At 48.1% G+C, this 57671-nt stretch carries 48 protein-coding genes and 1 pseudogene (1 of these 49 only partly in view); 31 read left to right on the top strand and 18 right to left on the bottom strand.

The genetic code is table 11. The features are described 5' to 3' along the window. On the top strand, positions 1 to 572 hold the 3' portion of the coding sequence (locus tag CYJ98_RS03385) for a LysR family transcriptional regulator (RefSeq protein WP_101756250.1). It extends 319 nt beyond the left edge of the window; the window shows 572 of its 891 coding nt (coding positions 320–891); its start codon lies beyond the left edge, outside the window; it ends in the stop codon at positions 570 to 572. A 74-nt stretch (positions 573 to 646) separates the two neighbouring features. On the opposite strand, the gene CYJ98_RS03380 is transcribed toward CYJ98_RS03385, so the two are convergent. After that, entirely contained in the window at positions 647 to 1510 is an 864-nt protein-coding gene (locus tag CYJ98_RS03380) for an AraC family transcriptional regulator (RefSeq protein ID WP_101756249.1), read from the bottom strand. Between the two features lie 130 nt (positions 1511 to 1640). On the opposite strand from CYJ98_RS03380, the gene CYJ98_RS03375 reads away from it, so the two are divergent. From CYJ98_RS03375 to CYJ98_RS03365, 3 genes and pseudogenes are all read left to right on the top strand, one after another. Then, positions 1641 to 2072, top strand: coding sequence for an organic hydroperoxide resistance protein (locus CYJ98_RS03375; RefSeq protein ID WP_101756248.1), 432 nt, complete (start codon positions 1641 to 1643; stop codon positions 2070 to 2072). A gap of 74 nt (positions 2073 to 2146) precedes the next feature. Beyond that, positions 2147 to 2767 (top strand): glutathione S-transferase family protein, encoded by a 621-nt coding sequence (locus tag CYJ98_RS03370; RefSeq protein WP_101756247.1) that lies wholly within the window; start codon positions 2147 to 2149, stop codon positions 2765 to 2767. Between the two features lie 149 nt (positions 2768 to 2916). Continuing rightward, a pseudogene (locus CYJ98_RS03365) lies at positions 2917 to 3774 on the top strand (IS5 family transposase); the annotation flags it as partial. A 219-nt stretch (positions 3775 to 3993) separates the two neighbouring features. Here CYJ98_RS03365 and CYJ98_RS03360 read toward each other — a convergent pair. The 3 genes from CYJ98_RS03360 to gshA all read right to left on the bottom strand — a co-directional run bounded on the left by CYJ98_RS03360 (position 3994) and on the right by gshA (position 7128). After that, positions 3994 to 4476 carry an acyl-CoA thioesterase gene (locus CYJ98_RS03360; RefSeq protein WP_003686444.1) on the bottom strand — a complete coding sequence of 161 codons (483 nt, stop codon included), beginning with the start codon at positions 4474 to 4476 and terminating at the stop codon, positions 3994 to 3996. Positions 4477 to 4590: 114 nt separating this feature from the next. Continuing rightward, positions 4591 to 5661: a magnesium/cobalt transporter CorA gene (corA, locus tag CYJ98_RS03355; protein ID WP_004520352.1), complete on the bottom strand. Its 1071-nt coding sequence runs from the start codon at positions 5659 to 5661 to the stop codon at positions 4591 to 4593. Between the two features lie 108 nt (positions 5662 to 5769). Continuing rightward, positions 5770 to 7128, bottom strand: coding sequence for a glutamate--cysteine ligase (gshA, locus tag CYJ98_RS03350; protein WP_004520351.1), 1359 nt, complete (start codon positions 7126 to 7128; stop codon positions 5770 to 5772). Positions 7129 to 7392: 264 nt separating this feature from the next. Between gshA and leuC the strand changes: the two genes are divergently transcribed. The 7 genes from leuC (at position 7393) to leuB (ending at position 12902) form a co-directional block, all read left to right on the top strand. Further along, positions 7393 to 8802, top strand: coding sequence for a 3-isopropylmalate dehydratase large subunit (leuC, locus tag CYJ98_RS03345; RefSeq protein WP_049343582.1), 1410 nt, complete (start codon positions 7393 to 7395; stop codon positions 8800 to 8802). Positions 8803 to 8926: 124 nt separating this feature from the next. Beyond that, positions 8927 to 9181 carry a hypothetical protein gene (locus CYJ98_RS03340; RefSeq protein WP_101756245.1) on the top strand — a complete coding sequence of 85 codons (255 nt, stop codon included), beginning with the start codon at positions 8927 to 8929 and terminating at the stop codon, positions 9179 to 9181. A 104-nt stretch (positions 9182 to 9285) separates the two neighbouring features. Further along, positions 9286 to 9651: a VOC family protein gene (locus CYJ98_RS03335; RefSeq protein WP_101756244.1), complete on the top strand. Its 366-nt coding sequence runs from the start codon at positions 9286 to 9288 to the stop codon at positions 9649 to 9651. A gap of 45 nt (positions 9652 to 9696) precedes the next feature. Further along, a complete protein-coding gene (gene leuD, locus CYJ98_RS03330; protein WP_101756243.1) occupies positions 9697 to 10338 on the top strand; it encodes a 3-isopropylmalate dehydratase small subunit in 642 nt (213 codons plus the stop codon). Between the two features lie 64 nt (positions 10339 to 10402). Beyond that, positions 10403 to 10864 carry a YhcH/YjgK/YiaL family protein gene (locus CYJ98_RS03325; RefSeq protein ID WP_101756242.1) on the top strand — a complete coding sequence of 154 codons (462 nt, stop codon included), beginning with the start codon at positions 10403 to 10405 and terminating at the stop codon, positions 10862 to 10864. Between the two features lie 37 nt (positions 10865 to 10901). Then, on the top strand, positions 10902 to 11765 hold the full coding sequence (locus tag CYJ98_RS03320; RefSeq protein WP_101756241.1) for a DUF1444 family protein: 864 nt from the start codon (positions 10902 to 10904) through the stop codon (positions 11763 to 11765). Positions 11766 to 11831: 66 nt separating this feature from the next. Beyond that, positions 11832 to 12902, top strand: coding sequence for a 3-isopropylmalate dehydrogenase (leuB, locus tag CYJ98_RS03315; protein WP_101756240.1), 1071 nt, complete (start codon positions 11832 to 11834; stop codon positions 12900 to 12902). Positions 12903 to 13025: 123 nt separating this feature from the next. Here leuB and CYJ98_RS03310 read toward each other — a convergent pair whose 3' ends face one another. Continuing rightward, on the bottom strand, positions 13026 to 14435 hold the full coding sequence (locus CYJ98_RS03310) for a DEAD/DEAH box helicase (protein ID WP_101756239.1): 1410 nt from the start codon (positions 14433 to 14435) through the stop codon (positions 13026 to 13028). Positions 14436 to 14772: 337 nt separating this feature from the next. On the opposite strand from CYJ98_RS03310, the gene CYJ98_RS03305 reads away from it, so the two are divergent. The 8 genes from CYJ98_RS03305 (at position 14773) to gloB (ending at position 28079) form a co-directional block, all read left to right on the top strand. Continuing rightward, positions 14773 to 15717, top strand: coding sequence for a class I SAM-dependent methyltransferase (locus tag CYJ98_RS03305; RefSeq protein ID WP_101756238.1), 945 nt, complete (start codon positions 14773 to 14775; stop codon positions 15715 to 15717). Positions 15718 to 15829: 112 nt separating this feature from the next. Then, a complete protein-coding gene (locus CYJ98_RS03300; RefSeq protein ID WP_101756237.1) occupies positions 15830 to 17011 on the top strand; it encodes an acetylornithine/succinyldiaminopimelate transaminase in 1182 nt (393 codons plus the stop codon). 272 nt (positions 17012 to 17283) lie between these two features. Then, entirely contained in the window at positions 17284 to 17955 is a 672-nt protein-coding gene (locus tag CYJ98_RS03295; RefSeq protein WP_101756236.1) for a hypothetical protein, read from the top strand. A gap of 265 nt (positions 17956 to 18220) precedes the next feature. Beyond that, entirely contained in the window at positions 18221 to 19156 is a 936-nt protein-coding gene (locus tag CYJ98_RS03290) for a dihydroorotate oxidase (RefSeq protein WP_101756235.1), read from the top strand. 91 nt (positions 19157 to 19247) lie between these two features. Then, the gene (rep, locus tag CYJ98_RS03285) at positions 19248 to 21248 is read left to right on the top strand and encodes a DNA helicase Rep (RefSeq protein WP_101756234.1); all 2001 of its coding nucleotides are present in this window, start codon (positions 19248 to 19250) and stop codon (positions 21246 to 21248) included. A 307-nt stretch (positions 21249 to 21555) separates the two neighbouring features. Beyond that, complete coding sequence (purL, locus tag CYJ98_RS03280) at positions 21556 to 25566, top strand: phosphoribosylformylglycinamidine synthase (protein WP_101756233.1); 4011 nt, start codon at positions 21556 to 21558, stop codon at positions 25564 to 25566. Positions 25567 to 26220: 654 nt separating this feature from the next. Then, on the top strand, positions 26221 to 27306 hold the full coding sequence (locus tag CYJ98_RS03275; RefSeq protein ID WP_101756231.1) for a hypothetical protein: 1086 nt from the start codon (positions 26221 to 26223) through the stop codon (positions 27304 to 27306). A 23-nt stretch (positions 27307 to 27329) separates the two neighbouring features. Next, on the top strand, positions 27330 to 28079 hold the full coding sequence (gene gloB / locus CYJ98_RS03270; RefSeq protein WP_101756230.1) for a hydroxyacylglutathione hydrolase: 750 nt from the start codon (positions 27330 to 27332) through the stop codon (positions 28077 to 28079). Between the two features lie 69 nt (positions 28080 to 28148). Here gloB and guaA read toward each other — a convergent pair whose 3' ends face one another. From guaA to dut, 3 genes are all read right to left on the bottom strand, one after another. After that, positions 28149 to 29714 (bottom strand): glutamine-hydrolyzing GMP synthase, encoded by a 1566-nt coding sequence (guaA, locus tag CYJ98_RS03265; RefSeq protein WP_101756229.1) that lies wholly within the window; start codon positions 29712 to 29714, stop codon positions 28149 to 28151. A 147-nt stretch (positions 29715 to 29861) separates the two neighbouring features. Beyond that, the gene (locus tag CYJ98_RS03260; protein WP_167382877.1) at positions 29862 to 30188 is read right to left on the bottom strand and encodes a hypothetical protein; all 327 of its coding nucleotides are present in this window, start codon (positions 30186 to 30188) and stop codon (positions 29862 to 29864) included. Positions 30189 to 30374: 186 nt separating this feature from the next. After that, on the bottom strand, positions 30375 to 30827 hold the full coding sequence (gene dut / locus CYJ98_RS03255) for a dUTP diphosphatase (protein ID WP_070873757.1): 453 nt from the start codon (positions 30825 to 30827) through the stop codon (positions 30375 to 30377). 111 nt (positions 30828 to 30938) lie between these two features. On the opposite strand from dut, the gene pdxH reads away from it, so the two are divergent. From pdxH to CYJ98_RS03225, 6 genes are all read left to right on the top strand, one after another. Continuing rightward, entirely contained in the window at positions 30939 to 31571 is a 633-nt protein-coding gene (gene pdxH, locus CYJ98_RS03250; RefSeq protein ID WP_049335246.1) for a pyridoxamine 5'-phosphate oxidase, read from the top strand. Positions 31572 to 31730: 159 nt separating this feature from the next. Further along, complete coding sequence (locus CYJ98_RS03245) at positions 31731 to 32789, top strand: pseudouridine synthase (RefSeq protein ID WP_003686367.1); 1059 nt, start codon at positions 31731 to 31733, stop codon at positions 32787 to 32789. A 392-nt stretch (positions 32790 to 33181) separates the two neighbouring features. Next, positions 33182 to 33499: a hypothetical protein gene (locus tag CYJ98_RS03240; RefSeq protein ID WP_143485312.1), complete on the top strand. Its 318-nt coding sequence runs from the start codon at positions 33182 to 33184 to the stop codon at positions 33497 to 33499. Positions 33500 to 33531: 32 nt separating this feature from the next. Beyond that, complete coding sequence (locus CYJ98_RS03235; RefSeq protein WP_143485311.1) at positions 33532 to 34785, top strand: YcjF family protein; 1254 nt, start codon at positions 33532 to 33534, stop codon at positions 34783 to 34785. Between the two features lie 78 nt (positions 34786 to 34863). Then, on the top strand, positions 34864 to 35277 hold the full coding sequence (locus CYJ98_RS03230; RefSeq protein WP_101756226.1) for a hypothetical protein: 414 nt from the start codon (positions 34864 to 34866) through the stop codon (positions 35275 to 35277). Positions 35278 to 35430: 153 nt separating this feature from the next. Beyond that, positions 35431 to 37023, top strand: coding sequence for a vWA domain-containing protein (locus tag CYJ98_RS03225; protein ID WP_101756225.1), 1593 nt, complete (start codon positions 35431 to 35433; stop codon positions 37021 to 37023). Between the two features lie 52 nt (positions 37024 to 37075). Here the strand turns inward: CYJ98_RS03225 and rlmB are convergent, their stop codons facing one another. The 3 genes from rlmB to CYJ98_RS03210 form a co-directional block, all read right to left on the bottom strand. Continuing rightward, positions 37076 to 37825: a 23S rRNA (guanosine(2251)-2'-O)-methyltransferase RlmB gene (gene rlmB / locus CYJ98_RS03220; RefSeq protein WP_004520319.1), complete on the bottom strand. Its 750-nt coding sequence runs from the start codon at positions 37823 to 37825 to the stop codon at positions 37076 to 37078. Between the two features lie 62 nt (positions 37826 to 37887). Then, positions 37888 to 38196, bottom strand: coding sequence for an AzlD family protein (locus tag CYJ98_RS03215; protein ID WP_003680717.1), 309 nt, complete (start codon positions 38194 to 38196; stop codon positions 37888 to 37890). Further along, complete coding sequence (locus tag CYJ98_RS03210; protein WP_101756224.1) at positions 38193 to 38903, bottom strand: AzlC family ABC transporter permease; 711 nt, start codon at positions 38901 to 38903, stop codon at positions 38193 to 38195. The genes CYJ98_RS03215 and CYJ98_RS03210 overlap by 4 nt, the downstream gene beginning before the upstream one ends. A 102-nt stretch (positions 38904 to 39005) precedes the next feature. Between CYJ98_RS03210 and CYJ98_RS03205 the strand changes: the two genes are divergently transcribed. Together CYJ98_RS03205 and CYJ98_RS03200 are read left to right on the top strand one after the other, a co-directional pair. Next, the gene (locus CYJ98_RS03205; RefSeq protein ID WP_004520317.1) at positions 39006 to 39980 is read left to right on the top strand and encodes a PhoH family protein; all 975 of its coding nucleotides are present in this window, start codon (positions 39006 to 39008) and stop codon (positions 39978 to 39980) included. Positions 39981 to 40101: 121 nt separating this feature from the next. After that, positions 40102 to 41088 carry a malate dehydrogenase gene (locus CYJ98_RS03200; protein ID WP_101756223.1) on the top strand — a complete coding sequence of 329 codons (987 nt, stop codon included), beginning with the start codon at positions 40102 to 40104 and terminating at the stop codon, positions 41086 to 41088. A 75-nt stretch (positions 41089 to 41163) separates the two neighbouring features. On the opposite strand, the gene CYJ98_RS03195 is transcribed toward CYJ98_RS03200, so the two are convergent. The 7 genes from CYJ98_RS03195 to tssK all read right to left on the bottom strand — a co-directional run bounded on the left by CYJ98_RS03195 (position 41164) and on the right by tssK (position 51029). Further along, positions 41164 to 41454 (bottom strand): hypothetical protein, encoded by a 291-nt coding sequence (locus CYJ98_RS03195; RefSeq protein WP_159068739.1) that lies wholly within the window; start codon positions 41452 to 41454, stop codon positions 41164 to 41166. A gap of 325 nt (positions 41455 to 41779) precedes the next feature. Next, a complete protein-coding gene (locus tag CYJ98_RS03190) occupies positions 41780 to 43216 on the bottom strand; it encodes an NAD-dependent succinate-semialdehyde dehydrogenase (protein WP_101756222.1) in 1437 nt (478 codons plus the stop codon). A 706-nt stretch (positions 43217 to 43922) separates the two neighbouring features. Then, complete coding sequence (gene tssH / locus CYJ98_RS03185) at positions 43923 to 46742, bottom strand: type VI secretion system ATPase TssH (RefSeq protein ID WP_114926221.1); 2820 nt, start codon at positions 46740 to 46742, stop codon at positions 43923 to 43925. A 71-nt stretch (positions 46743 to 46813) separates the two neighbouring features. Beyond that, a complete protein-coding gene (locus tag CYJ98_RS03180) occupies positions 46814 to 47302 on the bottom strand; it encodes an Hcp family type VI secretion system effector (RefSeq protein ID WP_049332188.1) in 489 nt (162 codons plus the stop codon). 70 nt (positions 47303 to 47372) lie between these two features. Then, the gene (locus CYJ98_RS03175) at positions 47373 to 49001 is read right to left on the bottom strand and encodes an OmpA family protein (RefSeq protein ID WP_101756360.1); all 1629 of its coding nucleotides are present in this window, start codon (positions 48999 to 49001) and stop codon (positions 47373 to 47375) included. Between the two features lie 17 nt (positions 49002 to 49018). Then, entirely contained in the window at positions 49019 to 49681 is a 663-nt protein-coding gene (locus tag CYJ98_RS03170; RefSeq protein ID WP_101756361.1) for a DotU family type IV/VI secretion system protein, read from the bottom strand. Between the two features lies 1 nt (position 49682). Further along, a complete protein-coding gene (gene tssK / locus CYJ98_RS03165) occupies positions 49683 to 51029 on the bottom strand; it encodes a type VI secretion system baseplate subunit TssK (RefSeq protein WP_101756362.1) in 1347 nt (448 codons plus the stop codon). 159 nt (positions 51030 to 51188) lie between these two features. Between tssK and tssB the strand changes: the two genes are divergently transcribed. The 4 genes from tssB to rpoD all read left to right on the top strand — a co-directional run bounded on the left by tssB (position 51189) and on the right by rpoD (position 57567). Further along, on the top strand, positions 51189 to 51689 hold the full coding sequence (tssB, locus tag CYJ98_RS03160) for a type VI secretion system contractile sheath small subunit (RefSeq protein ID WP_049332195.1): 501 nt from the start codon (positions 51189 to 51191) through the stop codon (positions 51687 to 51689). Between the two features lie 38 nt (positions 51690 to 51727). Beyond that, positions 51728 to 53263 (top strand): type VI secretion system contractile sheath large subunit, encoded by a 1536-nt coding sequence (tssC, locus tag CYJ98_RS03155; RefSeq protein ID WP_101756363.1) that lies wholly within the window; start codon positions 51728 to 51730, stop codon positions 53261 to 53263. 384 nt (positions 53264 to 53647) lie between these two features. Continuing rightward, positions 53648 to 55420, top strand: coding sequence for a DNA primase (dnaG, locus tag CYJ98_RS03150; protein ID WP_101755241.1), 1773 nt, complete (start codon positions 53648 to 53650; stop codon positions 55418 to 55420). Positions 55421 to 55614: 194 nt separating this feature from the next. Beyond that, on the top strand, positions 55615 to 57567 hold the full coding sequence (rpoD, locus tag CYJ98_RS03145; protein ID WP_101755240.1) for an RNA polymerase sigma factor RpoD: 1953 nt from the start codon (positions 55615 to 55617) through the stop codon (positions 57565 to 57567). The last annotated feature ends 104 nt before the right edge of the window (positions 57568 to 57671 follow it).

Raw genomic sequence — 57671 nt, 5'->3', positions numbered from 1 at the left:
TGTATCCAAAATTAAAGCCGATTTTGAACCAATACCCGAAAATCCGCTTGGAAATCGTGGTGGACGATCGTTGGGCAGATATTGTGAAAGAAGGATTTGATATGGGCGTTCGGTTAGGTAACAAGGTAGCGAAAGAGATGATTGCGGTGCCAATTTCCGCACCGCTCAAAATGGTGTTGGTTGCCTCGCCCGATTATTTGGCGCAACATGGTTCACCGAAAAATATTGATGATCTGCAACAACACCGCCTTATCGGAGCAAAGCTCTCCGCCGAACACGGCACGGAGATGCAGTGGGAATTCAAATACAAACAAGAGCTGATTACGTTCACGCCAAAATCGCAGTTTTCCATCAACAATCATCTGCGCCTGCAAGCCGTTTCAGACGGCCTCGGCATTGCGTGGATAGCACATATGAGCGTAGCGGATGCACTCAATTCGGGGCACCTGGTCGAGCTGTTGCCTGAGTATGCTATGACTTACGAACCGCTTTACCTCTATTACCCCAGCCGCCGCGGGCATTCCAATGTGTTTAAGTTGATTGTGGATGAGTTAAAAGTTAAAGCCGTCTGAAAATTCAGACGACTTTTTACACCCAAGAGCGGTCAAATTTTCAGGTGTTTTTGCAACCTGTCTTTAAAACTCATCTATTTAATATCTCCCTTCGGCGCATGCCCGAAATAGCGTTTGTATTCACGGCTGAACTGGCTGGGCGACTCATAGCCGACTTGGTAAGCGGCTTCAGTAATGCCTCGCCCTTCTTGCGCGATTAGTCGTCTGGCTTCCATCAAACGTAAGGATTTTTGGTATTGCAGCGGTGAAAGGCTGGTTATCTTCTTAAAATGACTATGGAAACCAGACAGTGACATACCACTCAGATTTGCCAAGGTTTCCACGGTGATGGTTTCGCTAAAATGCTGTTGCAGATAATGGGTGGCTTGGGCGATTTTTTTGGTGTGCGATCCATTGCTTACCATGGCTTTAAATTTGCCGCCTTGTTCGCCAGTAAGGAGTCGATAATAGATTTCTTGTTGGATAAGTGGTGCAAGAAATTCAATATCTTTTGGATTTTCGTGCAAAAGTAATAAGCGTTTAACGGCATTTTTGAGGGATTCATCCAAATGCCATTGTGCAAAACCTTCGTTGCCCTGTTTAACATCATCTGCAAGGTTTGGATTTACTAATAAAATCTTGCTAACGCTCTCAATATCAATTTTCATCGACATCACTAAAAACGGCTTTTTCGGCTCTGCATATTTAATCTCACCGCGCATCGGCACATTGACAGGGCAGAACATAAAGTGGTGATTGTCAAAACGGTAACATTGTTCGCCCAACTGTATTTCACGTTCCCCGCTTAGCACGATGCAAATGCTCGGTTCTTGAATAACACCTTCGTAGCAAAACGGTTGATCGGCATGGCGAATCACCAAGCCTTTAATTGGTGATGAATAGAGTTCGTTATGTGGAATAACCTTTAATAAGCGTTCGATCGTTTCAGTTGAAAACATGATTTTAGAGAAATAGGCAAGTAACTTGGAGAAATCATATAACACCTCTACACGCAGTTCAATATAATGGCTTCACTTTCAACGGCAATACGCCCAAACAGTTAATCCATATTTAATTGAGGATAATACGATGAAAATTTTCTACAAAACTTCAGCAACAGCAACCGGCGGTCGTGATGGTCATACCCAAGTAGATGATGGTTCAGTCGGCTTTGATTTAGTTTCTTTCCAAAATGAAAGCGGCAAGCAAGGCACTAACCCAGAACAACTTTTCGCAATGGGTTACGCCGCTTGTTTTGATAGTGCGATGAATCATGTTGCACCGACCCTCGGTTTGAAACCAACGAAATCTTCTACGACAGTTGGCGTGGGTATTGGTCAAAAAGCAGATGGTGCATTTGGCTTAGATTTAGATATCACGATTGCCGTAGCAGGTTTGACTGAAGATGAAGCCCGCAAATTGATTACTCGTGCACACGAAGTTTGCCCTTATTCCAACGCTACACGTGGGAATGTCGATGTACGCTTACATGTGAATGTGAGCCAATCTTTTGATTTATGATAAAATAAAGGCTGCCTGAATACATCAAGTAGTGCTCAAGCTGCCTAACTTCACAGAGAAACAAGGAGTAAAACATGATCACCCTATACAACCTTAAACAATCTCGTTCACAACGTATCGCATGGTTGCTGGAAGTGCTGAACTTGCCGTATGACGTGAAAAATTTTGAGCGCGATCCTGTGACTAAACAAGCCCCTAAAGAGCTGCAAGACATTCATCCGCTAGGAAAATCTCCACTGATTAAAGACAATGAAACCGTTATTGCTGAAAGCGGAGCAATTGTTGAATACATCCTAGCTCGTTACGGCAACGGCAAATTACATCCCGATGTTAACCATGCTGACTATAGTGCCTACTTGCAATGGTTACATTACGCCGAAGGCTCAGCTATGTCCGCAATGTTGACAAAATACATTACTCCGAGCGAAGCCATGAAACCATTTTATGATGCTCAATTTGACCTACACATCAGCTATATAGAAAGCAGTCTAAATGGTAAAACTTGGTTTTTAGGCGAAGAATTAAGCGGCGCCGACATCATGATGTCCTTCCCGCTGCAATTTGCTCTCATGTTCGTACCTAAGGGCAAATTCCCGAACATCGAACGCTTTGTTGCTCAAGTAGAAAGCAACGAATATTACCGTAAAGCCTGCGAGCGTGTCGGTGAATTAGAATTGAAAAAATTGTTATCGTAATGAACTTAGACACAAATGCCGTCTGAAATTTCAGACGGCATTTCACATAAAAGAGCGATCAGATGTTTAGGTGTTTTTTGTAAATAGTCTTGAAACCCCATGAATTTATTATTTAAACCATACGGCGACACATTTATCAACTAATCCTAGGTCGTCCCGCCTATCCCCTGTTATCCATGTTCAAAGCCGTCCTGCTCGGCCAATGGTACAGCCTCTCCGATCCCGAACTCGAACACAGCCTCATCACCCGCATCGATTTCAACCTGTTTTACCGTTTTGACGAACTGAGCATCCCCGATTACAGCACCTTATGCCGCTACCGCAACTGGCTGGCGCAAGACAATACCCTGTCCGAACTGCTGGAACTGATCAACCGACAACTGACCGAAAAAGGCCTAAAAGTAGAGAAAGCATCCGCCGCCGTTGTTGACGCCACCATTATTCAGACCGCCGGCAGCAAACAACGCCAGGCCATAGAAGTCGATGAAGAAGGACAAGTCAGCGGACAAACCACACTGAGTAAAGACAGCGATGCCCGTTGGATAAAGAAAAACGGCCTCTACAAACTCGGTTACAAACAACATACCTGTACCAATGCGGAAGGCTATATCGAGAAACTGCACATTACCCCCGCCAATGTCCATGAATGCAAACACCTGTTGCCTTTGTTGGAAGGACTGCCCGAAGGTACGACCGTCTATGCCGACAAAGGCTATGACAGTGAGGAAAACCGGCAACATTTGAAAGAGCATCGGCTGCAGGACGGCATTATGCGCAAAGCCCACCACAACCGTCCGCTGACGGAAACGCAAACCAAACGCAACCGACATTTGTCGAAGACCCGTTATGTGGTCGAACAAAGCTTCGGTACGCTGCACCGTAAATTCCGCTATGCGCGGGTAGCCTATTTCGGTCTGTGTAAAGTGAGTGCGCAAAGCCATCTGAAGGCGATGTGTTTGAACCTGTTGAAAGCGGCTAACAGGCTAAGTGTGCCTGTTACTGCCTAAAATGCGGCCGGATGCCTGATTATCGGGTGTCCGGGGAGGATTAAGGGGGTATTTGAGTAGAGTTAGGGAGTGATTGGTGGCGGAAACAGCCGAAAACCTGTGTTTGGGTTTCGGCTGTTGGAGGAAAAGGACTTTTGCAAAGGTCTCAGTTTATGGCTTTTGCGTGAAGGCCGTCTGAAACAGGATTTCAGACGGCCTTCATTATTTAATAAATTTAATTTAGTTACAGCCAGAATCTTCGTTCGCAGCCTGCAAACTCAACTCTTTACGCTTTTTAGCCCTTTCATAACGGCAGCGTTGGCGCTGTGTATTGATTTCCAAAGGCGGGACAGGAACCGGCTTACCGTCTTCAACAGCAACCATGGTGAAGTAGCAGCTGTTGGTATGACGCACTTCGCCAGTGTGGATGTTTTGCGCCTCCACACGGATACCGACTTCCATAGAAGTACGGCCGGTGTAGTTGATACTAGCGTAAAAGGTTACCAGTTCGCCGACATGAATAGGCTCTTTAAACAATACTTTATCAACAGACAGAGTAACGCAATAGGTTCCGCTGTAACGGCAGGCGCAGGAATATGCCACTTGGTCGAGCAGGCGCAGAAGATCGCCGCCGTGAACATTGCCGCTGAAGTTTGCCGTATAAGGCATCATCAGTTCGGACATGATCAGTTCATGGGAAGGTAGTTGGCGTTCCGGTTTCATCGTTTATTCTCCTTTTGATATTTATTTTAAAATTGTCTGAAAACTTCAGACTGCACATGTGCAAAATCATTCTACCGTTTTTAATCGTTGAATTTCAACCCATTGCCTACCCGTTTACAGCCATTTTCTACGTGAGAAGAAAATCAGCAGTCCGATAATAATGCACAGCATCATACCCAAAACCATGAAGTAGCCGTAATGCCAATGCAGCTCGGGCATATTGTCGAAGTTCATGCCGTAGATGCCGGTGATGACGGTCAGCGGCATAAAGATGATGGTGATAACCGTCAACACGCGCATTTGCTGGTTCATGCGGTTGGATTGGAAGGAAAGGTAAATGTCCATCATGCTCAACACCATATCACGCGAGGCATCAAGCGATTCGATAAGTTGCATATTGTGGTCGTACACGTCGCGCAGATAGACGGTCGACTCGCCTTTGAAAATGGCAAAATCGCCGCGCACGGCCAGTTGATAGAACACATCGCGCAATGGTAAAAGCGTGCGTCGCAGACGGACGGCATCTCGCTTGAGGCGGTGAATCTTACTGAGAATATCGCTGTTTTCATTTTTAAACAGGGACTTGTCTATGACTTCGACGCGGTTGTTGTATGACTCCAAAACAATGAAATAGTCGTCCACAATACGGTCAAGCAGGCAATAAGCAAGAAACGCCGTATTTTTGTTCAAAATATTGTGCGGATTTTCGTGCATCTGCCGACGGAGATGGCTGAACAAGCCCAACGGTTTTTGTTGGAAAGACAACACAAAATCTTTGCCGATAATCACATACACTTGGTCAGAATGGAGTTTGCCCGTAGAGGTATAGTGGTATACCTGTGCGGCAGTAAATACATAGTTGCCGTAGTCTTCGATTTTCGGACGCTGCTTGCGGCTGAGAATATCTTCAATAACTAGCTCATGAATACCATAAGGTTCAAGCGCGTGTTTGAGCAAGACGACATCATTAATACCGACAAAATGCAGCCAGTTGATTTGACCTTCTTGCGGATGGGCAATATCGGGCAAATTTTTTCCGGCAAGATAATCATGCTGAACAAAGGTATCGGCGGAATACAAGGTTTGATGGATAGCAGAACGCGGCGCATTGTCGGTATTGCTGCGCTGCATGGTTTGGTCTTGCAGATTGTCGGTTGTCTCAACTGGATTGGCTGGTTTGCTCATAAAAATAAATCATGTTTTTTAGTTAGAATGAATTGTACAGACAGAAAAGGCCGTCTGAAAACAAATTTTCAGACGGCCTGACAATATCGATCAACGCTTTATGCTTTATTAGGCTTGAGGCGCGGTTTTCTCCAATTCCAATGCGGCAGCAAGCAAGGACAGGCGCGCCATTACGCCGTAAACGTAGAGGCGGTTGTGTTCATTGTCGACGTCGCAGTCTTTTTCAGAACGTGGCATGCCGAGCGAGTCCCATTGTTCAAATACGCGCTTGCAGGCTTCGGGCGCTTCTTGGGAATTGTCGCCGCTGCCGGTGGGGATGCTGTTGGACAGCGGGACGAATACCATGCCGCCGGCGTTGAGGTTTTCGTCTGCACCACGGCCTTCGTGTACACGGAAGAAACCGCCGATAACGAAACGGTCCATCATATAAACGACAGGTTCACACACGGCGCCGTTCATGGTTTCGTAGGTATAAATACCTTCTTGGACAATGACTTCGCTAACTTCTAAACCCTCTTTGACTTTCGCCATTTTGTTGCGGTTTTTACGGTTCAAGCCGCGCACTTCATCCGCAGATTTAACGCTCATTACGCCCATGCCATAAGTACCTGCATCGGCTTTCACAATAACGAAAGGCTGGTCGGTAATGCCCAATTCATCGTATTTGGCTTGAATTTTCGCCAATACGCGTTCTACCGCGTCTGCCAACGCATCCTCGCCTTCACGCTCTTGGAAATCCAAACCGCTGATTTTTTCAAAATAAGGATTGATTTGCCATTCGTCGATGTCAATCAACTTGGCAAAGTCGGCAGCAACTTGGTTGTACGCGCCGAAATGTTCGGTTTTACGGCGAGTCGTCCAGCCGCCGTGCAATGGAGGCAAAACGGTTTGGTTGATACCTTTAAGGATTTCAGGAACACCCGCAGACAAGTCATTGTTCAACAAAACAACGCAAGGCGAGAAACCGTCGGCAAGATGTACACGCTCACGGGTACGCAATAAAGGTTCAAGCAAAATTTTGTTGCCTAATGCGGTTTCAAACTCGGTTGGCTCAGTCACTTCAGGATTCAAGCTGCCCAAGCGCACTTCGTATCCTGCCGAACGCAAAATCTCGCTGAGGGCGTAAACGTTTTGCAGATAGAATGTGTTGCGCGTGTGGTTTTCAGGAATAATCAATACGGATTTTGCCGTTTCACATGCGCGCTGTACCGCATCTTGCGCGGCAACCGCCGCCAGCGGGATAAAGTTGGGATTCAAATTATTGAAGCCGCCCGGAAACAGGTTCATATCGATAGATGAAATTTTGTAACCGGCATTACGGATGTCAACCGAGCCATAAAACGGCGGACGGTGTTCGTTCCAATGCGAACGGAACCATGCTTCGATTTTGGCATGATTGGCAAGGACTTTTTTCTCAAATTCCCGTAATTGAGTCAGATGCTCAGGAGCCATTACCGGTAATTTCATTCTCTATACCTCTTGGTAAGTGTGGATGTTGAGTGAGAATGATAGAACTTTTTAGTGCATTTCGACAAGCATTCTTTCAGATAAGATGCATCTTTTTGTTAACAATTCTACAATTTGTCCAATTTTTGATAAGCGTTTTTGAAACTTTGCGACAAATTTTAAAAATTGGACAAATTTCTATTGCGCAGCCCCTATAAAAAGCCTAAAATCCGCCCATAAACGCAAACCATCATTCATACCTACCAATAGCAAAGAATACTCATCATGAGCGCACAAACCCTTTACGATAAACTTTGGAACAGCCACGTTGTCCGCGAAGAAGAAGACGGCACTGTCCTGCTTTACATCGACCGCCACCTGGTTCACGAAGTAACCAGCCCGCAAGCATTTGAAGGCTTGAAAATGGCCGGCCGCAAACTCTGGCGTATCGACAGCGTGGTCTCCACAGCCGACCACAACACCCCGACCGGCGACTGGGACAAAGGTATCCAAGATCCGATTTCCAAACTGCAAGTCGATACTTTGGACAAAAACATTAAAGAGTTTGGCGCACTCGCCTACTTCCCGTTTATGGATAAAGGCCAAGGCATCGTGCACGTTATGGGCCCGGAGCAAGGCGCTACCCTGCCCGGCATGACCGTCGTTTGTGGCGACTCGCACACTTCTACCCACGGCGCATTCGGCGCATTGGCGCACGGTATCGGCACTTCCGAAGTCGAACACACCATGGCGACCCAGTGCATTACCGCAAAAAAATCCAAATCTATGCTGATTTCCGTTGAAGGCCGTCTGAAACCCGGTGTTACTGCCAAAGACGTGGCACTTTACATCATCGGCCAAATCGGTACGGCAGGCGGTACGGGCTACGCCATCGAGTTTGGCGGCGAAGCCATCCGCAGCCTTTCTATGGAAGGCCGCATGACCTTGTGCAATATGGCGATCGAAGCCGGTGCGCGCTCAGGCATGGTTGCCGTCGACCAAACCACCATCGACTATGTAAAAGGCAAACCTTTCGCACCTAAAGGCGAAGCGTGGGACAAAGCCGTCGAGTACTGGCGTACGCTGGTGTCTGACGAAGGTGCCGTATTTGATAAAGAATACCACTTCAAAGCCGAAGACATCGAGCCTCAAGTAACTTGGGGCACCTCGCCTGAAATGGTTTTAGACATCAGCGGCAAAGTGCCTAATCCTGCCGAAGAAGCCGATCCGGTCAAACGCAGCGGCATGGAACGCGCCCTTGAATACATGGGTTTGGAAGCCGGTACGCCATTAAACGAAATCCCTGTCGATATCGTCTTTATCGGTTCTTGCACCAACAGCCGTATCGAAGACTTGCGCGAAGCCGCCGCTATCGCCAAAGGCCGCAAAAAAGCGGACAATGTACAACGCGTATTGATTGTCCCCGGCTCCGGTTTGGTTAAAGAGCAGGCAGAAAAAGAAGGCTTGCACGAAGTGTTTATAGAAGCCGGTTTTGAATGGCGCGAGCCGGGTTGCTCTATGTGCCTCGCCATGAATGCCGACCGCCTGACCCCGGGACAACGTTGTGCCTCTACTTCCAACCGTAACTTTGAAGGCCGTCAAGGCAACGGCGGACGCACCCACCTCGTCAGCCCTGCCATGGCAGCCGCAGCCGCAGTGACCGGCCACTTTACCGACATCCGCACTATGGCTTAAAGTATTTTCAGACGGCCTTTATTGATCAGGTCGTCTGAAACAATACCTTGCTCAAGTAAGTTTTCCTATTGCGCAAAACGTCTGAAAACCTTCTTAATCATTGATAACTTGAAAGGAATCTAGTATGAAAAAACTGTTTACATTGGCTGCCGCAGCCCTCATCCTGTCAGCTTGTTCCAGCACTTGGTCCGGCGCAAAAGACGATACCAACCGCAATTGGGACAAAACCAAAGAGACTGCCGAGCGCGTAGCCGATAAAACCAAAGAAACCGCTGAACACGTTGTCGACAAAACCGGCGAAGCTGTTAAAAAAGGCGGCAATGCAGTAGGCCGCGGCATGAGCCATGTTGGAGAAAAAATCGAAGCCGCTACCGAATAATTCGGTAAATCAGGCCGTCTGAAGCTCCTGACTCCGTTTCAGACGGCCTGATACCTTATTACTTGTTCAGACATTTTCACGATTCCAAGCAAAAGGAAGAAATAATGAGTAATCCGTCAAGCTGGTTTGGTATTCACGCTCACGATTTGGATCGCGCCAAAGCCTTTTACGAATCCGTATTCGACAAGCCCCTGCAAGACGTTGGCGGCAACGGATTCCGTTTCATCATTTTTCCAGCCGATTACACCCAACACGGTACGGCCGGCATGATTTGGCACGATAGCAATGCCAAGCCCGGCCACGGCGGTACAACCATTTTCTTCAATTGCCCGGATTGTGCCGAAACAGCAGAAAAAGCCGTCGCAGCAGGCGGCAAACTGTTACAAGAGAAATTCCGCATTGCCAACGGCTTTGCAGCATTTATCGAAGATACAGAAGGCAACCGAATCGGTTTGCACAGCACACACTAACCCGAATAGCCATAAAATTTCCCATTATTACTATAAGAATCTGACATGAAAGCCTTTACCAAAATTACCGCCATCGTCGCCCCGCTCGACCGCAGCAACGTCGATACCGATGCCATCATCCCCAAACAATTTCTGAAATCCATCAAACGCAGCGGCTTCGGCCCCAATGCCTTTGATGAATGGCGTTACCTCGACCACGGCGAACCGGGCATGGACAACAGCAAACGCCCGCTGAACCCCGATTTTTCCCTGAACCAACCACGCTATCAAGGCGCGCAAATCCTGTTGACGCGCAAAAACTTCGGTTGCGGCTCTTCACGCGAACACGCCCCTTGGGCATTGGACGACTACGGCTTCCGCGCCGTCATCGCCCCCAGCTTTGCCGATATCTTCTTCAACAACTGCTACAAAAACGGCCTCCTGCCTATCGTTTTGACAGAAGAACAGGTGGACCAGCTTTTCAAAGAAGTTGAAGCAACCGAAGGCTATCAACTCTCCATCGACCTTGCCGAGCAAACCCTGACCACCCCTAGCGGCGAAACATTCACATTCGACATTACCGAACACCGCAAACACTGCCTCTTAAACGGCTTGGACGAAATCGGCCTGACCCTGCAACACGCTGACGAAATTCACGCCTTTGAAGAAAAACGCCGCCAAAGCCAGCCTTGGCTGTTTAACGGTTGATATACAAAAGGCCGTCTGAAAAATTTAAGTGTTTCAGACGGCCTTTAATCTACACAAATATATTATGATTACCGACACCATAAACAATGCCACCCGCTACGCTGCCTTGCATCCCGACTTTGCCGAAGCCTTCCACCTGTTGCAGACCTTGGATTTTGCCAAGCTGCCGGACGGCCAAGTGCCATGCGAGAATCCCAATATCCGTATTTTTATCGGCAGCGAGCCGATGAGGACGCAGAGAGAAGCCCAGCCTGAAGCGCACTTAAAACATATTGATATTCAAACGCCGATTGATGGTAACGAAATATATGGCTGGATAGATAGAGGCCGTCTGAAAAACGGTTTAGGCTACAACGAAAAGCGCGATATTGAGTTTTTCAACTGCGAGCCGGAGACTTGGCTGACCTTAGAGCCTGGCGAATTTGCGCTATTTTTCCCGAATGATGCGCATGCCCCATTGGTCGGCGACAGGCCGAACATACGCAAAGTCGTTTTTAAAATCCGTGTTGAAACCGAACGTCTATAATATTTCAGACGGCCTTATCCCCTTATCAGGACACAATATGTCTTTTTTCAGCAGGTTGTTCCGCTCCAAACCTAAATTAATGACTTGGCAGGAATTTGTCGAATACTTTGCCCGTCGCATCCAAGAAGAATTGGATCTTGAGGCAAAAATCGACTGGGGCGAAAATATTGCGTCTTCGCCGATCATTGTCCATTTTTCCGAAGACGATGAAGCATCATTCAGCACATATTTGAGCAACCATTACACAAGTTATCTGCAAAATCCCGAGGCCTTGGAGGCTATTGTTGCTGCCAATTTAGCGGTTATCTATAAGATTCAAGACACTGATGCCAGTGTTTCAGCACAACAAATTCTTCCGACAATTAAAAATACGATTTATCTGGAAAACGCCAGACTGATTACAAATACGGACGAAGCCGAACCTGCCGATTATCTGGTATATAAACCGATTGCGGGCGATATTATGTTGCTTTATATGGTGGATACGGAAGAATCCATGCATACGCTCAATCGTGAGCATATGAAAGAGGCCGGTATTGAAGATGAGGACGCCTTGTATCGTACCGCCATGGATAATCTGCGCCAACGGATGAATGGACGTGTTCAAATTCATCATGCCGAAGGTTGGTCATTGGCTCAAATTCATTTGGACAACGACTATGATGCTTCCCTGATTTTGCTTTTGGACGAAGTACTTAAAGACGATCCTATGCTACCGGCTAACCCTGTTTTTGCAGTCCCGGCACGCAACGCCCTACTCGTTTGCAGCCCGTCCGATGAAGAGGCTTTGCAGGCGATGGCGAATATCGCCCTGCAGGCATTTGAAGACTCTGCCTACGCGATTTCTACCCAGCTTTACCAGTACCATAATGGGACAATCAGCGTTTTCAGAGTAAATTGATTTAAGGCCGTCTGAAAAACAGACGACCTGCCCTTTACCTAAAACCTTCCCATAAGGAAACCCGAAATGACCAAACATATCGCTATCTTGCGCGGCGACGGCATCGGCCCTGAAATCGTTGCAGAAACCGTCCGCGTACTCGACAAACTTATCGAACAAGGTTTGGATGTCAGCTACGAATACGCACCTTTGGGCGGCGAAGCCTATGACGAATACGGCCATCCTTATCCAGAATTCACGCAAAACCTTTGCCGTAAAGCCGATGCGGTCCTGCTTGGTGCAGTCGGTTCTCCTCAATACGATAATCTCGACCGTCCGCTGCGCCCTGAGCGCGGCTTGTTGGCCATCCGTAAGGACTTGAATCTGTTTGCCAATTTGCGCCCTGCCATTTTGTATAAAGAGCTGGCCAATGCTTCTACTTTGAAACCGGAAATCGTAGCCGGCCTCGACATCCTTATCGTACGCGAACTGACCGGCGATATTTACTTTGGCGAACCGCGCGGCATCCGTGTTTTGGAAAACGGCGAACGCGAAGGCTACAACACCATGAAATACAGCGAAAGCGAAATCCGCCGTATTGCCCACGTTGCCTTTCAATCCGCTCAAAAACGCAGCAAAAAAGTCTGCTCCGTCGGCAAAGCCAACGTTTTGGAAACTACCGAACTGTGGCGCGAAATCTTTGAAGAAATCGGCAAAGAATACCCTGATGTCGAGCTTTCCCATATGTACGTCGACAACGCCGCCATGCAGCTCGTGCGTGCGCCCAAACAATTTGACGTGATTGCCACCGGCAACATCTTCGGCGATATCCTCTCCGACGAAGCCTCCATGCTGACCGGCTCCATCGGTATGCTGCCTTCCGCTTCTTTGGACGAAAACGGCAAAGGCCTGTACGAACCGTCCCACGGCTCTGCTCCCGACATTGCCGGTCAAAACAAAGCCAATCCGCTGGCGACCGTTTTGTCTCTTTCCATGTTGCTGCGTTACAGCCTAAACGACGAAGTACGCGCTCAACAAGTTGAAAACGCCGTACAAAAAGTACTGCAACAAGGCTTGCGTACCGGTGACATTTACGAAGAAGGCACCAAACTGGTTTCCTGCTCCGAAATGGGCGATGCCGTATTGGCTGCTTTGTAAGAGGCCGTCTGAAAAAGCGTGGGATCAATCCCACGCTTTTTTCTATACGAAACTTGAAATCATAAAAAAGGCGTGTCTTCACACGCCCTTATGTCTTTTCAGATGGTCTTAAGATTGAAGCAATCAACCTTTTTTATGTTTGCCGCCAAAGCTGTCGTTAGATTTGCGCTTGCCTTTAAAGCCTTCGCCGCCTTTTTTGAAATCGTCAGCTTTTTTGAAACCATCTTTCTTAAAGCCATCTTTCTTGAAACCGTCTTTTTTATGGCCTTCGCCGCGAGATTTGCCGCCGAAGCCTTCTTTAGCCGGTTTCTTATCGCCGCGCCAGCCGCCGGATTTGCGATCGCCCCAGCCGCCTTTGCCTTTCGGTTTACCGCCGGCTGATTTGCGTTTGCGTGTCGGTTCCATGCCTTCGATGGTCAGCTCAGGCAATTTACGGCCGATGTATTTTTCGATTTTGTGTACTTTGACGTATTCGTTCACTTCAGCAAAAGTAATCGCAATACCGGTACGGCCAGCGCGACCGGTACGGCCGATGCGGTGAACGTAGTCTTCAGCCTGTTTCGGCAAGTCGTAGTTGATAACGTGGGTAATGGTTGGTACGTCGATACCGCGTGCGGCAACGTCGGTGGCAACCAAAATTTTGCAGCGACCTTTACGCAAGTCCATCAGCGTACGGTTACGCCAGCCTTGCGGCATATCGCCGTGCAGGCAGTTGGCGGCAAAACCTTTTTCGTACAATTCATCCGCGATGACTTCGGTCATGGCTTTGGTCGATGTGAAAATTACGCATTGGTCGATATTGGCATCGCGCAAGATGTGGTCGAGCAGGCGGTTTTTATGGCGCATATCGTCGCAGTACAACAGCTGCTCTTCGATTTTGCCTTGATCGTCCACACGCTCAACTTCGATGGTTTCAGGGTCTTTGGTCAGTTTGCGCGCCAGTTTGCCCACAGCGCCGTCCCAAGTAGCGGAGAACAACAAAGTCTGACGGTCGCTCGGTGTCGCTTCAACGATGGTTTCGATGTCGTCGATAAAGCCCATGTCCAGCATACGGTCGGCTTCGTCAAGAATCAGCACTTCCAAACGATTAAAATCAACTTTACCGCTCTGCATCAAATCCATCAGACGGCCCGGAGTAGCGACAATCAGGTCAACCGGTTTGCTCAAAGCACGGGTTTGGTAGCCGAAAGATGCGCCGCCTACAATGCTGACAGTACGGAACCAACGCATATTTTTAGCATACGCTAACGCGTTTTTTTCCACCTGAGCCGCTAGCTCGCGGGTCGGGGTCAACACCAAAGCGCGTGGGCCTTTGCCCGGTTTTTCGCTGCGCTTGGTCAGTTTTTGCAAAGTCGGCAGCAGGAAGGCTGCGGTTTTGCCTGAACCGGTTTGTGCCGAAGCCATAATGTCGCGGCCGTCCAAAGCAAACGGAATCGCTTGCGCCTGAATCGGGGTCGGGCTTTCATAACCCTCGCTGCGTACGGCAGACAAAATGTTTTTATCAAGGTTCAAATCGGCAAATTTAATAGACATATCTATCCTAAGAGACAACAACGCGCACGCCTGAACAATTTCAGACGACCTGAAGCAAAGGAAAGTAACGATACGGGAAATGTGAAGTTACAGGGTTGTCGCAAGCATCTTGCTTGTGGTTAACATCGACGACAACCTGCACAGAAAAGGCTTTGCAAATATGCAAGCAATAAAAGAAACGCGCCCGAAACGGCGGTTTAGGTTGGATGACGATGGCTTCGTATCAAAAGGCGAACGGCGGATAATATAGATTTTATGGATAACAGTCAAGCAAAAAGACATCAAGTGCGTTAAAATCCACCCCCTTCCCAATACTTAATTCAGGCCGTCTGAAACCATGACCGACATTAACCCCTTTGCCAACCGCTTGGGCAAAAACATCAAACATCTTATGAAATGGGCCAAACGCAACAATATCGAAGCCTGGCGCATTTACGACCGCGATATTCCCCAATTTCCCTTTGCCGTCGATGTTTACGGCGACCAAATCCATCTTCAGGAATACGATACCGGCTGGCTGATGCAGCCCGAAGAATACGAAGCATGGCTTGCCGATGTATTGGAAGCTATTGGTTTTGTGACCGGTTTTGCGCCCGAACAAATCCACCTCAAACGCCGCGAACGTCAAAAAGGTTTGCAGCAATACGAGAAAACCGGCAAAACCGGCGACGATTTCGTCATCACTGAAAACGGCCGCAAGTTTTGGGTCAACCTCGACAAATACCTCGATACCGGACTTTTCCTCGACCACCGCAATACGCGCAAAAAAGTCGGCGAAACCGCAGCGGGCAAACGCTTCCTCAACCTGTTTTCCTACACCGGCAGCTTCACCGTCTATGCCGCCACCGGCGGCGCGGTATCCAGTGAAACCGTCGATTTGTCCAACACTTATCTCGATTGGGCGAAACGCAATTTCGAACTCAACGGCATCGACACCGAACAACACAAAATCGTCCGCGCCGACGTGTTCCAATATCTGCGAAATGCCGCCGCCGAAGGCAAACAGTTCGACCTGATCGTCATGGATCCGCCCAGCTTTTCCAACAGCAAAAAGATGCTCGACATCCTCGACATCCAGCGCGACCATAAAAAGCTGATTGACGGCGCGATGAACCTGCTCGCTTCAGACGGCATTCTTTATTTTTCCAACAACTTGCGAAGTTTTGTATTGGACGATTCGGTCGCGGAACAATACGCCGTCAAAGACATTTCCAAGCAGTCCGTTCCCGACGATTTCCGCAACAAAAAAATCCATCAATGCTGGGAAATCAAGCATAAATAAGCATTAGGCCGTCTGAAAGCCAGTTTTCAGACGGCCTGATTGCCATATTGAATCTCTCAATCAATAGGCGCATAATTCAAGAAATTGTTGACAATATTAAAAGGAAAAGAACATGCAAAACTACCTGACGCCCAATTTCTCATTCGCCCCCATGATTCCGGAACGCGCGCTCGGCAGCCGGGTTTGGGATACCGAAGGACGAGAATACATTGACCTGTCAGGCGGCATTGCTGTGAACGCGCTGGGGCATTGTCATCCCGATTTGGTCGCGGCCTTGGCCGAACAATCGCAAAAACTCTGGCACATTTCCAATATCTACACCACCCAACCGGCACAAGAATTGGCCAAAAAATTGGTCGAAAACACCTTTGCCGACAAAGTGTTTTTCTGCAACTCCGGCGCAGAGGCCAATGAAGCTGCGTTGAAACTGGCGCGCAAATACGGCCGCGATCATTTTGGCGAGCACAAAACCGAAATCATCTCCTGCCTCAACAGCTTCCACGGCCGCACCCTGTTTACCGTATCCGTCGGCGGCCAGCCCAAATACAGCAAAGATTACGCGCCGCTGCCGTCAGATATTACCCATGTTCCATTTAATGATATTGCCGCATTGGAAGCAGCCGTCGGCGACAAAACCTGCGCCGTGATTATCGAGCCGATTCAAGGCGAAAGCGGCATCCTGCCTGCCACCCAAGAATACCTGCAAGCTGCACGCCGTTTGTGCGACAAACACGGCGCCTTGCTGATTTTGGACGAAGTGCAAACCGGCATGGGTCATACAGGCAAACTGTTTGCCTACGAGCATTACGGCATCACACCCGACATCATCAGCTCCGCCAAAGCCTTGGGTTGCGGTTTCCCGATTGGCGCGATACTGACCACCGATAAAATCGCCCCAACCTTCGGCCCCGGAACACATGGCTCGACCTTTGGCGGCAATCCGATGGCATGCGCGGTCGGCAGCCGTGCATTTGACATCATCAATGCGCCCGAAACATTGGCACACGTTGAGCAACAAGGCCAAAAACTTCAGACGGCCTTGCGTGAATTGGGCCTAAAAACCGGCGTATTTAAAGAAGTCCGCGGCATGGGCCTGCTGCTTGGCGGCGTGTTGGCAGACAAATACGCAGGCAAGGCATCAGAAATCACCGCCGCCGCTTTAAAACACGGCCTGATGGTACTGGTTGCCGGAGCCAATGTAGTGCGCTTTGCCCCCAGCCTGTTGCTGAACGACGAAGACATGGCCGAAGGCTTGAAACGTTTTGAAGCGGCGTTAAAAGAGTGGACAGCCTAACCTAGCAAGATAATGAGCTAAGATTATTGCACTTCAAATCCCAATCCGCTGACCTTTGACCTTTCTTATTCATAAAAGTGTTCAAACCCTTGGATTCCTGCCTGAGACCAGTATGAAAACAGGCATATAAAAGATTCAAAATAAAACTTATTATTAACTTCGAAAATATCAGCCATAATACAAAAATTATTAATTTTTCACACATTTTTGCTTTGTTTGTTATAATGTGAAATATATGCAATATCGCATATTTTCAAAGTTAGGATTGATAAATGAAAATGAAATGGCTTGCCCTCGTGACCGCTGCTGCATTGAGTTTGACTGCTTGTGGTGATAAAAACAAACAGGCTTCCGATGAGCCTGTAAAAGCTGTTGCAGGTAATACGGCAGAAGCCCCTAAAGATGCTGAAAAACCTGCTGAAGAAGCAAAACCTGAGGTAAAACCTGTGGTTTCTTCAGGCAATTTCTTGGCGGATGCAACCGCTCTGCAAGCTGCTGAAGATGCGCTGAAAGCACTGCCGCAATTCGGTGGCAAACCACTCAATATTTTCCAAAACATCCATTTCTACGGTGGCAAACGTCCGCGCATTACCGTGGAAATTCAAGACCCTAACAAACCCGAAAATATCGACCACTACGAATTTGAAGACGGTAAATGGAGTGAGCCTCAACCTGTCCGCATTTCCGGCAACGGAAATATGAAAGATAACGTTTTCCCGTTGGATGAAATCAAATTTGCCGATATCGCGAAAATTGCTCAAGCCTACGGCGAAAAAGCCAAAGAAGTGGAAGCCAAAGAAACAGACTTGCCTCATGTGTATTACTCCTTGTTCGTATCGACCGGTAAGAAAGAGTGGATCACCGGTTTCCTCAAAACCGATCGTGCGGAATACGAATTTGAATTTAACAATGACGGTACTCTGAAAAGCTTCAAAAAACGTTGATAGCTTGGTCAGTTGGAAACTAATGGCCGACTGACTTTATTTGATTGAGACAGCCATGTTTGTCTTGATAGAGGTCGTCTGAAAAACATTTAGGCTTTAACTTTGTTGAAACCTTGCTTTCAGACGACCTTTTTACGTCTTTACTTTATTCTATAAAACAACATGTTCCTACATTCCCTGTCATTTGATGTTTGTTAAAAATCGTACCGCCTCTTCATGTTACGCTTGGCAAACAATTTGATTTTACGAAGAAAAGGAGCAGGAGATGGTATCGTTGAAAACCCAAATCGCCGGTTTTTCCTTTGACAACTGCCTGATGAATGCCGCTGGGGTGTCATGCATGACTGTTGAGGAATTGGAAGAGGTCAGACAGTCTTCAGCAGGCACTTTCGTTACCAAAACCGCAACGCTTACCCCCCGCCAAGGCAACCCCGAACCGCGCTATCATGATGTTCCTCTCGGCAGCATCAATTCGATGGGCTTGCCAAACCAAGGCATTGATTACTATCTGGATTACCTGCTTTCACTCCAAGAGGTGCATCCGGAAAGGGCTTTTTTCCTCTCGCTGGTCGGTATGTCGCCCGATGAAACGCATATGTTGTTAAAAAAAGTGCAAAACAGCGGATTCAACGGCATTACCGAACTCAATCTTTCCTGCCCAAATGTCCCCGGCAAGCCGCAAATCGCCTATGATTTTGAAACCACCGAGTGTATTTTGAGCGAAGCCTTCAGCTACTTCGATAAACCTTTAGGCATCAAATTACCGCCATATTTCGATATCGTCCATTTCGATCAAGCGGCAGAAGTGTTCAACCGTCATCCCTTAAAATTTGTCAACTGTGTCAACTCCATTGGCAACGGCATGTATATCGAAGACGAATCCGTTGTCATCCGCCCGAAAAACGGCTTCGGCGGCATTGGCGGCCAATACATCAAACCGACTGCCCTCGCCAATGTCCACGCGTTCTATCAAAGACTGGATCCGTCTATCCAAATCATCGGGACAGGCGGCGTTTACAGCGGTCGTGATGCGTTTGAACACATCTTGTGCGGCGCAAGCATGGTGCAGATCGGCACGGCGCTACACCAGCAAGGCGTAGGCATTTTCGAACGGGTTTCCCTTGAATTAAAAGCCATCATGGCGCAAAAAGGCTACGAAAAACTGGAAGACTTCAAAGGTAAATTGAAATATTTGGCATAAGGTTTACGCCAAAAAACGCCCAAGGCCGTCTGAAAATTTCAGACGGCCTTGTTGTATAATTGCTCCCCACATTACCCGTCTTCCTCCTTCAATGAAACTCAACCCTCAACAGCAAGCCGCAGTCCAATATCTTGGCGGCCCCCTGCTCGTCCTTGCCGGCGCAGGCAGCGGTAAAACCGGCGTGATTACGCAAAAAATCAAGCATTTGATTGTCAACGTCGGCTATCTGCCGCATACCGTTGCCGCGATTACCTTCACCAACAAAGCCGCTACGGAAATGCAGGAGCGCGTCGCCAAAATGCTGCCCAAATCGCAAACGCGCGGGCTGACGATTTGCACCTTCCACTCTTTGGGCATGAAGATTTTGCGCGAAGAGGCGAACCATATCGGTTACAAAAAAAACTTCTCCATCCTCGACTCTACCGACAGCGCGAAAATCATCGGCGAACTCTTGGGCGGCACGGGCAAAGAAGCCATATTCAAAGCGCAACACCAAATTTCCCTGTGGAAAAACGATTTAAAAACGCCCGAAGATGCCGTTCAGACGGCCTCCAATGTGTGGGAGCAGCAAACAGCGCGTGTTTATGCGAGTTATCAGGAAACCCTGCAAAGCTATCAGGCGGTGGACTTCGACGACTTAATCCGCCTGCCCGCCGTGTTGTTGCAGCAAAACAGCGAAGTGCGCAACAAATGGCAGCGGCGGTTGCGTTATCTGTTGGTTGACGAATGTCAGGACACCAATACCTGCCAATTTACGCTGATGAAGCTCTTGACCGGCGCAGAAGGGATGTTTACCGCCGTCGGCGACGACGACCAGTCCATCTACGCATGGCGTGGCGCAAACATGGAAAACCTGCGCAAAATGCAGGAAGACTATCCGCAGATGAAAGTCATCAAGCTGGAGCAGAATTACCGCTCCACCGCGCGGATTCTCAAAATCGCCAACAAAGTCATCGAAAACAACCCCAAACTCTTTACCAAAAAACTTTGGTCGCAGTTCGGCGAAGGTGAAATCGTCAAAGTCGTTGCCTGCCAAAACGAGCAACACGAAGCCGACTGGGTTGTCAGCCAAATCGTCAAGCAGAAGCTGGTCGGCGGCGACAAAACCCAATACGCCGATTTCGCCGTGTTATACCGCGGCAACCATCAGGCGCGGATTTTTGAAGAAGCCTTGCGCAGCGCGCGCGTTCCTTATCAACTCTCCGGCGGACAAAGCTTTTTCGACAAAGCCGAAATCAAAGACGTTTTGTCCTATTTGCGCCTGCTTGCCAACCCCAACGACGATCCTGCCTTCCTGCGCGCCGTGACCACGCCCAAACGCGGCATCGGCGATGTAACGCTGGGTAAGCTCAACACCTACGCGCACGAACACGAATGCAGCCTGTATGAAGCCGCTCAAACCGAAGAAGCGCTTGCCCTATTGAACCATACCAACTGCCAACACCTGCAAGCCTTCATGGATATGATTGAAAGCTATCGAGCCAAAGCCGAAACCAGCGAAGCAGGCGAGCTTATTCATAACCTGCTGAAAGAAATCGACTACGAAAACCACCTGTTGGCCAACGAAGAAGGCAAAGCAGGCGAAATCAAATGGCGCAACGTCAGCGACCTGACCGGCTGGCTGGAACGCAAAGGCGAGCAAGACGGTAAAAACATCATCGAACTTGCCCAAACCATCGCCTTAATGACGCTTTTAGAAGGTAAAGGCGAAGAAGAAGTCGATGCCGTCAAACTCTCGACACTGCACGCTTCCAAAGGTTTGGAATACCCTTACGTTTTCCTTGTCGGCTGCGAAGAAGGCATCTTGCCGCATAACGACAGCATCGAAGAAGACAACGTCGAAGAAGAACGCCGCCTGATGTACGTCGGCATCACCCGCGCCAAGCGCCAGCTTACACTGACCCACTGCCTCAAACGCAAAAAGCAAGGCACATGGCAATTTCCCGAGCCAAGCCGCTTCATAGATGAAATGCCGCAGGAAGACATCAAAATTTTAGGACGCAAAGGCGGCGATCCGATTGTGAGCAAGGAAGAAGGAAAAATTAACTTAGCAGGATTGCTGGATATGCTGGGGAATAAAAAGAAAGGATAACGCAAGGCCGTCTGAAAACAAGGTTTCAGACGGCCTTATTGTTAGCAAAAAAATCACAAACAACCATTCAATAATCCTCACTTTATGTCGTCGCACCTATCCGACCCCATTTCGCCCAATCCTTCAAAAATAAATAAAAATAACTGAATAATCAGATATAAAATAAACAAAAGGACGGAAAGACGGCTTTTTCCGTCTTCTGTTCACAAGTAAAAATTGTCAACATTTCAAGTATAAATTCACAAGCAAAATCGCATTTTTCAGGTATAATAATGGATTCCCCAACTGCATTTTGTGAGCTGAATCCATGTCTGTTGTTCTGCCCTTGCGCGGTGTAACCGCCCTTTCCGATTTCCGTGTTGAAAAACTCTTTCAAAAAGCAGCCGCACTCGGCCTGCCCGAAGTCAAATTAAGCAGCGAATTTTGGTATTTTGTCGGTAGCGAAAAAGCACTTGATGCCGCGACAGTCGAAAAACTGCAAGCCTTACTGGCGGCGCAAAGCGTTGAACAAACGCCCAAAGCGCGCGAGGGCTTGCATTTATTTTTGGTAACGCCCCGTTTGGGCACCATTTCTCCTTGGGCTTCCAAAGCAACCAATATCGCCGAAAACTGCGGTTTGGAAGGCATTGAGCGCATCGAGCGCGGCATGGCCGTATGGTTGGAAGGTGCGCTTACCGACGGGCAAAAACAACAATGGGCAGCCCTGTTGCACGACCGCATGACCGAAAGCGTGTTGACCGACATCGATGCAGCGGCGCAACTGTTCCACCACATCCAATCGGAAACCTTCTCCAGCGTAGATGTATTGGGCGGCGGTAAAGAGGCTTTGGTCAAAGCCAATACTGAAATGGGCTTGGCACTCTCCGCCGACGAAATCGATTATCTGGTTGAAAACTATCAGGCTTTAAACCGCAATCCGTCCGATGTGGAGCTGATGATGTTCGCGCAGGCAAACAGCGAACACTGCCGCCACAAAATCTTCAACGCCGACTTCATCCTCAATGGCGAAAAACAACCAAAATCGCTTTTCGGCATGATTCGTGACACGCACAACGCGCATCCCGAAGGCACGGTCGTTGCCTATAAAGACAATTCGTCTGTGATCGAAGGCGCGAAAATCGAGCGTTTCTATCCGAATGTGGCGGAAAACCAAGGCTACCGTTTCCACGAAGAAGACACGCATATCATCATGAAAGTGGAAACGCACAACCACCCGACCGCCATCGCGCCGTTTGCGGGTGCGGCAACGGGCGCGGGCGGCGAAATCCGCGATGAAGGCGCAACGGGCAAAGGCTCACGTCCTAAAGCAGGCTTGACTGGCTTTACCGTCTCCAACCTGAATATCCCGGGCCTGGAGCAGCCTTGGGAACAAGCCTACGGCAAACCCGGCCATATTGCTTCCCCTTTAGACATCATGATTGAAGGCCCGATCGGCGGCGCGGCGTTCAACAACGAATTCGGCCGCCCGAACCTCTTGGGCTACTTCCGCACCTTTGAAGAGAAGTTTGACGGCCAAGTTCGCGGCTACCACAAACCGATTATGATTGCCGGTGGCTTGGGCAGCATTCAGGCGCAGCAGACGCATAAAGACGAAATCCCCGAAGGCGCGTTGCTGATCCAACTGGGCGGCCCGGGTATGCTCATCGGCTTGGGCGGCGGCGCAGCCTCTTCCATGAACACCGGCACAAACGACGCATCTTTGGACTTCAACTCCGTACAACGCGGCAACCCCGAAATCGAACGCCGCGCGCAAGAAGTCATCGACCGTTGCTGGCAGCTTGGCGACCAAAACCCGATTATCTCCATCCACGATGTCGGCGCAGGTGGCTTGTCCAACGCCTTCCCTGAACTCGTCAACGATGCCGGCCGCGGCGCGGTATTCAAACTGCGCGAAGTACCGCTGGAAGAACACGGCCTCAGCCCATTGCAAATTTGGTGTAACGAATCGCAAGAGCGTTATGTGTTGTCCATTTTGGAAAAAGATTTGGAGACCTTCCGCGCCATCTGCGAACGCGAACGCTGCCCGTTTGCCGTAGTCGGCACGGCGACCGATGACGGTCATTTGAAAGTACGCGACGACTTGTTCTCCAACAACCCTGTCGATTTGCCGTTGAACGTTTTGCTCGGCAAACCGCCCAAAACCACGCGTACCGACAAAACGGTTACGCCGTCTGAAAAACCGTTTAACGCGGGCGATATCGACATTACCGAAGCCGCCTACCGCGTTTTGCGCCTGCCTACCGTAGCTGCTAAAAACTTCCTGATTACCATCGGCGACCGCAGCGTCGGCGGCATGACCCACCGCGACCAAATGGTCGGCAAATACCAAACTCCCGTAGCCGACTGTGCCGTTACCATGATGGGTTTCAACACCCATCGCGGCGAAGCGATGTCTATGGGTGAAAAACCGACCGTCGCCCTGTTTGACGCACCCGCGTCAGGTAGAATGTGCATCGGCGAAGCCATCACCAACATCGCGGCGGTCAACATCGGCGACATCGGCAACATCAAGCTCTCCGCCAACTGGATGGCGGCGTGCGGCAACGAAGGCGAAGACGAAAAACTCTACCGCACCGTCGAAGCCGTTTCCAAAGCCTGTCAGGCATTGGATTTAAGCATCCCCGTGGGCAAAGACAGCCTGTCGATGAAAACCGTGTGGCAGGATGGCGAAGAGAAAAAATCCGTTGTTTCGCCGTTGAGCCTGATTATCTCCGCGTTTACGCCAGTGGAAGACGTACGCAAGACTGTTACGCCTCAGTTGAAAAACGTCGAAGACAGCGTATTGCTGTTTATTGATTTGGGCTTCGGCAAAGCGCGTATGGGCGGCTCCGCGTTCGGTCAGGTGTACAACAATATGACCGGCGACGCGCCTGATTTGGACGATACAGACCGTCTGAAAGACTTTTACGGCGTGATTCAGCAGCTTGTCGCCAAAGACAAACTTTTGGCGTATCACGACCGCAGCGACGGCGGCTTGTTTGCGACGCTGGCGGAAATGGCGTTTGCGGGGCGTTGCGGGTTAGATATCACATTGGGAAGCATACTTTTTGCAACCACGATAGCAACCTATACACCTGCCCAGGTTGACCACGACCTAGGCTTTGTTAATGCTGGTTCTATCATCTCTACCGAAGAAAACGTAATCCGTTCGCTGTTTAATGAAGAGCTTGGTGCAGTTTTACAAGTTCGTGCAGAAGATGCTGATTATGTACTCAAGCAATTTGACAAGAAAGAATTTTTTGTAAACAAGGGAGGCTTCTCTCCGCGCAAGATAGGCAAATTTGCCAGCCATTATATTGGCACAATCAATCCGACATCCGACCGTCTTGTAATCACAGTTGACGATGAAACTCTGTTCGACCAACCACGCGCCGACCTGCAACGCGCATGGCAGGAAACCAGCCATGCCATTCAACGCCTTCGCGACAACCCTGCCTGCGCCGACAGCGAGTTTGCCCTGATTGGCGACAACGAACGCAGCGCATTGTTTGCCAACGTGAAATTTGACGTGAATGAAGACATCGCCGCGCCATTCATTAACAGCGGCGCGAAACCCAAAATCGCCATCCTGCGCGAACAGGGCGTAAACGGCCAAATCGAAATGGCCGCCGCCTTTACCCGCGCCGGATTCGATGCTTACGACGTGCATATGTCCGACCTGATGGCAGGCCGCGTCAACCTTGCCGACTTCAAAATGCTGGCGGCGTGCGGCGGCTTCAGCTACGGCGACGTACTCGGTGCAGGCGAAGGCTGGGCGAAATCGATTCTGTTCCACCCTGCTCTGCGCGACCAATTTGCCGCCTTCTTTGCCGACCCGAACACGCTGACATTGGGCGTGTGCAATGGCTGTCAAATGGTCAGCAACCTTGCCGAGATTATCCCGGGTGCAGAAACATGGCCGAAGTTCAAACGCAACTTGAGCGAACAGTTTGAAGCGCGCCTGAGCATGGTTCATGTTCCGAAATCTGCGTCGCTGATTCTGAACGAAATGCAAGGTTCCAGCCTGCCTGTCGTGGTCAGCCACGGCGAAGGCCGCGCCGACTTCGCGCTTCACGGCGGCAACATTTCTGCCGATTTGGGTATTGCGTTGCAATATGTAGACGGTCAAAACCAAGTAACCCAAACTTATCCGCTCAACCCTAACGGCTCGCCGCAGGGCATCGCCGGTGTGACCAACGCCGACGGCCGCGTGACCATCATGATGCCGCATCCGGAACGCGTATACCGTGCCGCGCAAATGAGCTGGAAACCGGAAGACTGGACGGAACTGTCCGGCTGGTACCGCCTCTTTGCCGGGGCAAGGAAGGCTTTGGGCTAAATCGTATCCTGATTCTGATTTGAAAGAAAAAGGCCGTCTGAAAATAGGTATATCGGACTTCGCTCCAACCTGTTTCAGACGGTCTTTTTGTCTTTTACTACTCTTCTCTGCATTGGCTACCACACAACATTTCATTTATGAATAAATAGGAAATTAAAATGAGTATCTTAGGTAAGATATTGATAAAGATTTTTGTTTCATTGGTTCTTATTTTTCAAATAGTCTATATTTTAAATGTTTTTTTAACAATTAAATATAAGATAGAAATGATGAGTTCCGCCGAAGATATACTCATTACAATCTATGATATAACTCAAATATTATCGATTTTTATTACTTTTGATATTTTAATTATATTGTTTTTGTTAATCTATATAAAATTAATTAAAAAATATAAGCTAAATAAAATATAATAATATTTTAAATTAATAAGGCATAATTTAGACAATACCTATTATATTTTGACGCTAACTATGTTGAGATTTGAGTAATCAAATTAAAAATATTGGGGATATTTTAAAAGAAAGGATTAAGAATGAAAACAGCCGAAAATCTATGTCTAGGTTTCAGCTGTCAGGGAAATCTCCACATCATTCTGTATAATTCCCTCTTTTAAACTATAATCGACATATTCAGACGGCCTTTTCCGACATTATGACTCGACAAGCCTTTATCCTCAGCGATTGCGAATTTTCCGAATGCGGTGAAAAGCCTTACGCCCTGTTGACCGCGAATCCGACGAAGGAACACCACTTCGTCGCCCAGACCGAGCAACGGCAGCACACGCATAATCCGCAGGTAAGCCCGCAGAATCAGAATGTTTACAAGCTACCCTTGTCCATGTTCCATACTGGCGAAAAAGCCCGCGGCAAAGAACAAAACCGCAGCGAAGCGATAAGCGTCAACATCATCGGCAACTTGGCGGCGAAAAACCTCTATACGCTGACCTTTGTCGAAGACTCCGCCAACCAATACAATCTGGAAAGCTGGTTCAACCGTCATGAAAGCGGCTACGAAGAAGCCTGCAATCATCTGCGCACCTTACCTGCAGGCCGTCTGAAAACAACTACGGCAAATGCCGACACCGTCAAAGTACCGGATGCCTTGTGGCGGATATTGCGGCTAAAATTCCTCGGCATTCTGCGCAATCCGTACAACCATAAAAACCTGTTTGCCCATCGCCTGCACCAAACACTTCGGGCACGGCTGCCGGAAGTCGGTTTTGAATTTGTCCGCTTAATCAGCAAACGCGACCCCAAGCGCATCGAAGCCATTATGCAGAACTACCGTTTCACCTTTCTCGGCTATGTTGATTGGTTGGGCGGGCTTTACGGTATGTTGAGCGAAGGCGTGGCGCAACCGTCGTTGTTTGAACGGTTGTTTTGCAACATCTTTGCCGAACCCGAAGCCGTGAAAATCGAATTGTTCCGCTATCCGGAAAACACAGGGCTTTGCCTGTTTGGCGACAGCAGTTTCTGCCTGCAAGCCTCGGCCAAGCTATTCAGTGTCGGCGTTAATATCTCGCATGATATGTTTGCCGTCGTCCATCTGCAAACTGACCGTTGGCACGCGTTTAAAAACACCTTTCATCACGACGCGCCCAAACTGCAAGGCCAAGTGCGGATTATCGACGGCGACCAAACCCAAAGATTGCTGTTCAACCGACTGAGCATCCAGCAAGCCCATGAAGCCGTGTTCGGCCAAAGCCCGAATATCAAAGATTATTTAGAGGCCGTCTGAAACCCCAAACCAGAAGAAAGCATATGAAAATCACACCAATCCAAGCCCTAAACGACAACTACATCTGGATGATTCAAGAAGGCAACCATGCCGTCTGCGTCGATCCGTCCGATGCCACGCCAGTCTTAAAATTCCTTGTTCACAACCACTTGATGCTGGCGCAAATATGGATTACCCATCCCCATCATGACCATATTGGTGGCGCAAAAGCACTGCACAACGGCTTCTTAGAATCCCCAATCTATGGCGAAAGCGACATCGACGTGGCGACGCATACCGTCACCGCAGGTACGCAGTTCCCGTTTGGCGAAGGCTTGGTTACCGTTTGGGCGACCCCCGGCCATACCGACCGCCACATCAGCTATCTGCTGGAAAATTCAGACGGCCTGCACGTTTTCTGCGGCGATACCTTGTTCTCCGCCGGTTGCGGCCGCGTATTCACCGGCACAATCGAGCAGCTTTACGACAGCTTCCACCGATTCAACCAACTGCCCGAAGAAACGCTGTTTTATCCGGCACACGAATATACCGCCTCTAATCTGCGCTTTGCCCAGCATATCGAACCGGACAACGCCGACATTCAAACGGCCTTGGCTGCAGCCGAACACACGCCAACGCTGCCTGTCAGCCTTGCGCACGAACGCAAAGTCAATCCGTTTTTCCGCATACACCTGCCCCAAGTTCAGGCACGCGCCGAAGAATTGAGCGGACGAAAATTAAACAGCGAACTCGAAGTCTTCGCCGCTTTGCGTGAATTGAAAAATCAATTTTAATTGGGCTTAGTCCCTAAAGAATAAGGCCGTCTGAACAATATCTGTTCAGACGGCCTTATTCTTTAGGGATTATTCCCACTCAATTGTGGCAGGCGGTTTACCACTGACATCATAAACCACGCGGTTGATGCCTTTGACTTCGTTGATGATGCGGTTGGACACGCGGCCAAGCAGCGAGTAAGGCAGCTCAGCCCAGTGCGCAGTCATAAAGTCGCTGGTAATCACGGCACGCAAAGCTACGACGTAATCGTAAGTACGGCCGTCGCCCATCACGCCGACGGATTTCACAGGCAGGAATACGGCAAAGGCTTGGCTGGTCAGGTCGTACCAAGATGTGCCGTTTTCATCGGTAGTATTGCGCAATTCTTGAATGAAAATATTGTCTGCTTGACGGAGCAAGTCGGCGTATTCTTTTTTCACTTCGCCCAAGATGCGCACGCCCAAACCCGGGCCTGGGAACGGATGACGGTACACCATTTCACGGGGCAGACCCAAAGCCACACCCAATTCGCGCACTTCGTCTTTGAACAAGTCGCGCAATGGTTCAAGCAATTTGAGCTTCATGTTTTCAGGCAGGCCGCCGACGTTATGGTGGGATTTGATGGCGTGGGCTTTTTTGGTTTTTGCGCCTGCGGATTCGATTACGTCAGGGTAAATCGTACCTTGCGCCAACCATTTGGCGTTGGTGAGTTTTTTCTCTTCAGCGTCAAAGACTTCGATAAATTCCGCACCGATGATTTTGCGTTTTTTCTCCGGATCGGTCACACCGGCAAGTTTCGCCAAAAACTGCTCTTCGGCATCAACGTGAATCACACGTACGCCCAAGTTGCGGGCAAACATGTCCATCACCATTTTGCCTTCGTTCAAACGCAACAGACCGTGGTCAACAAACACGCAGGTCAGTTGGTCGCCGATGGCGCGGTGAATCAACGCGGCCGCTACGGAAGAGTCCACACCGCCGGACAAACCTAAAATCACTTCATCGCTGCCTACTTGTTCGCGGATTTTGGCGACGGCTTCTTCGATGTAGTTCGGCATGGTCCAGCTTGGTTGTGCGCCGCAAATATCCAAGACAAAGCGGTTTAACAACGCGCGACCTTGTTTGGTGTGGGTCACTTCAGGGTGGAATTGGATGCCGTAGAATTGTTTCTCAGCGTTTTCCATCATGGCAATTGGGCAAGACGGGGTGTCGCCGATGACAGAGAAGCCGGTAGGCAGTTTGGAAACTTTATCGCCATGGCTCATCCATACGTCGAGCGTGTTTGGTGCATCATCTTGAATGCCGCGTGTCAGCTCGCTGTCGATGGTTTTCACTTGCGCATAACCGAATTCACGTTGGTTGCCCGGGCTAACTTCGCCGCCCAAGTGGTGCGCCATAAACTGCATGCCGTAGCAGATGCCCAAGACCGGAATGCCCAAATCAAAAAGACCGGTATCGGCTTGATAATCGGATTCGTAAACGGAATTAGGGCCGCCGGAGAGGATGATGCCTTTCGGGTTGAAGGCTTTGATTTCGTCCAAAGGCATGTCGAAAGAATGCAATTCGCAGTAAACGTGGGCTTCGCGCACGCGGCGGGCGATCAGCTGGGTAACTTGCGAGCCGAAGTCGAGAATAAGGATTTTGTCTTGAGTCATGGCGGAAACTTTGCAAAATGTAAGAAAACGGTGCGGCCGTAAGGGCAAATTTTAAATTTAAACCACAATAAAAAGGCCGTCTGAAACGGCGGATTATACCATTGTTCAGACGGCCTTTATAGGGCAAAACCCAAATCTCTCATCTTTCTATTTTGTGTGTTTCTCAGGAATCATATCGCTGCGCGAGAGCAACAGCAGGCAACCCAACACGACCATGCCGATGGCCAGCAACGGCGAGAGGTAAATCCAGTAGCTCATGTGCAGATAAATGGCTGTACCGATATAAATCAGCATCGGGCCGGAAACAATGGACTGTTTGTTGATGCCGTCCATAATCAACACGGCAAAGCCCAAAATAATTAATGCGCCGGCAATCATTGTCGATGTCGCAGGCAAAATATCCGTAGCGCGTAAAAACCAAATCGCACCAAAGATAATCAAAAATAAAGGCAGAAAAAGTGAGGGGCGGGACATAACAACGCTCCGTAAAGGTTTCAGACGGCCTGTATTATTGGGTACGTCGGCCATGCAGGCAAGATATAAAAATGCAATCTTGTGTGTAATTATGCAAAGGTTGGCACAACAAAAAGGCCGTCTGAACAACGGCAAACCGAAATCAAATATTTCAATTTTCCTCTTAACAGACGGCCTTTTAAATCATCAGGCTTTGCCGGTGCTGCCGAATCCGCCTTCGCCGCGCTCGCTGGCGGCAAACTCGTCCACAACCTTAAACGCGGCTTGGACAACCGGCACAATCACCATTTGCGCGATACGCTCCATCGGCTCGATGGTAAACGCTTCTTTACCACGGTTCCACAAAGAAACCTTCAATTCGCCTTGATAATCCGAGTCAATCAAACCAACCAAGTTACCCAAAACAATACCGTGTTTATGACCCAAGCCGGAACGCGGCAACAAAACAGCTGCATACGTGGGGTTGGCCAAATGCACCGCCAAACCGGTCGGAACGAGATATACATCGCCCGGCTGCAATACAATGGCTTCATCCAGGCAGGCACGCAAGTCCAAACCGGCAGAACCGGGCGTTGCATAAGCAGGCAGGGAATCGGCCATTTTCGGATTTAAGATTTTCAGTTCGACTTCGGTTTGCATGACAGGACTCCGTATTGTTCTATATTGGAAAGGGCTACGATTATACACAAATGCCCTTGAGGCCGTCTGAAAAAACGGAGTATGATTCAGTCAGACCTAAGGAGAAAAATCATGGATCTGCACAATATCCGCGAAGATTACAGCAAACGCGAGCTGTCGGAAGCCGAATGCCACGCCGACCCGATTGTCCAATTCGAGCAATGGCTGAACGAAGCGATTCACGCCGAAGTCAACGAGCCGACTGCGGTCAACGTTGCCGCCGTAGGCGAAGACGGCAGACCCAACAGCCGCATGGTGCTGCTGAAAGAAGTCAACCCCAAAGGCTTTGTTTTCTTTACCAATTACCACAGCCGCAAAGGCCGCTCCTATACTGCACACCCTTTTGCCGCCATGACTTTTTTCTGGCCGGAACTCGAGCGCCAAGTGCGCATTGAAGGACGCATCGAAAAACTCGACGCCGCCGCTTCGGACGAATATTTTGAAAGCCGCCCCTACACCAGCCGTATCGGCGCATGGGCAAGCGAACAAAGCGAAGTGATTTCCAGCAAAGCCGTTTTAGTGGCCAAAGCCGCAGCCGTCGGTGTCAAACATCCCCTGCATGTTCCCCGTCCTCCGCATTGGGGCGGATACCTCGTTATTCCCGACCGTATCGAATTTTGGCAAGGCCGCCCCAGCCGCCTGCACGACCGCATCCAATACCGCCTGGTTGACGGCAACTGGATACGCGAACGCCTTTCACCATAATTTTCGGATTTTCAAACAAAAAATTACTGGTTGAGTTACAATACAACCTTTCATCGGCAGGCCGTCTGAATCTGATTTTCAGACGGCCTTTTCCCCCAATCCAACCCCTGCCGCAAATGCCGCAGAAGAACCGCTTTTTCAAGCGAGTTAGGAAAAATCATGTCCAAACAGCCTTCCAGCAAACGCCAATGGCGCGACGGCGTATCATCTACCGCCAAAAAACCTTCTAAACCGGCCAAATCCTTTGCCAATAAAAAACGTCCCGACGACGAACGCAAAACATCAGGCAAACCTTACGGCCAAAAAGTTTCAGACGGCCCTAAAGCTCAAAATACCGCGCCCAAACAACGTGCTGCCAAAGCCAAAAAACTGGTTGTCCGCAACCCCAACCAAAAAATCATGGAACACGCCCGCGATTTGAAAGAACGCCGCAGCGACCTTTCACGCTTCGAACCCGAGCGACTGCAAAAAGTCCTGGCCGCTTCCGGCGTCGGCTCACGCCGCGAAATGGAAGAATGGATCAGCAACGGCTGGGTAACGGTCAACGGCCGCGTCGCCCAACTGGGCGAAAAAGTTACGCCCGACGACCACGTTACCGTCAAAGGCAGCATCATCAAACTCAAATGGGCCGACCGCCTGCCACGCATCATCCTCTACTACAAACAAGAAGGCGAAATCGTTTCCCGCGACGATCCGCAAGGCCGCGTCAGCATCTTCGACCGTCTGCCGCAAGCAGCCAGCAGCCGCTGGGTAGCCATCGGCCGATTGGACATCAATACCAGCGGCCTTTTGATCCTGACCACTTCAGGCGAACTTGTTCAACGCTTTGCCCACCCCAGCTTTGAAGTCGAACGCGAATACGCCGTGCGCGTATTGGGCGAGTTGACCACCGAACAAATGCGCGTCCTGACCGAAGAAGGCGTCATGCTCGAAGACGGTCTAGCAAAAGTGGAACGCATCTACGAACAAGGCGGCGAAGGCGCAAACAAATGGTACAACGTCGTCATCAAAGAAGGCCGCAACCGCGAAGTACGCCGCATTTTTGAAAGCCAAGGCCTCACCGTCAGCCGCCTCGTCCGCGTAGGCTTCGGCCCCATCGGCCTGCCAAACCGCCTCAAACGCGGCCAGTTCTACGAACTCAATCCGGCAGAAGTCGCCAACATCATCAAATGGGCGGACATGCTGCTGCCGGGCGAACGTCGCCGGAAGAAAAGTTAATTAATCTTTATAAGAAGAAACAAGGTCATCTGAAAATTTTAGGCACCCCGTTTCTTCTTAATTCAACTCTAAATTTCTCAAATTCTGAATAAATACATAATCTTCAAGTATCAACCAAATCAATTATTTGTTCCATTTAATGCAATACGTTTTATTTTTTGCTCTGACAAATGAATAGACATATTTCTTGACATACTCTACTAGCGCCACCCGAATCATCACACCTGTTTTCTACCACACTTTGCAATTGCCTTGCTAATTGATATTTGAAGTTGCTTTAAAAAAGAATAACATTCTTATTAAATATAAATATTATTCTGTATTTATATTTATTTTCGATATAAAATCTCATCTCTTATTCTCAATCAATACATTTCGGAAGTTATAAAATCATGACTAAAGTGACTACTTATGAAGAATTAGCTGCAGCGCTACAAGCTGGGGAAACCTACATTTCAGTTTCTGAAACATTGAAAGCACCTGTATATGCAATACACAGCATGGACTATAAAGATATCCTGTCTGGTATAAGTGCGATTACAGGTATAGTGTCTCTAAATCCAACCATTACTCTATTAAGTTCCGCACTATCATCTATAACAAAAGGATCAAAAACAAATTCAGTTAACCTAGACACAATATTTCTGCTATCAAGCTATCTATCGCAGGAGGAGGGTATGGTGTACTGCAACTTTTGCGCAATTACCTAAAAGATGGCGATATACTTAGAAAAGAAGGTAGTTTGGAAATCAAAAGCCAGCACAGTGGTCTTTTAGGAAGTATTCAAAATACCTATCAACAATATCTAGGGAATTCATTCAACCTAGAAACAGGAGAATTTGACTCTGATGCTGCGCAAGAAATTATTCAAAAAGAACGCGGAAATTTAAACATTGTTTTACTGGGTGCAACTGGCGCAGGGAAAAGCTCCTTAGTCAATGCCGTATTTGGCGATAATGTTGTCCGCTCAAAAGATGGTATTCCTGTAACCCAATATTTAGAAAAAATCCATATACCCAAAAAAGGGTTAACCCTGTGGGATACTAAAGGTATTGAAGCGAAAGACTATGAAGCTACCAAAGAACAATTAATCAACGATATTAAAACAGGTTTTCAAACAGCCTTTGATTCAGGTAAGGATGATGAAGTTCCGCATGTTGCATGGCTTTGCATAAAAGAAAGTTCTCGACGTATCGAAGGTAGAGAATTCGAATTGTTAGACATCCTACGGGCTTTTGGTATTCCAACAGTGATTGTATTCACGGATACTGAAGCTGAGGCAGGCCAAACATTTTATACGCAAGCTGTAGCAAAACTAAATGAAGAATATGGAGCTTTTTTGAAAAATCGCTTTGTCCGTGTCAATTCTGTTAGTTACAGTTTTAGAGGCATGACCGTGCCCATCGAAGGCTTAGAGGATCTGATTACAAAAACTGAAAGCTGTTTGGCAGATGCCGACCGAAATACTGAAAATCAAAAAGCAAAGCATATCGAAGCATTACGTAAAGCGCAGCAGGTTGATACAAAGCAAAAGAAAAAGTCGATGACGGAGGGAGCACAAAAATGTGTACACCTAGCTGCAGGTGCTGCAGGTGCTGCAGGTGCTATTCCTATTCCCTTTGCAGATGCTCCGATTATTGCTGCTATCCAAGGTAAAATGATCTTTGCAATTAATGCCGAATTTGAAATGGAAATGAGCAAAAATACGACCCTATCTATTATCGCTGGTATGCTGGGCTCAACAGCACTAGCTACTGTCGGCAAAACTATTGTATCCAGCCTTATGAAATTTGTACCATGGGCTGGCAGCTTTTCAGGAGGTGCTATATCAGCAGTAACAGCCGCTGCAATTACTGAAGCAGTCGGACAAGCTTATATCCAAGTTTTACTGTCATTTTTTAATGATAAGACTGGAAAAGTTGAAATTTCAGACAACGTCATAGAAATTTTAAGCTTGTTTAAGAACTATTATCAGAAACCAGAATTGTCCAAATAAAAATAGGCGGTCTACTCCAGGCCGCCTTATAAATAATTGTCTGCCCTTAATTCATAAACTAGTAAAAAAGGGAAATCCATGTTTAATTTTATAAAGAGAAAATTTCGGGAAGCAATTATTGATCCTATTTCAGATAACGTTCGAGAAAAACAGGAACAATTGGCAGAAACGGCTTCTGAATATGCTGCACCTAGCGTTTTCTACCTACTCTTCGCCATTACAGGAGCAGTAGCCGTCATTTTGGTTTTACTTAGCCTTTCACTCTATATAGGCCAGCTTTTAGGCAGCTACCTATACGGACTATTCATCTTTACCTCATTTTTTATCTTATTGTTTTTATTTGTATGGGCAATGCGTTCTCGTATTGAAACAGCCGTTAAAAAAACCGTATATGAGCTTTTAAAACCATCAACAGATGCTGATGTTACTATTCCTTTGGTGGAGGCGGAAGTTTTAGAAGAAACGGAAGTCAAACGTTTGGAACAACATTAAAATTTTGAAAGGTAATCTGGAAAATATTCAGATGGCTATTTACCTTAGTTATACCTAGGGCACACCCTAAAGAAAAATTTAAATAAAAATACCTTCAAATTACCAATACACTGCTCTTTAACTCATAACAGCATATCCGTAGGAGCTTGAATCATGCCCCGTTTCTTCTTAAAAACCGTTTCCATACTCACTCTGGCAGCTTTGACTGCATGTTCTGACTCAAAAGAATACTCAAATCCCTCTTTTGGACCCTCTCTAGGATTCAAGGAAAGCCAAATTGTTGCCATACAGAAGGTTAAAACACCTACTGTCAAGGTTCGAAACACCGAACGCTACCAAGACCAACCCGACCAACCGGTTAAATCCGTTGCTCAAGAGCCTGTTTCCACATTCAGCATCGATGTCGATACCGGCAGCTACGCCAACGTCCGCCGATTTCTGAACAGCGGCGAACAGCCTCCTAAAGATGCTGTACGGATTGAGGAAATCGTCAATTACTTCCCTTATAACTATCCGCTGCCTACTGACGGCCGTCCATTTGCCGTTCACACTGAAACCATTGATTCTCCATGGCAACCGGAAGCCAAGCTGATCAAAATCGGTATCCAAGCACAAGACACGGCAAAGAAAGACTTGCCGCCTGCCAATCTTGTGTTCCTCGTGGACGTATCCGGCAGCATGGATGAAGAAAATAAACTTCCGTTGGTTCAAAAAACGCTGCGGATCTTGACCCAACAATTACATCCTCAGGACAAAGTTACTCTGATTACCTATTCATCAGGCGAAGAGCTGGTACTTCCACCCACATCAGGTGCTGATAAAGAAACTATCCTGAAGGCCATCGACAAACTGGAGGCCGAAGGCTCGACTTCGGGCGAATCCGCTTTACGCATGGCCTACGAAGAAGCGCAAAAAGCCTTTGTACCCAACGGCATCAACCGTATCCTACTGGCGACCGATGGCGACTTTAACGTTGGCGTATCTGATACCGACACGCTCAAGTCCATGGTTGCCGAAAAACGTAAAACCGGTGTTTCACTCAGCACGCTAGGATTCGGTACGGACAATTACAACGAAGACATGATGGAACAAATTGCCGATGCAGGCGACGGCAATTACAGCTACATCGACAACGAAAAAGAAGCGAAAAAAGTTTTGCAACAACAACTGACTTCCACGCTTGCCACCGTTGCGCAAGATGTCAAAATCCAAGTCGAGTTCAATCCTGCTACTGTCAAAGAATACCGCTTGGTCGGCTACACCAACCGTACCCTGCGCAATGAAGACTTCAACAATGACAAAGTCGATGCGGGCGATATCGGCTCAGGCCACAGCGTGACCGCCATCTATGAAATCATTCCGGCAGGCAAAAACGGCTGGCTGAACGAATCACGCTATCAAAAAGCCCCTGCCGCCAAAGGCAGTAAAAACGAATACGCCTTTGTTAAAGTACGCTACAAACTGCCCGGGGGAAAAGATAGCAAGCTGATGGAACACGCAATTCCCGTTGGCAGCAAACCGCTGGAGCAAGCCGATAAAGACACCCTGCTCGCCCTTGCAGCAGCTTCCTATGCCCAAGCCCTGCGCGGCGGCGAATACAACGGCAAACTTGGCTGGAGCGACATTGAAAAAATGGTACAGCAAGTCCAAGGTGATGATCCGTTTGAGCTGAAATCGGAATTTCTCCAATTGGTACGCATTGCCGCCGGTAATGAAAAGCAATCAGGCCCTTTGGTTAAAGAATAAACCTGAAAAAGGCCATCTGAAAAACATTCAGACGGCCTTTTAATTACACTTTTTATTTTTCCGATTTCAACACACGTTGACGGCGGGTTTCGCTCAATACCATGCCTGCGCTGACGGAAACGTTCATACTTTCAACTGTGCCAAACATCGGAATCGATACCAGCATATCGCAATGTTCGCGCGTCAGGCGGCGCATGCCTTCGCCTTCGTTGCCCATTACCCAAGCTACGCTGTCGGGCAAGTCGCAGTGGTAAAGGTCGGAGTCGCCGCCCATGTCCGTGCCGACAATCCAAATGCCGTATTCTTTCAATTCACGCAAAGTACGGGCAAGATTGGTTACGGTAATATACGGCACGGTTTCCGCCGCGCCACAGGCAACTTTGCTGACGGTCGCATTCAGGCCGGCGCTTTTGTCTTTGGGTGCAATCACGGCATGCACGCCCATCGCATCGGCAGTACGCAGGCACGCGCCAAGGTTGTGCGGGTCAGTAATACCGTCTAATACCAGCAAAAACGGCGGTTCGCTCAGGTTTTCCAACACATCTTCCAAGTGAACATGGTTTTTGGAAGCATCGATAAACCCGACCACGCCCTGATGGCGCGCCCCTTTGCTGATGGCATTCAGGCGGTCGGCATCGGCAAAATGCACGCGTACGTTTTCAGAGGCCGCTTTATCCAATACATCGCGGGTGCGTGCATCGGATTTGCCCTCTTGGATATAGAGTTCGGTAATTGATTTCGGGTTTTGCCACAAACGGGCATTGACGGCGTGAAAGCCATAGATGAGTCGTTGGTTTGCCATGTTTTTGCTTTATCAAAAAATTCAGACGGCCATTATAACAAGTAAGGCCGTCTGAAAATTTTTTATTTCATCAAATAACCGAGTATGCCCGAAGTACCGACCCCGATTAATACCGTCACCAACATCGAAAACCGGCTGGCCGCCAATACCGTCAAAGCAATGGCAATCAGCTCATGCGGTTTGTCCGACACAAAATAAGGCGCAATCACAGAAATCAACACGCAGCCCGGCGCAGCCTCCATAACCACTTGCGCACGACGGCTCAACGTACGGTTGCGCAATGCAAAAAAGCCGATTAATCGGGTTGAATAGGTAACGGCCAACATGCTTAAAAACAGCAGAAACGATTGCAGCGACAACAAATCCTTCATTTTTGCTCTCCCCACAAATACGCCGCCAACAAGCCCGACAACGTTCCGGCCGGAACATACCATGCGCCATCCACGGTCAAATAGGTTGCGCATGCTACAATCAGACTGACAAACCAAGGGCGTGAAGCCGCGAAGCTCTTCCACATCCCGCGCAGCAACACTAAAAACACCGCAGGAAACGCCATGCCGAAGCCCCAAGCCGCTACATCGCCGAACATCGGGCCGACTGCCGCACCAAATGCCGCAAAACCAATCCAAGTTACATACAAAATAAAACACACGCCGGCATAAAACGGCATATTGAACGCTGGCAAACCTGCCGCCTTACGCTTTTGAATTTCAGCAAACGCCATTGCCCAGCTTTCATCACACATAAAAAACAGCGCGGGCATCGCCTTTTTCAGCGGCATATCCCTCATATACGGTGCAATCGCCGCCCCCATCAGGATATGGCGCGAATTAATCATAAATGTAACCGTTGCAATCAGCATAATCGGCAAAGGATTTGCCCACAAATTGACTGCGGCAAATTCCGAACCTCCGGCAAAGTTCATGCCCGTCATCAGCAGCATTTCCAGCCAACTCATGCCCTTTTGTCCGCCCTGCATGCCCAAAATCAGCGCCCACGGCAACAAGCCGATCAACATGGGCGAGGTTTCTTTGATACCGCGCAGAAATTCCGATTGAGGAGAAGCAGTGTGATTCATTTTGATTGAAACGGTTTATTAAAAAGAAGCGACGTATTATAAATCAGGCCGTCTGAACAAGGGTATAATACGGAAAAATTAGATTTATTTACGGAAACCGATATGACCCACACCGTCCATCTGCAGTTTGAAGAAATTGACAATACCGTGTTGCAACGCCTGTGCGGCGCGCTCGACAGCAATCTCGAAGCCTTGGGCAAAGCCCTTGATATCCAAATCAGCCGCCGCTTTGAACATTTCACCTTCATGGGCGAACTGGCACACGCCGGCCGTCGTGCCTTGCTGTCACTGGCCGAAGCCGCAGAAAAAGGCGACTTGGACGACAACGCCATCAGCCTCGCAGCCGTTGAAGCAAAAACCGCAGATGAAAAACACGAAGAAAAACACCACGACCAACAATACTATTTCCGCACCAAACGCGGCAGCATCGGCGGCCGTACCCCGCGCCAAAACGGCTATATCCGCGCCTTGCTCAACCACGATGTCGTGTTCGGCTTAGGCCCTGCCGGTACCGGTAAGACCTATCTTGCCGTTGCCGCCGCAGTCGATGCCATGGAAAAACACCAAATCGAACGCATCGTTTTGGTGCGCCCTGCAGTCGAAGCAGGCGAAAAATTAGGCTTCCTGCCGGGCGATTTGGCGCAAAAAGTCGATCCCTACCTACGACCGCTTTACGATGCGCTTTATGATTTGATGGGTTTCGACCGCGTAACCAAACTGATGGAAAAAGGTTTGATTGAAATTGCGCCGCTGGCCTATATGCGCGGCCGCACCTTAAATGGCGCGTATGTCATTTTGGATGAAGCGCAAAACACCACGCCCGAACAAATGAAAATGTTCCTGACCCGTATCGGCTTCGGTGCCAAAGCAGTCATTACCGGCGACATCAGCCAAATCGACCTGCCGCGCAACATTAAATCCGGCTTGAAAGATGCACGCGAAAAACTGCGCGATGTAGAAGGCCTGTATTTCCACACCTTCACCAGCGAAGACGTCGTCCGACATCCTTTGGTGCAGAAAATCGTCGAAGCCTATGAAGCAGCAGAAGAACAAGCTGAAAAGAAAAACGGCGAATAATCTTTTCAAACACTGAAGGCCGTCTGAAAATCAAATTTCAGACGGCCTTCCTACATCATTCTCCCCATAATACTGCTATAATCCGAAAATCAAGTAAAACAAAGACTTCAAAAGGAAAAATATGACCCTCAAGCCACCCGTCCGAATCGCCGTTACCGGCGCGGCAGGCCAAATCGCCTACGCCACCCTCTTCCGTATCGCCGGCGGCATTATGCTCGGACGCGACCAACCCGTTATCCTGCAGCTGCTCGACTTGCCGCAGGCACAACAGGCATTACGCGGCGTGATAATGGAAATGCAGGATTGCGCCTTCCCGCTCCTTGCCGACATCTTCGCCACAGACGACCCTGAAGTCGCCTTCAAAGATGCCGACATTGCCCTCTTGATTGGTGCACGTCCGCGCACGCAAGGCATGGAGCGTGCCGACTTGTTGCACGCCAATGGTGAAATTTTCAAAGTACAAGGCGCGGCGTTGAACAAAGTTGCCCATCGCAACGTTAAAGTCCTCGTCGTCGGCAATCCGGCCAATACCAACGCCTACATTGCCATGAAATCCGCCCCCGACATCCTGCCGGAAAACTTCACCGCCCTGATGCGCCTCGACCACCACCGCGCCGTCAGCCAAATTGCCGAAAAAATCAACCGCCCGATTACTTCCATCGAGCAAATGTGTGTCTGGGGCAACCACAGCCCGACCATGTATGCCGACTACCGCTACGCCACCAGCAACGGCGAGTCCGTCCAAGACATGATTACCGAACCCGACTGGAACACCGAAGTCTTCATGCCAAAAATCGCCGGACGCGGTGCCGCCATTATTGCCGCACGCGGCTCATCATCCGCGGCTTCCGCCGCCAATGCCGCCATCTACCACCTGCGCGACTGGCTGCTCGGCAGCAGCGGCAAATGGATAACGATGGGCGTCCCCTCCGACGGCTCTTACGGCATCCCCGAAGGTTTGATTTTCGGTTTTCCCGTCATTTGCGACGAAGGCAGCTACCGCATCGTCCAAGGCTTGGATTTGTCGGATGAATTCAGCCAAAAACGTATTGCCGCCACACTGGCCGAATTAGAAGAAGAACGTTCAGCCATCCAAGATCTACTCTAAAACAAAGGCCGTCTGAAAACCAAATTTCAGACGGCCTAAATAATTAAATGCCCATTCTACAATCATTTTTAAAAGCTAGAATGGCACTCTTTGTCCTTGCTTATCTTTAAGATGCCATTGACCTGCCAGTGTACAACCGCCGCCACTACCGCCGACAGCATAATGATCACAATTCGGGTCAAGCCGTTTCCCTTGAGAATATGAGCCATTTGTCAACTCGTCCCCATCAAAGGAACTGCATGAGCCGGTGAAAGCTACGCAAAACAGGATTAAAAATTTCTTCAACATTCCCATCACCTTTTTTATAAAAATCATACCCAAAAATTGCAGCCTGGATAAAGTTCCCACGGTATCAGTATAAGCCATATATTGTGCGAGCAAAAAGAACCAACCCTTCCTTACTCACAGTTGTACTGCCGCTGATATATATATACCAAAATTTCCGCTGCCATCGCTTAAAGAAAAACTAACTCCAGAAATTTGGAATACACATATAATGAAATTAAAAACATATAAAATAGTTATCAAACTAATTTAATAAACATGTGACAAATTTTTTGCAACTTTGTTTCTTATGGTTTTGCTTTTTTATAAAGCTCGCTCTCACAATATGAAAATTATCCAATACCTTCTCTGCGTTTGAAAAAGGCCGTCTGAAAACCAAATTTCAGACGGCCTTTACTATGCAGCCTTATTCCGCTACATCAATGCACAAATATTTCAATTCTAAATACTCGTCCGCACCATATTTGCTACCTTCGCGTCCCAAACCGCTGCGTTTCACGCCGCCAAACGGTGCCACTTCATTACTGATTAAGCCCGTATTGATGCCGACCATGCCGTATTCCAAGGCTTCGCCGACGCGCCATTGGCGGGCGGTATTGGAGGTGAAAAGGTAAGCTGCCAAACCGTATTCCGTATTGTTCGCAGCCTCGATGACTTCGGCTTCGGTTTCAAAACGGAACACCGGACACAACGGCCCGAAGGTTTCCTCGCGAGCTACCGCCATTTGCGCCGTAACGCCGCTTAAAACAGTTGGTTCGAAAAATGTTCCGCCCAATGCACTGCGTTTGCCGCCGGTCAGGCAACTTGCGCCTTTAGCAAGCGCGTCGGCGATGTGCTGCTCGACTTTCTCCACCGCTTTTTCCTCAATCAGCGGCCCTTGGTTTACGCCATCCTCCAAGCCGTTGCCCAATTTGAGCGCAGCCACTTTTTCACTTAATTTGCGGCAAAATTCGTCGTAAATGCCGGATTGAGCGTAAACGCGGTTGGTGCAGACGCAGGTCTGTCCGCTGTTGCGGAACTTGCTCGCCAGCGCGCCTTCAACGGCTTTGTCCAAATCGGCATCGTCAAACACGATAAACGGCGCATTGCCGCCCAGTTCCAAACTGAGTTTTTTAATGTCTGCCGCGCTGTCGGCAAAAATTTTCGCGCCGACTTCGGTTGAGCCGGTAAAGCTGATTTTGCGCACAGTTGGATTTGTGGCAAATTCATGGCTGATTTCCGAAGCACTACCGCTGACAACAGGCAACAAATCTTGCGGCACGCCCGCTTCGTAGGCCAGTACAGCCAACGCATACGCACTCAAAGGCGTGAGCGATGCAGGTTTGACAATCATCGCACAGCCCACCGCCAAAGCAGGTGCAGCCTTACGCGCAATCATCGCAGATGGGAAGTTCCACGGCGTAATCGCAGCGGTAACTCCGACAGGCTGTTTCAATACAACCAGTTTTTGCGACGCTTTCACACTCGTCAGCACGTCGCCGTCAATCCGCCGCGCTTCTTCTGCAAACCAACGCACAAACGAAGCTGCATAATCAATTTCACCTCGCGCCTCAGTCAGACTTTTGCCCTGCTCCATCGTCATGATACGCGCCAGTTCTTCTTTGTTTTCTTTAATCAAAAAATACCAACGCCACAACACATCGGCGCGCTCCAACGCAGTTTTTGCCGCCCATAATTTTTGTGCCGTCTCCGCCTTTTGAATCAAAAGCTTCAGGCCGTCTGAATCAGTCTTACGGACAAACGCCAAAGCCTCACCTGTTGCAGGGTTATCAACTTTAATGGCATCTGGGATCGAAGAAAAGGAAATATCAGGATGATTGAGCAAACGGGCAAAATCTTTCATGAGAAACGACCTTTCTAAAACCGAGGATATACGTTCATTATCATATTCATACCATCAAAGTGCAACTAAATCAAAAAACAAACCAACATCAAAGGCCGTCTGAATATCTTACAGACGGCCTTTTTTATTCGGTCTTATCTAATCTACACACTTATCTCAATTTGGATGGACGAAGATAAGAATATATATTGATTAACAGAAGTAACGCATAGAGAGCAAATATAATGATTAATACATAATTACCTGCTTTTATTGTACTGGAGACAATGATAAAAAACAGATCCAATTCTACTAAGTGATAGACAAAATATACCAATAAAGCAAAGACGATTGTGCTAAGTATTTTTCTATTAAGCAAAAAAAGCAAAATAGAAATATTATTTAAAATAAAAAATAACTTAATGACGATTTCACTCCCCTCTATCTCACCCTGAAGTTCAGACAGCTTATACATATCTCCATATACAATATAATCTGCATTATAGAAATTTTGCTTAAGAAGGAAAAAAGACAATATACATAGTAATAAAAAAATTATATATCCAACAAATTTATCAAATTTCATATCATTTCTTCCATAACAAAGCTTTCTATAGGCAGCCAAATTCCGTCTAATAATCTAGAGCAGATAAAATAAATGGAAAAAAGGCCGTCTGAAAGGTAATCAACCTTGTTGACTTCCCCTTCAGACGGCCTTTAATCCGCCTTATTCAAACAAAACGTCTATGCCCTCTTCCCCAACTTCCAAGCTCGCTCGCTCCGGCATATGACCCGCCGTCTGCTGCCATTGTAAAAAACTTTGGGCTATCGCCGGCATCACCTGACGGTTCAGCAGGTGGTCGATGTTGCGCGCACCGCTGTCGCCGGTCGTACAGGAATCGGCCAGCAGCGCTGCAAAGTCCTCACTGTAACTGAGACGTGTTTGATGGGCTTCATACAGCCGGTCTGCAATTTTATCCAACTTCAATCTGACGATTTGGGCCAATGCTTCTTTTTCCAACGGACGGTAAGGAACGACCTGCATACGCGCCAACAATGCGGCTTGGAAGTGGTCTGTCAGTATCGGACGGATGGCTTCCGCCAGTTCTTCCAAGCTGTATTCGGGTGCTTCTTCGGCTTCGGCAGGGCCGTCTGAAACTTCGGTGTGCTCAGACGGAGTTTCCGGCATTTGTGCAGAAAGTTCTACTTCGGTATCGGCGATCTGTTCTTGTCCGTTTGCTTCTTGGTTTTCTTCTGTTGCGGCTTCTTCTGCCTCTTCTGGCTCTTGCGGTTTCAGCAACTGGGTCAGTTCGTTTGCGCCCAAGTTCGAAGTCATCAGGATAACGGTGTTTTTGAAGTCGATTTCCCGGCCTTCGCCGTCACGCATCATGCCTTTGTCGAAGACTTGGTAGAAGAGGTTGAGGATGTCTTTATGGGCTTTTTCGACTTCGTCCAGCAATACGACGCTGTATGGTTTTTGACGTACGGCTTCGGTCAATACACCGCCTTCACCGTAGCCGACATAACCCGGAGGCGAGCCTTTAAGTTGGGAAACGGTGTGTGCCTCGCGGTATTCGGACAGGTTGATGGTAATCAGTGATTTTTCGCCGCCAAAGAGTGCGTCTGCCAATGCCAGGGCGGTTTCTGTTTTGCCGACACCGGATGGGCCGCTCAACAGGAATACGCCCAACGGGGAGTCGTTGGTTTTCAGGCCGGCTTTGGCAGCCCTTAAACTTTGCGCAATCGCATGGATGGCTTCGCTTTGTCCGACTACGCGTTGCTCAAGCAGGCTTTCGAGCTGCAGCAGGTTGGCCAGTTCGTCTTTGAGTACGCTGCCTGCGGGCACGCCTGTCCAGTCGGCGATAATGTCGGCAATCACGGTTTCATCGACGCTGGTAAAAATCAGCGGTTTGCCTGTGACGACGGCATCCAGCTGTTGCTGTTTCTCGGTCAGGCTTTGTTGTGCGGCTTCCCGCTCTTCGGAAGTCAATTCTGTATTTTTGGCGGCTTCCATTAAGGATTGTATTTCGTCCGCCAATTGTTTTTCTTCCTGATAGCGGCGGTTCATTTCTTCGCGCTGTTCGTTCAGTTGGGCAATTTCCTGCTCGACTTGTCGGATGTTTTCTTCTTGCGATGCGTTCAGACGGCCCAGTTGTTTGTCGGCATCCAATGCTTCCAATTCCCGTTGCAGCGAGGAGGCCTGTGCCTCCATCAAGCCGAAGATATGGGGAACGGTATCCAAGCTCATGCGGACGCGGGCGGCGGCCGTATCCAACAAGTCTACGGCTTTGTCGGGCAGTTGGCGGCCGGTAATGTATTTTCTGGAGAGTTGCACGGCTGCGATGACTGCGGAATCCTGAATATGGACTTTATGGTAGGCGGCATAACGCTGTTTCAAGCCGCGCAGCATGGTGAAGGCGGATTCGTCATCGGGCTCTTCTACTTTGACCATTTGGAAACGGCGCTCCAATGCGGCATCTTTTTCAAAATATTGTTTGTATTCGCTCCAGGTTGTGGCGGCAATGGTGCGCAATTCGCCTCGTGCCAAGGCCGGTTTTAAGAGGTTGGCGGCATCTGCGCCACCGGCGCTGTTGCCGGCGCCGATTAAGGTATGCGCTTCGTCAATGAACAATAAGATGGGTTCTTCGGAATTTTGAACGGCTTCAATTACGTTACGCAGGCGTTGTTCGAATTCGCCTTTAACGCCCGCACCTGCCTGCAGCAGGCCTAAATCCAGGACCAATACCTGTGTGTTTTCTAATATTTTAGGCACTTCGCCTGAGGCGATTTTCAAGGCTAGGCCCTCTACCAGTGCGGTTTTACCGACGCCCGGCTCGCCGACCAAAATCGGATTGTTTTTACGGCGGCGCGATAAAATATCCATCATTTGGCGGATTTCTGTTTCGCGGCCAAATACGGGGTCGATGCCGCCTTGGGCTGCTTTTTCAGTCAGGTTGACGGTAAAGCGCGCCAATGCATCGTTTTGTCCGGTTGCTTTAACCGGTTGTGGTTTGGATTCAGCCTGAGTGCCTTCCTGGCCTTCTTCGGCAGAAGTTTGGGCAAACGTATTGTTGGTGCCTTCGATTGAGACTTCATCCAACCATGTTTTCAGACGGCCTATTTGGGTTTCCGTCAGACTCAACAGCGGCCATGCATCCTGCGTCATCAGACGGTAAGGGGATTTCAACAATGCCTGATACAGATAAGCGGAACGGATTTCCGATGCGCCTTCGTCACTTGCCAGCAGCCATGCGTCTGACAATAGGCTGACCAGTGATTTGGACAGTGAAGGATTACCGCGGACATTGCGCGGCAGTTTATCCATCGTGTCCAGCAAAGGGTTCCAGATGTTTTCCGAATCAATTTCGTAACGTCTCAATAAGGCGCCGACATCGCCATCCCCTAATTCCAATAGTTTGATAAACAAATGGTCAACCGTAATTTCGGCATGACCCCGTGTTTGACATAAACCGGCGGCGGCTTCCATTGCCTGTTGGCAATGCGTATTCAGACGACGTAATAATAAGGCTTGATCATGTGCAGACATTTGATATCCCTGATGTAAAAATGTGTTATAAAAAAGTGCTACCTTTATCAGGCAGCACTTTATGTGGATGATTAAGCGCGGCTTTCGTTCCAGCTGTCGGAATGAATGATGTTGCCGTCTTTATAAGTCCAAGTGATTTTTTCGTAGCGCAATTCAACGCGTTCCAAGTGGTTGTAACGCTCGCGTGCAGGGTCTTTGATGTTGTGCATTACAGGACCTACTGCGACAACTTTAACGTTGTCCAGTTTGGTATTGAAGTACTCTTTCTCTTGACCGGATGCATCAATTTGATACCACTTGATTTCTACTTCTTTTAAAGTTTGGCCAGTGGTTACGGCTTTGTACAAGTATGGAGAAGACGCATCGTATTCTTTGTACAATACGATAGGTTCATGAACGCGGGTACCTGTCAGTTTGCCGGTATTGGCATCTGTAGGAATGCGGACATTGTGTTGGAACTCAACGATCTCAACACTGTCTTCACGGCCGTTAACGTCAACGGAACCTTTAATAGCGGAACCGCCATCGTCTTTCAGCCACATATAAGCAGGAATTGCCATATTTTTACTCCTTAGTTTTATTAAAAACGCTTTAAGTTTTAAGGCTTAAAGCAACTTGTGCTGCATTGAATTACTGTGTTGCCGAGGGAATAAGGATAATCTCAACCCTGCGGTTCTTGGCCTTACCGTCTTCTGTCTGATTGTCTGCAATCGGTTTGGTATCACCCAAACCTTTGACCTCAAACCGACCCTCCGGAACATTAGAAGAAATCACCAACCAGTCTTTGACGGATTGGGCCCGTTTTTCTGACAACTGCTGATTGGAAACAGGATTTCCGACATTATCGGTATGGCCTTCAACTAAAATGCGGGTATCAGGATGTGATTCGATTGCCTTCAATACGCCAATCAATGCTTTATTGGCATTATTTTTTAATTCAAACTGGCCGGTTTCAAAGAGTGCCAAACTATCCAGGGTAAGAACCACCGGCTCCGGCTTTTTGACAGGCCCGGGCGCTTTAGGAACTTCGGCAGGGATTAAGGCTTTTAATTTGGGGATATAGGCCTGCGCACGATACAGTCCCAAGCCCAAATATGCAGGAACACCGTAATCACGGTATCCTTCAAGCAATTTCAAGTCCTGCTTCAACAGCCCTATTTTTTTAGCCTGTTCGGCTTTATCCGTTTCCATACGGAAGTCCGCTATATGCGTGCCGATTTGTTCCAACAAACGGCTGTTATTGACAGTTGAAAACGACGCGGCCAGAAAAAAACCGGCAACACCAATGAATAATACCTTAAAAATCATATCTGAAATATGATTTCTATGATAAACGGCATATTTATCCAGATATTCGGATAGGATGTATCTTACCGAACCATGTTGAACGCTTTTTGCCGTCGGAATAAGACCATCTGTATTTTTTACCAGATAAGCTGCCCATTCAGATGTATTTTGAAAATTTCCACAATCGGCAAGGCTTAAACTGCATATGTCCACATACTCCCATCCGCTATCTGTATTTTTTAAGAATTTTTCTTCTAAAAAATTCAGCGCCTCCATCAGATAAACATATTGATGGCTATACTGGGCATTGCTGTCATGCAGAAATTTAAGGGACAGGGCGTTTTTCAGGTTCTTTAAGAATTCGTTTATCTGCAGACGGTTGTGTTCTTTCTTATTGATGATAGAAAAAACGGAATGACTGTTTTTTCTATCAAACAAAAAAGACACCGGCGTTTGAATCAACCAGTGCACCGGGATAGTCAAACCTGTGCTCTTCTGCAGAAAAAGTATATTACGCAACCATGTGCGCAAAGTGGTCGCAATATCGGTATTTTCCGCCGGGGAAAGCCACAGCTCCAGACTCACAGAAACATACTTATGGGCTGTATTTTCAAGCAAATTGGAAACGACCGGATGCAGATTTTCCGAACCCGACATATTGATATAGACGGTTTCATTTACCCTCTCTACCAACTTTCTCGGCACAGAAGAGTCATGCAGACGAATGGTATAGCAACCCAAATCTCCGTTGGAATCCAATTCTTCTGTGATTTTCTTCCAAAAATCCGTATTGATTTGTTCGCGTTTTTTCTTTAGATAAAAACGCCAATAATAAAAGGCCACCCCAACGGACAATGCCCAAGCACAGCCTTTGATTATCCAACCTGCCTGCCAATATACTGCGAACACATACAGTAAAACGAGCTCAAAAACAGCCAGGGTCGCCAGAACCGAAATTTTCCGATAAGTCATTATATAAACACTTGAAATTACAATGCTTGTATTTGTTCAACCAAACCATCTAGATAATATCTAAATGCAAAGTATGCAACCGCCGCTACAACAATGCTTCCCACAAGCAGCCAGGCAGGACGGAGGCTGAATGCTTTTTTCAGCGGCGTTCCCTTTTGATCTATATAAAACAACTTACCGTCTTCCGATACGGCATTGCTTGGGAAGGCAGGTGTGATTTTTTTCAACTGTTCCTGTGCGGTGTGCAATGCATCTTCATCCAAAACATATCGGCCCCTGAACCCCAAATTAATCACACTCAGATAGGTTTCCGCCACCAAGGGGCTGGCATCCTTGTGGTTTTTACACAAAGATTCGATTCGGTCACACAGGATATCCCCTGCATTATATGATTGGAAAAAACAAACCTGCATAGGGTTTCTTTCCCATACTTCCCTGTCGTTACCTTTCAGCGTGCGCAGTGCAACTTCATCCAAAAGGGCGCATTGTGCATATGAAACTTCTTCAATATCCGCTTCTTTCCATCCAAGCTCGGCTAATTTTGCCTTTAAATCTTGAATCAGATTTTTGCAATGAGCATACCATGATTCGGAATGGTCAGGTGTAAAGCCGGCAGATAATGCGGATACCGCCAAAGCAGTATCTCTCAAAACGGTTCTAATCAAGGGTTGGTTATTCATATTAAATACTCACTACTGCAAATAGGCTTAAATGTAAATCAGAAATAGAGGCCGGAACATAAATGCTGCATACTTGGGACTGCATCATCCTATCAAACGCGACATGCCGTTTATCCAACCTAAAATACACATTGTCCATTCTAAAAGGCAGGCCCGGCGGAGTCTGATGAAGGTGATGTAAAGGTACGCCGACCACTGCCGTATTAATTACACGCTCCACATCATCGGGTGCACCGATTTTGCTGACCAAAGGCAGCTGTTTTTGCAATTCCAAGAAGTCGACGGAGTCGGAATGGGCGGAAAGATAAAACTCTGCATCAGCATTGATTCGGTCATCAAATATCTGGGCGCGCCAATGCGTCGATTTCAGATGCTCCAGTGACAATTCGATAACAGGGGAAGGAATAACCTCATCCAGCAAATCACGGATTTTTTGTTCCAAACGGTTGAATGTTCCAAACAAATCAAAGTGATCATATGAGTCTATTTCTTTAACGGACTCGTTGGCTCTAAAGGTATACAGCATACCCAGCAGGCGTACCAAAAGTTTATAAAACTCTTCCGGATGCTTCTGCGGGTAGTCATTCAGGTGCTTCAATTCCGGATAAATGGTATTTAAGCCATGCAGAAACCAAAACAGCATCGAATCGGAAACTGAAAAATCAACGACACTTTCGCTCCGAGAGCGGCGGCGGGCAGACAAATTCTCTATACGGGATAATACCATCAATGTGATGCGGTTAAGACAAGAGAATAAAGTTTCCGATCCTGTTATGGATAACAATGGCGGGATATAGTTTTTAGCCCAAACGAAAGCGCCCGTCTCATCTTTCTCTATTGCACCGATAGGACAGGTAATATAGTCGTCATTTTGTTCAAAATCGAAACGAATGGTGAGATTCAACCCTTCCACCGCAAACTCTGTTTCTTCGGTAGAGAAAATATCCTCCACCTTCTCAAAGCTCTTAACAAAGCGCTTGGGCGTATCTTTGGTTTCATCCTCATCTACCAAGTTTGAAACATGTGCCTGATAGACTGGCAGTGCCAACAATACAACATTTCGTTGCTGTAAAGACAGGCCTTCAATATTACGCACATTGACGTGGCGTCCGCCGGCCTGCAAATCAATTAAGGTGCCATCCGGCAAGCATGCTTGAAGTGTATCTAATTTGATTTTTCCAACTTCTAATGCCTGACGGTCAAATTCACATTGAAAACAGCCCCATCTAAAATCCCCCATCATTCTCATTAACAGGGCATGCATATGATTATTGAATTTGTCTTGTTGTTGAAAATGTTGAGGCGATAGGAGTACCCCCTCTTCCCATAACGGCTTGTGAAATTTCACTGAAAAACCTTTTTCCGGTAAATTTGAATACAATAGACAAGCTATCTGTCTAACATTTATACTAACCAATCAGGATATTTCCTGACCCCATACCTTGCATTTTATTTGAAAAAATGACATAAGTGTCACTTAATCTATCAAAAAAGGATAAATTTCATCGTGAGCAAAAGTTTTCAAAACGAAGTTCCGCCTTCCCGTATCAATATTAAATTGGACTTGCATACCGGCGGCGCACAAAAAAAGGTTGAGTTGCCGCTTAAGCTTTTAGTAACCGGCGATTACAGCAACGGCCAAGATAAACGCGATCTTGCCGAAAAAGAAAAAGTCAATATTAACAAAAACAACTTTGATTCAGTATTATCCGATTTCAATCCTAAAGCCAATCTGACCGTCAAAAACACACTCTCTCCTGCCGGCGGCGAGATGAATGTGAATTTGGATTTCAAATCCATGCGCGACTTCCATCCGGAGCAAATTGCCCAGAATGTGCCGGAATTGCGTGCCTTGCTAGCTATGCGCAACCTGCTTCGCGATTTGAAATCCAACTTATTGGACGACTCTGCTTTCCGTCGCGAATTGGAAGCCATTCTGCGTGACGAAAACCTGTCTGCCGAACTGCGCGACCGTCTTGAAAAAATCGCACCTATCAATAATAAGTAACATCAAAGGCCGTCTGAAATACCCGTAAGGATTCAAATATGCAAAAAAGCCAAAAGGCCCAAGCCCAAACTACAGTTATCGAACAAGAAAACACAAACAGTGTTTATGAAGATCTGTGTAAAAAAATCAATCTGAATGCCGTTGACTCCGTCATCGATATCGAGCAATTCCAAAGTGCCGAGAAAATGTCGGAAGCCTCTGCCGACGAGCGTATTGCCGCAGCCGTCAGCGTCTTCATGAAAATGATCCAAGACTCTTCCCAAAAAGTGGAGCGCCTGGACAAAAGCCTGCTCGATTACCACATTGCCCGTATCGATGAACAACTCAGCCGTCAACTGGATGAAATCCTCCATAACGAAGAATTTCAAAAAATCGAATCCGCATGGCGCGGTTTGAAATTCTTGGTCGACCGAACCGACTTCCGTCACAATGTCAAAATTGAAATTCTTGATGTTTCCAAAGAAGATTTGATTCAAGACTTTGAAGATGCGCCTGAAATCGTGCAAAGCGGACTGTACCGCCACACTTACAGCAACGAATACGACACCCCGGGCGGCGAACCTATCGGCGCCGTGATTTCAAACTACGAATTTGACCGCAGCCCTCAAGATATGGCTTTGCTGCGCAATATCTCGCGTGTTTCCGCTTCTGCACACATGCCATTTATCGGCTCGGTCGGCGCTTCTTTCTTCGGCAAAGAAAGCATGGAGGAAGTGGCCGCCATCCAAGACTTGGCCAACTATATGGACCGTGCCGAATACATCAAATGGAAAAGCTTCCGCGAAACAGACGATGCACGCTATATCGGCTTGACCCTTCCTCGCTTCCTTGCCCGTCTGCCGTACGGCAGCGACACCGTGCCTGTCCGCAGCTTCAATTACGAAGAACAGGTAAAAGGTACGGAGCATAACCGCTATTTGTGGGCAAATGCATCATTTGCCTTTGCCGCCAATATGGTGCGCAGCTTCATCAATAACGGTTGGTGCGTCCAAATTCGCGGCCCACAGGCCGGCGGCTTGATTGAAGATTTGCCTATTCACATGTACGACCTGGGTACCGGCAATCAAATGAAAATCCCGACAGAAGTCCTGATCCCGGAAACCCGCGAATTCGAATTTGCCAACTTGGGCTTTGTTCCGCTGTCTTTCTATAAAAACCGCGATTACGCCTGCTTCTTCTCCGCCAACTCGACTCAGAAACCCGCGTTGTATGAGACCAAGGAAGCAACCGCAAACAGCCGCATCAACGCCCGTTTGCCTTACGTCTTCCTGCTCTCCCGCCTGGCGCACTACCTCAAACTGATCCAGCGTGAAAACATCGGTACCACCAAAGACCGTCGCATGCTTGAATTGGAACTGAATAATTGGATCAATACCCTGGTAACGGAAATGACCGACCCGAGCGACGAGCTGCAGGCAACACATCCGTTAAGAGAGGCAAAAGTATTGGTGGAAGATATCGAGGACAACCCGGGTTTCTTCAAAGTCCGCCTGTTTGCCCGCCCGCACTTCCAAATCGAAGGCCTGGATGTCAACTTGTCATTGGTATCTCAAATGCCTAAAGAAAAGAAATAAGCAATTAGGTAAACTTGAAAAATCCTCTTTCCCAAAAGGAAAGAGGATTTCTACTCCTACAAGTAATTATTTCTTTGCACATAGGTATAAAGAAAAAGAAATTTAGTCAAAATATCCAGTGAAATCTACAATTTTGGAACAACATCTCCCTTAACCTAGGCTCCTTGGTATAACAAAAATTTGTAATATTTGTGATTATTTTGAACATGAAATACTCTTTCCAAATACCCTACCTCAAAAGGATAAGACACATGTATTACAACAATTTGCTATAATATAAAACTCACTCAGTTCAACCCTCATCCAAAATTCCATTTTCAGACGGCCTTTGTCTGTTTATAAGGCCGTCTGAAATGTTTTCCGTCCATCCTCCTCTGCTGAACCATGATTCCATCTGATTTCATTGACGAGCTTTTGTCCAAAGTCGATATTGTCGATATTATCGACGAGCAGGTTCCGCTGAAGAAAGGCGGGGCGAACTATATGGCCTGCTGTCCGTTTCACAAGGAAAAGACGCCGTCGTTTTCGGTCAGCCCAACCAAGCAGTTTTACCATTGCTTCAGTTGCGGGGCTCATGGTTCGGCGATTGGTTTTGTGATGGAACATCAGGGACTGTCGTTTCCGGAGGCGGTGCAGTTTTTGGCTGATCGCGTCGGCATGACGGTACCTAAAGTTCGTGGGCAAGAAGACAACCCCGAAATCCGTGCCGAACGTAAGAAAAAACAACAGACTTTGGAAGAAACGACGGCAGCGGCAGCGGATTTTTACGCGCAACAGTTGAAATTCAATCCGGCGGCGAAGGCTTATTTGGACAAACGCGGTTTGAGTGCGGAAGTCATCGCGCATTATGGTTTAGGCTATGCGCCTGACGGTTGGCAACCTTTGGCGCAAGTGTTCCAACCCTATCCGAATACTGCGTTGGTGGATACGGGCATGGTCATCGACAACGAAGGCAAACATTACGACCGCTTTCGCCATCGGATTATGTTCCCTATCCGTAATCCACGTGGGCAGGTCATCGGCTTTGGTGGCCGCGTATTGGACGACTCCAAACCCAAATACCTCAACTCGCCGGATACGCCTTTGTTCGATAAAGGAAAAAACCTTTACGGGCTATATGAAGGGCGTGCTGCCGTAAAAGAGGCAGGACGGATTTTGGTGGTCGAAGGCTACATGGACGTGGTTGCATTGGCGCAGTTCGGCCTCGGCTACGGCGTAGCGGCTTTGGGTACGGCAACCACGGCGGAACACGTCAAAATCCTGATGCGTCAGGCAGACAGTATTTATTTTTGTTTCGATGGCGACAGCGCAGGACGTAAAGCGGCCTGGCGCGCGCTGGAAAATGCGTTACCGCAATTAAAAGACGATAAATCGCTGCATTTTCTGTTCCTACCCGAAGAACACGACCCAGACAGCTACATCCGCGCCTACGGTAAGACTCAATTTGAAGATGCCTTGTTAAACCAAAGCAAGCCTCTATCCGAATACTTTTGGGAACATCTTTCAGACGGCCTCAACCTCAATACGCAAGAAGGCAAAGCAGAATTGGTCAAAACCAGTTCTCCACTTTTGGCTCAGATTACCGCGCCGGCATTGGGCTATCTTCTGAAACAAAAACTCAGCGAGCTGGTAGGCATCGACCCTGACAACCTCGCCCAGTTACTCGGACAAGAAGCGCCAAAGCGGCACGTCAAACAAAAAAGTTACAAACTGCCGCCTATTTCTGTCAAACAGCCAACCATGCTGACACTAGTTCAAAGACAGATACGCAGCCTCTTGATAAATCCGGCTTGGGCTTCATATATAGACCTGCCCGATTATCTGGCTTTAAGCGGCGACTTTGCCTGCCTTGCCAATCTGGCCGAAACCATCAAACATCACGATACGACTCCTGCAACCGCACAAGTGCTTGAATATATGCGCGGTTCGCCCTATGAGGAAACCGTTAATCAAATCTTTTTATCGACCCTTCATTCTGAAGAAATGGAAGGGGATAACGAAGAAGATTGCGAAAGTTTCCAAATCGGCATGAAAAAGTTGTTAAATGAATTAAAATACAGCCAAATCGAAACTTTAAAGCAAAAAAGTATTCAAACCGGTTTGACCGAAAATGAAAAAAGACTCTTGCTGTCACTTTTGACGGCAAAGCAAAACTAACCCCTCAGGCCGTCTGAACAATCTAAACACACGCTGCGAAACATGACACGCAGAACACTCCATCTGTAATATTTACAGACGGCCTCAGAGTATTAAAGTGAAATCTGATTTCACAACAAAAAGCTCTGCTCCGCCTTCAGGTACGGCCACATCACCGTAAACCGTCGGCATCCTATCAACCTAGAGAGCAATCCATGTCTAAAAACCAAAACTACGAAGAATACCAAGACCAAGACGACAACCGTCCCTTGAGTATCGAAGAGCAGCGCGCGCGTCTGCGCCAACTCATTATCATGGGCAAAGAACGCGGCTACATCACTTATTCCGAAATTAACGACGCCCTGCCCGACGATATGTCCGATGCCGAGCAAATCGACAACATCGTCAGCATGATTTCCGGCTTGGGCATCCAAGTAACCGAGCAAGCCCCCGATGCTGAAGACATCCTCTTGAGCGACAACGCCGCCGCCATGACTGACGACGATGCCGTTGAAGAAGCCGAAGCAGCACTCTCCAGCGCAGATTCAGAATTCGGCCGTACAACCGATCCTGTACGTATGTATATGCGTGAAATGGGGCAAGTCGATCTGTTGACGCGTGAAGACGAAATCATCATCGCCAAAAAAATCGAAAATGCACTGAAAAACATGGTGCAGGCAATCTCCGCCTGCCCAGGCTCGATTGCCGAAATTCTGGCGTTGATCGAGCAGGTCCGTAACGACGAAATCCGTGTGGATGAAGTCGTTGAAGCCATCATCGACCCTAATGAAGTCTTGTTGAACGAATTAGGCTTGGGTCATTTGGAAAATGCCAAACCTGATGACGAAGAAGGCGAAACCGACAGCGAAGTCGAAGATGACGACGAAGATGATGAAGATGACTCCGGCAGTGATTCCGAAGCCATATCCGCCGCCCATTTGGCCGAACTGAAACAAAAAGTTTTGGAACATTTCGCCTTTATCGAGAGCGAATACGGCAAAATGATCAAACAGTTGGAAAAACACGGCAGTCAGCATGCCAACTACCTGAAGCACCGCGATGCCATTGCCAACAAACTGTTAGAAGTCCGTTTTGCCACACGTCAAATCGAAAACCTGAGCAGCAGCCTGCGCAGCCGCGTTGAAAACATCCGCAAACTCGAACGCGAAATCCGCGACATCTGTATCGACCGCGTCCGCATGGAGCGCGACTACTTCATCAAAAACTTCCTGCCAGCCATTACCGATTTGGAATGGGTAGAAGAAGAAGTAGCCAAAGGCCGTGTATGGGCAAACGCATTGGATCGTTTCCGCCACGCCATCCTCGAAAAACAAACCGAGCTGGCAAATATGGAAGCCGAAACCCGCATTTCCATCGAAGAGTTGAAAGAAATCAACAAAAACATGGTGTTGAGCGAAAAAGAAACCTCAGCCGCCAAACAGGAAATGATTCAGGCCAACTTGCGTTTGGTTATTTCCATTGCCAAAAAATACACCAACCGCGGCTTACAGTTCCTTGATTTGATTCAAGAAGGCAATATCGGTCTGATGAAAGCGGTGGACAAATTCGAATACCGTCGCGGCTACAAGTTCTCGACTTATGCCACATGGTGGATCCGCCAAGCGATTACCCGTTCCATCGCCGACCAAGCGCGTACGATCCGTATTCCGGTTCACATGATTGAAACCATCAACAAAATGAACCGTATCTCACGCCAATACCTGCAAGAAACCGGTGAAGAGCCTGATTCCGCCAAACTGGCCGAGCTGATGGAAATGCAGGAAGACAAAATCCGCAAAATCATGAAAATCGCCAAAGAGCCGATTTCCATGGAAACACCGATTGGTGATGACGACGATTCGCACTTGGGCGACTTCATCGAGGATGCAAACAACGTTGCTCCGGCAGAAGCTGCGATGTACACCAGCCTGCACGAAGTAACCAAAGAAATCCTCGAAAGCCTGACACCGCGCGAAGCCAAAGTGTTACGCATGCGTTTCGGTATCGATATGAATACCGACCACACGCTCGAAGAAGTCGGCAAACAATTTGACGTAACCCGTGAACGTATCCGTCAAATCGAAGCCAAAGCCCTGCGCAAGCTGCGCCACCCTACCCGCAGCGACCGTCTCCGCAGCTTCCTCGACAGCGAAGAAAACAAATCATAAAAGCAAACCGCAGGTTGAAAGACCTGCGGTTTTTTTTTGAAATACGAAGGCCGTCTGAAAACCAAATCTCAAAAGATTTAATCGTTTCAGACGGCCTTAAACTA

The organism is Neisseria perflava, from assembly GCF_002863305.2.
Taxonomy (GTDB): Bacteria; Pseudomonadota; Gammaproteobacteria; order Burkholderiales; family Neisseriaceae; genus Neisseria; species Neisseria perflava_A.
Note: the sequence above shows the minus strand (reverse complement) of the source record. Positions and strands in the feature narration are given on the sequence as shown.

What these genes read in the sequence shown, in the direction of transcription:
- CYJ98_RS03380 (WP_101756249.1), bottom strand. Translation starts at nt 1,510, where the DNA reads ATGTTTTCAACTGAAACGATCGAACGCTTATTAAAGGTTATTCCACAT.
- CYJ98_RS03375 (WP_101756248.1), top strand. Translation starts at nt 1,641, where the DNA reads ATGAAAATTTTCTACAAAACTTCAGCAACAGCAACCGGCGGTCGTGAT.
- CYJ98_RS03370 (WP_101756247.1), top strand. Translation starts at nt 2,147, where the DNA reads ATGATCACCCTATACAACCTTAAACAATCTCGTTCACAACGTATCGCA.
- CYJ98_RS03360 (WP_003686444.1), bottom strand. Translation starts at nt 4,476, where the DNA reads ATGAAACCGGAACGCCAACTACCTTCCCATGAACTGATCATGTCCGAA.
- corA (WP_004520352.1), bottom strand. Translation starts at nt 5,661, where the DNA reads ATGAGCAAACCAGCCAATCCAGTTGAGACAACCGACAATCTGCAAGAC.
- gshA (WP_004520351.1), bottom strand. Translation starts at nt 7,128, where the DNA reads ATGAAATTACCGGTAATGGCTCCTGAGCATCTGACTCAATTACGGGAA.
- leuC (WP_049343582.1), top strand. Translation starts at nt 7,393, where the DNA reads ATGAGCGCACAAACCCTTTACGATAAACTTTGGAACAGCCACGTTGTC.
- CYJ98_RS03340 (WP_101756245.1), top strand. Translation starts at nt 8,927, where the DNA reads ATGAAAAAACTGTTTACATTGGCTGCCGCAGCCCTCATCCTGTCAGCT.
- CYJ98_RS03335 (WP_101756244.1), top strand. Translation starts at nt 9,286, where the DNA reads ATGAGTAATCCGTCAAGCTGGTTTGGTATTCACGCTCACGATTTGGAT.
- leuD (WP_101756243.1), top strand. Translation starts at nt 9,697, where the DNA reads ATGAAAGCCTTTACCAAAATTACCGCCATCGTCGCCCCGCTCGACCGC.
- CYJ98_RS03325 (WP_101756242.1), top strand. Translation starts at nt 10,403, where the DNA reads ATGATTACCGACACCATAAACAATGCCACCCGCTACGCTGCCTTGCAT.
- CYJ98_RS03320 (WP_101756241.1), top strand. Translation starts at nt 10,902, where the DNA reads ATGTCTTTTTTCAGCAGGTTGTTCCGCTCCAAACCTAAATTAATGACT.
- leuB (WP_101756240.1), top strand. Translation starts at nt 11,832, where the DNA reads ATGACCAAACATATCGCTATCTTGCGCGGCGACGGCATCGGCCCTGAA.
- CYJ98_RS03310 (WP_101756239.1), bottom strand. Translation starts at nt 14,435, where the DNA reads ATGTCTATTAAATTTGCCGATTTGAACCTTGATAAAAACATTTTGTCT.
- CYJ98_RS03305 (WP_101756238.1), top strand. Translation starts at nt 14,773, where the DNA reads ATGACCGACATTAACCCCTTTGCCAACCGCTTGGGCAAAAACATCAAA.
- CYJ98_RS03300 (WP_101756237.1), top strand. Translation starts at nt 15,830, where the DNA reads ATGCAAAACTACCTGACGCCCAATTTCTCATTCGCCCCCATGATTCCG.
- CYJ98_RS03295 (WP_101756236.1), top strand. Translation starts at nt 17,284, where the DNA reads ATGAAAATGAAATGGCTTGCCCTCGTGACCGCTGCTGCATTGAGTTTG.
- CYJ98_RS03290 (WP_101756235.1), top strand. Translation starts at nt 18,221, where the DNA reads ATGGTATCGTTGAAAACCCAAATCGCCGGTTTTTCCTTTGACAACTGC.
- rep (WP_101756234.1), top strand. Translation starts at nt 19,248, where the DNA reads ATGAAACTCAACCCTCAACAGCAAGCCGCAGTCCAATATCTTGGCGGC.
- purL (WP_101756233.1), top strand. Translation starts at nt 21,556, where the DNA reads ATGTCTGTTGTTCTGCCCTTGCGCGGTGTAACCGCCCTTTCCGATTTC.
- CYJ98_RS03275 (WP_101756231.1), top strand. Translation starts at nt 26,221, where the DNA reads ATGACTCGACAAGCCTTTATCCTCAGCGATTGCGAATTTTCCGAATGC.
- gloB (WP_101756230.1), top strand. Translation starts at nt 27,330, where the DNA reads ATGAAAATCACACCAATCCAAGCCCTAAACGACAACTACATCTGGATG.
- guaA (WP_101756229.1), bottom strand. Translation starts at nt 29,714, where the DNA reads ATGACTCAAGACAAAATCCTTATTCTCGACTTCGGCTCGCAAGTTACC.
- CYJ98_RS03260 (WP_167382877.1), bottom strand. Translation starts at nt 30,188, where the DNA reads ATGTCCCGCCCCTCACTTTTTCTGCCTTTATTTTTGATTATCTTTGGT.
- dut (WP_070873757.1), bottom strand. Translation starts at nt 30,827, where the DNA reads ATGCAAACCGAAGTCGAACTGAAAATCTTAAATCCGAAAATGGCCGAT.
- pdxH (WP_049335246.1), top strand. Translation starts at nt 30,939, where the DNA reads ATGGATCTGCACAATATCCGCGAAGATTACAGCAAACGCGAGCTGTCG.
- CYJ98_RS03245 (WP_003686367.1), top strand. Translation starts at nt 31,731, where the DNA reads ATGTCCAAACAGCCTTCCAGCAAACGCCAATGGCGCGACGGCGTATCA.
- CYJ98_RS03240 (WP_143485312.1), top strand. Translation starts at nt 33,182, where the DNA reads ATGACTAAAGTGACTACTTATGAAGAATTAGCTGCAGCGCTACAAGCT.
- CYJ98_RS03230 (WP_101756226.1), top strand. Translation starts at nt 34,864, where the DNA reads ATGTTTAATTTTATAAAGAGAAAATTTCGGGAAGCAATTATTGATCCT.
- CYJ98_RS03225 (WP_101756225.1), top strand. Translation starts at nt 35,431, where the DNA reads ATGCCCCGTTTCTTCTTAAAAACCGTTTCCATACTCACTCTGGCAGCT.
- rlmB (WP_004520319.1), bottom strand. Translation starts at nt 37,825, where the DNA reads ATGGCAAACCAACGACTCATCTATGGCTTTCACGCCGTCAATGCCCGT.
- CYJ98_RS03215 (WP_003680717.1), bottom strand. Translation starts at nt 38,196, where the DNA reads ATGAAGGATTTGTTGTCGCTGCAATCGTTTCTGCTGTTTTTAAGCATG.
- CYJ98_RS03210 (WP_101756224.1), bottom strand. Translation starts at nt 38,903, where the DNA reads ATGAATCACACTGCTTCTCCTCAATCGGAATTTCTGCGCGGTATCAAA.
- CYJ98_RS03205 (WP_004520317.1), top strand. Translation starts at nt 39,006, where the DNA reads ATGACCCACACCGTCCATCTGCAGTTTGAAGAAATTGACAATACCGTG.
- CYJ98_RS03200 (WP_101756223.1), top strand. Translation starts at nt 40,102, where the DNA reads ATGACCCTCAAGCCACCCGTCCGAATCGCCGTTACCGGCGCGGCAGGC.
- CYJ98_RS03195 (WP_159068739.1), bottom strand. Translation starts at nt 41,454, where the DNA reads ATGGCTTATACTGATACCGTGGGAACTTTATCCAGGCTGCAATTTTTG.
- CYJ98_RS03190 (WP_101756222.1), bottom strand. Translation starts at nt 43,216, where the DNA reads ATGAAAGATTTTGCCCGTTTGCTCAATCATCCTGATATTTCCTTTTCT.
- tssH (WP_114926221.1), bottom strand. Translation starts at nt 46,742, where the DNA reads ATGTCTGCACATGATCAAGCCTTATTATTACGTCGTCTGAATACGCAT.
- CYJ98_RS03180 (WP_049332188.1), bottom strand. Translation starts at nt 47,302, where the DNA reads ATGGCAATTCCTGCTTATATGTGGCTGAAAGACGATGGCGGTTCCGCT.
- CYJ98_RS03175 (WP_101756360.1), bottom strand. Translation starts at nt 49,001, where the DNA reads ATGACTTATCGGAAAATTTCGGTTCTGGCGACCCTGGCTGTTTTTGAG.
- CYJ98_RS03170 (WP_101756361.1), bottom strand. Translation starts at nt 49,681, where the DNA reads ATGAATAACCAACCCTTGATTAGAACCGTTTTGAGAGATACTGCTTTG.
- tssC (WP_101756363.1), top strand. Translation starts at nt 51,728, where the DNA reads ATGCAAAAAAGCCAAAAGGCCCAAGCCCAAACTACAGTTATCGAACAA.
- dnaG (WP_101755241.1), top strand. Translation starts at nt 53,648, where the DNA reads ATGATTCCATCTGATTTCATTGACGAGCTTTTGTCCAAAGTCGATATT.
- rpoD (WP_101755240.1), top strand. Translation starts at nt 55,615, where the DNA reads ATGTCTAAAAACCAAAACTACGAAGAATACCAAGACCAAGACGACAAC.